Below are 47,652 nucleotides of genomic sequence, written 5' to 3'. Positions count from 1 at the left end.
CAAGCAAGCTTAAGCCGTTAGGTGTAGGCGCAGCGAAAGCGAGTCTGAATAGGGCGAATGAGTTTGTTGCATTAGACCCGAAACCCGGTGATCTAGGCATGACCAGGCTGAAGGTGCGGTAACACGCACTGGAGGGCCGAACCGTTCAATGTTGAAAAATTGTCGGATGAGTTGTGTTTAGGGGTGAAAGGCCAATCAAACCGGGAAATAGCTGGTTCTCCGCGAAATCTATTGAGGTAGAGCGTCAGACGAATACCATGGGGGGTAGAGCACTGGATGGATGCGGGGGTCGCGAGATCTACCAATTCTAACCAAACTCCGAATACCCATGAGTAATATCTGGCAGACAGACGGCGGGTGCTAAGGTCCGTCGTCAAAAGGGAAACAGCCCTGACCTACAGCTAAGGTCCCCAAGTCACGTCTAAGTGGTAAAGCATGTGGGAATCCCAAAACAACCAGGAGGTTGGCTTAGAAGCAGCCATCCTTTAAAGAAAGCGTAACAGCTCACTGGTCTAAATAAGGGTTCCTGCGGCGAAAATGTAACGGGGCTCAAGACGTGCACCGAAGCTTAGGGTGTGTAGTTTACTACACGCGGTAGCGGAGCGTTCCGTAGGCTGATGAAGCGATCTGGTAATGGGTCGTGGAGGTATCGGAAGTGCGAATGCTGACATGAGTAGCGATAAACAGGGTGAGATGCCCTGTCGCCGAAATCCCAAGGGTTCCTGCTTAAAGCTAATCTGAGCAGGGTAAGCCGGCCCCTAAGACGAGCCCGAAGGGGGTAGTCGATGGGAACCACGTTAATATTCGTGGGCCTGGAGGTGTGTGACGGATCTCGTAAATTGTCTGCTCTTATTGGATTGAGCAGGCTTTGAAGAGGTTCCAGGAAATAGCCCCTCCATTATAGACCGTACCCTAAACCGACACAGGTGGGATGGTAGAGTATACCAAGGCGCTTGAGAGAAGTCTCCTGAAGGAACTCGGCAAATTGCCTCCGTACCTTCGGAAGAAGGAGGCCCCACATCTGGGCAACCAGTTGTGGGGGGCACAGGCCAGGGGGTAGCGACTGTTTAGCAAAAACACAGGGCTCTGCTAAGTCGGCTTCAAGACGACGTATAGGGCCTGACGCCTGCCCGGTGCCTGAAGGTTAAGTGGAGTGGTGCAAGCTGCGAAATGAAGCCCAGGTAAACGGCGGCCGTAACTATAACGGTCCTAAGGTAGCGAAATTCCTTGTCGGGTAAGTTCCGACCTGCACGAATGGCGTAACGACTTCCCCACTGTCTCCAGGAGATGCTCAGCGAAATTGAATTCTCCGTGAAGATGCGGAGTACCCGCGGTTAGACGGAAAGACCCCGTGCACCTTTACTGCAGCTTCAGAGTGGCATTAGGAAAGAACTGTGTAGCATAGGTGGGAGGCTTTGAAGCGTCGGCGCCAGCTGACGTGGAGCCATAGGTGAAATACCACCCTGTTGTTTTCTGATGTCTAACCTCGATCCATGAAACTGGATCAGGGACCCTCTGTGGCGGGTAGTTTGACTGGGGCGGTCGCCTCCTAAAGAGTAACGGAGGCGCGCGATGGTAGGCTCAGGACGGTTGGAAACCGTCTGCAAGAGTGCAATGGCATAAGCCTGCCTGACTGCGAGACTGACGAGTCGAGCAGAGACGAAAGTCGGTCATAGTGATCCGGTGGTCCCGAGTGGAAGGGCCATCGCTCAACGGATAAAAGGTACGCCGGGGATAACAGGCTGATGATTCCCAAGAGCTCATATCGACGGAATCGTTTGGCACCTCGATGTCGGCTCATCACATCCTGGGGCTGGAGCAGGTCCCAAGGGTTTGGCTGTTCGCCAATTAAAGTGGTACGTGAGCTGGGTTCAGAACGTCGTGAGACAGTTTGGTCCCTATCTGCCGTGGGCGTCGAAATTTGAGAGGAGTTGACCCTAGTACGAGAGGACCGGGTTGAACATACCTCTGGTGTACCTGTCGTGGCGCCAGCCGCGCAGCAGGGTAGCTATGTATGGACGGGATAACCGCTGAAAGCATCTAAGCGGGAAGCCTCCCTCAAGATAAGATTTCTTAGAGCCGTGGAAGACCACCACGTTGATAGATCGGATGTAGAAGCGCGGTAACGCGTGGAGCTAACCGATACTAATTGCTCTATTCGCACTTAAGAGTCCCGCCATCAACGACAAGCCTGACCGGTTTGTCCGCGATATGTGGATGATTGATCAGACAAATATTGCACGGACATCGATTGAAACCCTTTTTGACCCACGCCGGCTTCATTGCTTGGTGACCATGGCGTCAGTGACCCACCCGATCCCATCTCGAACTCGGCCGTGAAACCTGACAGCGCCGATGGTACTGTGACTTAAGTCCCGGAAGAGTAGGACGTCGCCAGGCATTGTAGTCGGCGTAAGGTCGAAAAGAGGAAAACCCATTCACAAAGTTAGAGGCCGGCAGCGATGCCGGCCTTTTGCTGTTTTGCCGGTCCCTCAGGGACCCGCAAGCTGGTTGACGCGGGATGGAGCAGCCCGGTAGCTCGTCAGGCTCATAACCTGAAGGTCGTAGGTTCAAATCCTACTCCCGCAACCATCAAAAAGCCCGCCTTCCTTCTGGGACGGCGGGTTTTTTGCGTTTTGGCGCGTGCGGGCGCCGGCGAGGCGGACAAGCGGATTCGTCGTTCGACGATCGTGCTTCGGTCGTTCTGCAGTGGACCTCGACGACGGTCCTCGCGGCCAGCAGCGCATCGGGCGCGAGGACCGCCACATTCGCGAGGATGATACCGCTCGCCAGCCCAGGTATAACCACCCGTCTGGGTTCGATCTCCCGATCAGGCAGCCCATTCGGCCGGGTCGGATTCCTCACCGATCAGCGCGAGCCCGTGCGCGATCGAGGTCAACTCGCCGCCGGTGGCGATCCGCTCTTCGCCGAAACGGCGGTCGAACATCGCGCGGATCGCGGGGATCAGCGAGGATCCGCCGGTCAGGAAGACGCGGTCGATTGCGTCGGGCGCGATGCCCGCGCGGGCAAGCGCCTGGTCCATCGCCGCCTCGATACGGCGAAGATCGTCGGCGATCCATTGCTCGAAATCGTCGCGCCGCACGTCGGCGCCGATCTCGATCCCGCCGCCGGCGAAATGAAATTCGGCGTGATCGCTGCCCGACAGCGCGCGTTTGAGCCTGCCCACCGCATCATAGAGCGGAAAGCCCTGCTCATGTTCGATCAGCGCGATCATGCGGCCGATCAAATCGGGGTGCTCGGCATCGCGTTGCAGGCGGCGGATTTCCTCGATCGTGCGGCGGTTGCGCATCATCGCGAGCCGCGACCAGTCGCCGAAATCGGCGAAATAGCCGCCCGGAATCTCGAGCAGCTTGTCGAACGAGCGGTAATTACTGCCTTTGCCAAGCAGGGGCAGCACCAGCCGGTCGACGATGCGGTAATCGAAGCGATCGCCCGCGATGCCGATCCCCGAGGACGCGAGCGGCACGCAGCGGCGCGGGCTTCCGGGTTCGGCGACGCGGACGATCGAAAAGTCGGTCGTCCCGCCGCCGAAGTCGGCGACGAGGATCGTCGCGGGTTCGGTCAGGCGCGAGGCATAGCTGTGCGCGGCGCCGAGCGGCTCGTGGACATAATAGATTTCGGTGCCGAACGCCGCGAGCATCGCGTCATAGCGTTGGCGCGCGAGTTCGGGATCAGGCCTGGCGCCGGCATATTCGACCGGGCGGCCGACGATAATCCGGCGCGGCCGCTCGTCGAGCGCGCCGCCAGCATGGGCAACAAGGCGCTGGAGGAACAGGCGCCCCATATCTTCGAAGCGGAACGGCTTGTTGAAGATCATCGCGCGCTCGAACAGCGGGCTCGCGGCGACACTCTTGAACGACTGGATGAAGCGGCTGTCGAGCGGCGACTGGAGATATTCGTCGATCGCCCACGGACCCGCCTCATGCGCGATGCCGTTCCAGCCGCGTTCCTCTTCCCAGAAGCAGAGCGCCGAGCGGAACACCGCGTCGCCCGCGTCGCCGAACGCGACCAGCTCGGTCCCGCCCCGGCCATCGGCCAGCGCAACGACACTGTTCGTCGTGCCGAAATCGAGGCCGAGCGCGCTCGCGGCCGCCTTGTCCATGACATGCTCCTGTAGCTGGGAATCCCGGTCGGGGGGCGGCGCCTATTGCACAGGAGGGCAGGGGGAGCAAGTTTCCGCGGGGGAGGTTAGTCGTCGGGCCTCCACGCGCGATAGAAAGTGTCGACTGCTGCGTCGACATCGCCCCGAAGGCGATCGAGGTCGCGGCTTTCGGGAAGATTGAGCATCGCGAATTGATAGATGCCCGACTGGCAAAGGCCGGTGAACTGCTGCACCGCGCGCATCGGATCGCCCATCCTCAGTTCGCCGCGCACCATTTTCTCGCCCACCCAGATCGCCGCGCGCGCCTTGCCGCGACGCGGACCGCGCTCGTAAAAGGTTTCGGCAAGGTGCGGGAAACGCTCAGCTTCGCCGACGACGAGACGAAAGAGCGACAGGATCGGCGTCGCGGTCAGCTTGGTCATTAGCAGATTGCCGAAGGTGCGGAGGACATCGGGAACCGGCTCGTCAAGCGGCAGATCGATCGCGAGCGCATCGCCATATTGGGCGACGATGTCGTCGACGACCGCGGCGAACAAATCCTCCTTCGACGGGAAATAGGTCCAGAGCGTCGTTTTCGACCCGCCGACCTTGCTCGCAATCGACGACATTGTCGTGCCGGCATAGCCGTTCGCAAAGAACAGCTCGCGTGCGGCATCGACGAACGCCTTGCGGCGCATTGCCACGGCATCGTCAGGTGCAGCCGTACTATCTGGTATCATTTCGATTGACAACGCTTCCTCCGAAGTTCATTTGCGCATGATACCAGCTAGTATCGTTGGAAGCCATGCCCCGATCATTATTTCTTACAACCGCAGTTTTCGGTCTGTTAGCCGGGTGCGCAAGCGTTCCCGATCTCGGCACCGAGCCCGTTCCGGCGGCGGCCGAGTCGCTAGAATCGAGCGCCACATTCGCCCGTGCCGAAGGCGCATGGCCGGCCGAAGGCTGGTGGCAGGGCTTTGACGACCCGCAACTCGGCACACTGATCGGCGAGGGGCTCAAGGGCTCGCCCGATGTCGCGATCGCCGCCGCGCGTGTTCGCGTCGCCGAGGCGATGGCGCAGCAGGCGGGCGCCGCGCTGCTGCCGCGCGTCGGCGCCGAGGCGAGCGCGGGCGGGGTCCAGCAGAGCAAGAATATGGGCATCCCGCCCGATTTCGTGCCCGACGGCATCCAGGACACCGGCCATATCGCCGCGACCTTCAGTTTCGATCTCGACCTGTGGGGTAGGAACCGCGCGGCGCTTGCCGCGGCGACCTCCGAAGCCGAAGCCGCACGCGTTGACGAGGCGCAGGCGCGGCTGATGCTGACGACCGGGATCGCCGCCGCCTACGCCGATCTGGCCGGCTATTATCACGCAATCGACGTCGCCAATGACGCTGTGCGCGTCCGCACCGCGAGCGCCGACCTGTCGGGCGAGCGCGCGCGTGCGGGCATCGAGAATCAGGCGAGCCAACGGCAAGCCGAAAGCCGCGCCGCCTCGGCACGCGCCGACGTTGTGGCGCTCGAAGAAGCGATCGCGACAACGCGCAACCGGATCGCCGCGCTCGTCGGTGGCGGGCCCGACCGCGGCCTGTCAATCGCGCGGCCGCAGATGGCGCGGCCGGCGCTCGGCCTGCCGGGCAATGCGGGGATCGACCTGATCGGGCGACGTCCCGATATCGTCGCGGCGCGGCTGCGCTCCGAAGCCGCCGCCAAGCGTATCGATGTCGCGCGCGCCGATTTTTATCCCAATATCAGCCTGTCGGCGCTCGTCGGGCTCCAGTCGCTCGGCCTGTCGAACCTGTTCAAATCGGGGTCCGAATATGGCAATGGCGGCGCCGCAATCAGCCTGCCGATCTTCGAAGGCGGGCGCCTTCAGGGACGCTATCGCGGATCGCGCGCTGACTATGACGTGGCGGTCGCGACCTATGATCGCACATTGATCGGCGCGCTGCGCGATGTTGCCGACATCGTTGCCAGCCGCGCCGCGAGCGAACGCCAGCTTGTCGGGCGGCGCGAGGCGCTGGCCGCCGCCGCCGAAGCCTCGAAACTCGCCGGACTTCGTTACCGCGCCGGCCTCTCGAACCAGATCGTCCAGCTCACCGCCGAGGACAGCATGGTGGCATTGAGCCGCGCCGTCGCCGACCTCGAAGCGCGCCAGCTCTCGCTCGACATCGCCCTGATCCGCGCGCTTGGCGGCGGATATCGCGCGCAAAACTCAACAGGAGACGAATGATGGCCGACGAAACGGCTGCAGCCGCAACCCCCACTCCCGAGACTACCCCCGAAGTCAATGGTGCCAAGCGGAAGAAACTCCTGCGCATCCTCGCGATCGTCGTCGTGACGGTCGGGGTCCTGTGGGGCCTCTGGTATTTTCTGACGCAAGCCGGACGCGTCCACACCGACAACGCCTATGTCGGCGCGGACTCGGCGCAGGTGACCGCGCTCGTTTCGGGACCCGTCAAGGAAGTGCGCGTCAGCGGCACACAGGCGGTGAAGAAGGGCGATATTCTCGTCATCCTCGATGACGCCGACCAGCGCATCGCGGTTGCCGACGCCGAAGCGGCGCTGCGCCTCGCGCGCCAGCGTTATGGGCAGGCGAACGCGACCGCCGATGCCGCGCGCGCGCGCGTTTCGGCGCGTGGCGCCGATATCGCGCAGGCCCGCGCGCGGCTGCGCGACGCCAGTGCGACGGTCGAGCGCGCCCGCGCCGAACTGGCAAGGCGCGAGAGCATCGCGGGCACCGGCGCGGTGTCGGGCGAAGAACTGACCGCGGCGCGTGCGGCGCTCGCGTCGGCTTCGGCCGCGCGCGACCTTGCCGCCGCGGGCATCGCGTCGGCCGAGGCGACGCGCGGCTCGGCGAGCGGCGACCTTGGCGCCGCCGAGGCCGTCGTGCGCGGCACGACGATCAACACCGCGCCCGACGTCGCGGCGGCCGAAGCACGGCTCGAAAAGGCGCGGCTCGATCTTGCGCGCACCGTGCTGCGCGCGCCGGTCGACGGCATCGTCACCAACCGGCAGGTGCAGGTCGGCCAGCGGATCGCCGCGGGCGCGCCGATCATGGTGCTTGTCCCCATCGCGACCGCCTATGTCGACGCCAATTTCAAGGAAAGCCAGTTCGAGGATATCCGCATCGGCCAGCCGGTCGAACTGGTGTCGGACTATTATGGCGGTGACGTCGTCTATCGCGGCAAGGTCATCGGCATCGCCGGCGGCACCGGCGCGGCCTTCTCTTTGATCCCGGCGCAGAATGCGACGGGCAATTGGGTGAAGGTGGTGCAGCGCCTGCCGGTGCGCATCGCGCTCGATCCGAAGCAGCTCGAGGAACATCCGCTGCGCGTCGGGCTGTCGATGGAAGCCACGATCGACACGCGCGGTCGATAGGTCATGGCCAGCGCCGCCGCCCCCGCCTTATCCGCCAGCGTCCCGACCGAACCGCAGCCGCTGACCGGCGCGCGGCTGATCGTCGCCGCCTTCGCGCTGGCACTCGCCAATTTCGTCGTGGTGCTCGACACGACGATCGCCAATGTGTCGGTGCCGCATATTGCGGGCGGCCTTGCTGTCTCGCCGACCCAGGGAACATGGGTGATCACCAGCTATGCAGTCGCCGATGCGATCAGCGTGCCGCTCACCGGCTGGCTCGCGATGCGTTTCGGCACCGTCCGCTGGTTCATGATCTCGATCATCGGCTTCGGCATCTTCTCTTTCCTCTGCGGCGTCTCCCGCACGCTCGACGCGCTCGTGCTTTTCCGCGTGCTGCAGGGGCTCGCGGGCGGCCCGCTGATGCCGCTGTCACAAATATTGCTGCTGCGTATCTTTCCAAAGGAAAAGGCCGGAATCGGCCTCGCAATCTGGGCGATGACGACCACCACCGCGCCAATCCTCGGCCCGATCCTCGGTGGGACGATCAGCGACAACTGGACCTGGCCGTGGATATTCTTCATCAACCTGCCGGTCGTCGCGATCTGCGCGTTCGGCGTCTTCACCCTGCTGACGCCATATGAGACGAAGCGCGCCAGGGCGCGGATCGACGTGATCGGCCTGATCCTGCTCGTCGTGTCGGTCGGCGCCTTCCAGATCATGCTCGACACCGGGCGCGAGCATGACTGGTTCGGATCGGTTTGGATCGTCGGGCTCGCGGTTGTTTCCGCGATCAGCTTCGCCGCTTTCGTAATTTGGGAGCTGACCGACGCCAATCCGGTCGTGAACCTGCGCATCTTCCGCTTCCGCGGCTTCACCTTCGCCACGATGGCGATCTCGCTGGGTTTCGGCGCCTTCTTTGCGCAGGTCGTACTCACGCCCCTCTGGCTGCAACAGGTCGCGGGTTATACCGCGACGCAGACGGGCTTTATCGTCGCCTGGCTCGGGGTGTTCGCCGTCCTCCTGTCGCCCGTTGCGGCGGGGCTGATGACCAAGGTCGACGTACGCATCACCATCTCGGGCGGCATTTTGTGGATGGCGCTGATGTCGGTCCTTCGCGCGAGCTGGAACGCCGATGTCGGCTATTGGACGCTCGCGCTGCCGCATATCCTGCAGGGGATCGGCATGCCCTTCTTCTTCGTCGGGCTCACCGCGCTCGCGCTGAGTTCGGTGCCCGCGCAGCATCAGACGTCGGCGGCGGGGTTGATGAGCTTCCTGCGCACGCTCTGCGGGGCAATCGGCACCGCGGTCGCGACGACCGCGTGGGACGATGCCAGCCGGACGTCGCGGTCCGAATTGGTGTCGTCGCTCAACAACACCGAAGCGACGATGACGTCGCTGCAAAGCGCCGGCCTGACGCTCGAACAGGCGCGCGCCGCGATCGAGCGGCTGGTCGAGGTACAGGCCTCGACGCTAGGGGTGCTGCACCTGTTCCTTGCGTCGGGAGTCGTGTTCGTGATCGCCGCGATCTCGGTCTGGTTTGCGCCGCGGCCGAAGCAGATTTCGATGGGCGGCGGGCATTAGCCTTATTTGGCGAACAGCTGATCGAGGTCGGCAAAGGCCTTGAACTCAAGCGCGTTACCCGCCGGGTCGTGAAAGAACATCGTCGACTGCTCGCCCGGCTGCCCGGGGAAGCGCGTGTGCGGTTCGATCACGAATGTCGTGCCCGCGGCCTTCAGCCGCTCGGCGAGCGCCTGCCATTCGGCGGGCGGCAGCACGACGCCGAAATGCGGCACGGGCACGTCATGCCCGTCGACCGGATTATGCGCGGCCGATGCGCGCGGCGTATCGACGCGGTGCGCGACGATCTGATGCCCATAAAGGTTGAAGTCGATCCAGTCGGCACTGCTTCGCCCCTCGAAGCAGCCGAGGACATTGCCATAAAAATGGCGCGCGGCGTCCAGATCGTCGACGGGAAAAGCGATGTGAAAGGGGGCGAGGCCGGTCATGCTCCCCATTTGCCGCACTCGCGCGCAATACGCCAGTCCGGGACTTGGGTTGTGCGCCGCAACATGCTAGGCGCGCGCCCATGCTGACGATCAACGGAATCACTGTACGCCTTGGCGGGCGCGCCATCCTCGAACGTGCCACCGCGAGCCTGCCGGCCAAAAGCCGCGTCGGGCTGATCGGGCGTAACGGCGCGGGCAAATCGACGCTGATGAAGGTGATGATCGGCCAGCTCGAAGCTGACGAGGGCAGCATCGACATGCCGCGCAAGACGCGCGTCGGTTATATCGCGCAGGAAGCGCCGAGCGGAACGGCGACGCCGTTCGACACCGTGCTCGCCGCCGACACCGAGCGCGCCGAACTGCTGACGGCGTCGGAGACCGAGCAGGATCCCGACAAGCTCGGCGATATCCACGAACGGCTGATCGCGATCGACGCCTATACCGCGCCCGCACGCGCCGCGCGCATCCTGATCGGGCTCGGCTTCGACGAGGAGATGCAGGCCCAGCCGCTCGACAGCTTCTCGGGCGGGTGGAAGATGCGCGTCGCGCTCGCGGCCTTGCTATTCTCCGAACCCGATCTGCTGCTGCTCGACGAACCATCGAACCACCTCGACCTCGAAGCGACGCTGTGGCTCGAAAACTTCCTGCGTGCCTATCCGGGGCAGCTCGTCGTGATCAGCCACGAGCGCGACCTGCTCAACAATGTCGTCGACAACATCCTCCATCTCGAAGGCGGCAAGGTCACGCTCTACACCGGCGGCTATGACTCGTTCGAGCGCCAGCGCGCCGAACGCGCGGCACAGCTCGCCGCGGCCAAGGCATCGCAGGACGCCCAGCGCGCCAAGCTCCAGGACTATGTCGCGCGCAACAGCGCGCGCGCCTCGACCGCAAAGCAGGCGCAGTCGCGCGCGAAGATGCTCGCGCGGATGCAGCCGATCGCCGCGCTCGCCGAGGATCAGACGCTGGCGTTCGATTTTCCCAGCCCCGACGAACTCAAGCCGCCGTTGATCACGCTCGACCTCGCGAGCGTCGGTTACGCGGAACGCCCGGTGCTGCAGCGGCTCAATCTGCGCATCGATCCCGACGACCGGATCGCGCTGCTCGGCCGCAACGGCAACGGCAAGACGACGCTCGCACGCCTGCTCGCGGCACAGCTCAGCCCGATGGCGGGCGCTATGGCCGCGTCGGGCAAGATGCGCGTCGGCTATTTCACCCAATATCAGGTCGAGGAACTCGACGGCAGCGACACCCCGCTCGCGCATATGACGCGCGTGATGGAGGGCAAGACGCAGGGCGCGATCCGCGCGCAGCTCGGTCGTTTCGGCTTCTCGGGCAACAAGGCGACCACCCAGGTCGCGAAACTGTCGGGCGGCGAACGCGCGCGGCTCGCGCTCGCGCTGATCACGCGCGATGCGCCGCACCTGCTCATCCTCGACGAACCGACCAACCACCTCGACGTCGATGCGCGCGAGGCGCTGGTGCAGGCGCTGAACGGCTTCGAGGGCGCGGTGGTGCTGGTCAGCCACGATCGCCACATGCTCGAACTCACCGCCGACCGGCTCGTGCTCGTCGATGACGGCACCGCGCGCGAATATGACGGCAGCATGGACGATTATGTCGACATGATCCTGGGCAAGGGCCCGCAAAAGGATCGCGTGTCGAAAGCCGACAAGAAGGAAGACCGCAAGGCCGCCGCGGCGGCGCGCGAGGCGGCGGCGAAGATCAAGAAGGACGTTTCGGACGCCGAGGCCGACCTCGCGAAATATGAGGTCGTGCTGTCCGCAATCGACCGCGCGATGTTCGATCCGCAGGGCGCTGCGAGCGAATATAAGGGCCTGACGATGAGCGAATTGTCGCAGCGGCGCGGCAAGATCGTCGCGGCGCAGGAAGCTGCCGAAGTGCGCTGGGTCGCGGCGAGCGAAGCGCTGGAAGCGTTTGAGAGCGCGGCGGCGTAATCTCCGCCGATCTTGACTCGGACGGCGCGCTCCATCATAATAGTTTCAATTGAAACTAGATGGGAATGCGACATGGCCGACCTTTTCGATAATCCGCTGGGCCTCGACGGCTTCGAGTTCGTCGAATTTTCGGCGCCCGAAAAGGGCATTCTCGAACCCGTGTTCGAAGCGATGGGCTTCACGCAGATCGCGCATCACCGCTCGAAGGACGTCCAGCTGTGGCGCCAGGGCGGGATCAACCTGATCGCCAATTACGAACCCAAATCGCCCGCCGCTTATTTCGCCGCCGAGCACGGCCCGTCGGCGTGCGGCATGGGCTGGCGCGTCCGCGACGCGGCCAAAGCCTATAGCGAAGCCATCGAACGCGGCGCCGAACCGGTCGAGGTCAATCCCGGCCCGATGGAACTGCGCCTCCCTGCGATCCGCGGCATCGGCGGTTCGATCATCTATCTGATCGACCGCTATGGCGACGACCTCAGCATCTACGATATCGACTTCATTTATGAAGAGGGCGTCGATCGCCACCCGGTCGGCGCGGGCATGCAGCTGATCGATCACCTGACGCACAATGTCTACGGCGGCCGCATGGCGCATTGGGCGGCCTTCTACGAGCGCATCGCGGGCTTCCGCGAAATCCGCTATTTCGACATCAAGGGCGAATATACCGGGCTGACCTCGAAAGCGATGACCGCCCCCGACGGCAAGATCCGCATCCCGCTCAACGAAGAGGGCGCGGGTGGCAAGGGGCAGATCGAGGAATATCTGCGCGCCTATAATGGCGAGGGTATCCAGCATATCGCGTTCAGCTGCGACGATCTCTACGCCGCGTGGGACAAGCTCAAGGCGCTCGGCAACCCGTTCGCGCCCGCACCGCCGGCGACCTATTATGAAATGCTCGAAGAACGGCTTCCGGGCCATGGCGAATCGGTCGAGGGCCTCCAGTCGCGCGGCATATTGCTCGACGGCTCGACCACCGAAGGCGACCCGCGCCTGCTGCTCCAGATTTTCGGCCAGACCGTAATCGGCCCGGTCTTCTTCGAATTCATCCAGCGCAAGAAGGACGAAGGGTTCGGCGAGGGCAATTTTACGGCGCTGTTCAAATCGATGGAAATGGACCAGATTCGCCGCGGAGCCCTGACTGTCGAGGAACCCGCCGAATGACGAGCCCGATCAAATTGGGCGGCGTGCATCACGCCGCTTATCGCTGCAAGGATGCGAAAGAGACGGTCGAGTGGTACGAGCGGATGCTCGGCATGACCTACACGACCGCCTTTGCCGAGGATCATGTGCCGTCGACTGGCGAGTACGACCCCTATATGCACGTCTTCCTCGAGGCGGGGAACGGCAACATCCTCGCTTTCTTTGAGCTGCCCAACCAGCCGGTCATGGGCCGCGACGAGAATACACCGGCGTGGGTGCAGCATCTGGCGTTCAAGGTCGGCAGCTATGACGAGCTGGTCGCGGCGAAGGCGCATCTGGAAAGCGAAGGCGTCGACGTGCTCGGCCCGACGCATCATGGCATTTTCAAGTCGATCTATTTTTTCGACCCCAACGGCCACCGCGTCGAACTCGCGTGCGACATCGGCACCGCGGAGCAATATGCCGAACTGAAGCGCGTCGCGCCGCTGATGCTCGAAGAGTGGAGCCAGACCAAGAAGGCCCCGCGCCACGCCGACTGGCTGCATACGGCGGCGAACGAGTAGGCATCGCGCCGAAAAGCGGAGGACTCTTTTATCGTCATCCCGGACTGGTCCGGGGTGACGATAAATTGAGGGGTGTTGTCCGCCCCTTCGTTGAACTATTTCCGGTCCAGCCCGATGCTCTGCAGCGTCGCACCGCTGCACTTGTCGGCTTCCTTGCTCTCGCCGTCGCCCGACAGCGCGCCGATCGCGAGGAAACCCGCGACCACGGCGACGAGGAACGCGCCGGTGACCCAGATCAGATATTTGTCGATGAACGCCTTGATCGGCGCCCCGAACAGCCGGAACAATATGCCGACGAGCATGAAGGAAAAGGCCCGGCTGGCGAGGCTCGCCCACAGGAAGGTCCAGAAACTCATGTGGATGAAGCCGGCGGTGATCGTCAGCAGCTTGAACGGGATCGGCGTCGCACCCTTGATCAGGATGATCTCGGCGCCGAATTCGCGCAGGTAACAGGCGGCCGGCGGGAAGGCGTCGGTTAGCCCCAGCGCGCCGAGCAGAGCGAGCCCGACGCTTTCATAAAGGAAGAAGCCGATCAAATAGCCGAGCATGCCGCCCGCGACCGACGCGAGCGTGCAGATGATCGCGTAGCGCACAGCCTTTTTGGGGTTCGCAAGGCACATCAGCCCCAGCATCGGATGCGGCGGGATCGGGAAGAAGCTCGCCTCGACGAAAGAAACCAGCGCCAGCCAATATTCGGCGTGCGGGTGCGCGGATTTCTCCATGGTCCAGTTATAAAGCCTCTGGATCATGGACTTGTTACGCGGAGTGGCGGTCATGCTGGTCCTTGCGATGGCGACGTCGGCCCCCCTATGCCGCCCGTGCCGCGCGAAGTCGAGCCGAAGCCTGTCATGTCGCGACCGAAAAACGCCGGAACCGTCGGGAACGGTTCCGGCGTTGCTCCCACCAGAGACGGGAGCAAGGGACATCGTTGCGTCCGCGCTATCGGCATTGACCGGGAGGCGTTACCGCCGCGAGATCACGATCGCGCTGGCCAGCGTCATCGGCGTACCGGCCTGCCGCGCGGCAATGATCTCGCGGCCGGCATCGCGGCCCCTCGAAAGCGCGCTGCGGAAGCAACGGCTGGTGGCCATTTCGCGCACGGTGTTTTCGAATTCGGGGCGGACGTCGCACACCGAGCGCGCGGCGGCGCGCAGGCGGCTGTCGAGCCGTGCCAGGCCGATATCGCTGTCGAGATTGAGGTCGGCATAGCTGACTTTGACGACCTCTATTTCACCTGCCGGTGCGGTCGCGACGATCGTCTGGGAAAATGCGGGTGCTGCGCCGAGCAGCAACAGGGGCAGAGCCATGAAGATACGCATCGAATCACTCCCTTTCATCATGTCCCAGCCGAACGGCAGGCTGCGGATGGCAACGGGAGTAGCGGGGACGCATGTCGGCCGCCGTGAGAGGATCGTCAATCTGGTATTAAAAATACGTCAAAATCCAGAATGTTGAAATTTAGCGTTCGTTTGTCCGTCAAAAAAATGGTATTCGGTCCCCGGGAAAAACATACGGCCGCTATCCCTCGACTCAGGAGGTCGCGCCGTGAACTCTGCATTCGCCAAAAACGAGCGGTGTCTCGTCGCCGCGACACCGATATTGCGGCTCCTTGGCGATTTCGCGGTTGAGCCGGCTCACTTGTCCCCAACCGGCCGCAAGGCGCGCGCACTTCTCGCCCGGCTCGTGCTTGCGGACGCGCCGCTCGCTCGTGACCGGCTGAGCGCGCTGCTCTGGAGCCGCCGCCCAGACGCGCAGGCGCATGCCAGCCTGCGACAATGTCTCGTCGAACTGAAGCCCTGGACGCGCGCAACCCCCCCGTTGCTGCACGCCGATCGTGAAACCGTCGCCATAGACCGCACGCAAGTCGTTGACGATATTTCGCTGATTCACGCCGCGTGCGCGGTGGACGATGTCGCGGTGGTCCTGAACCGGCTGCCCGCGCAGGACATTGGATTGCTGGCCGATCTCGATGGCATCGACGAAGCATGGGACGACTGGCTTGCGGTCGAGCGCACGCGTCAGGGCGAAGCGATCGTTCGCGAGGTGCTCGCGATGGCCGACCGACGGTTGCAGGCGGGCGATGTAGAGCGGGCGCTCGCGGTGGCGGACAGGGTCACGCGGTTCGACCCGTACAGCGAACATGCCGCGCGGCTGGTGATGAGCGCGCGATGGGAGGCGGGCGATAGCGATGGTCTGCGCCACGCCTGGCAGCGGATCGAAGATGCGCTCGCGCGCGGAATCGACGGCAAGCCCTCGGTCGAAACCGCCGAACTATACCGGCGCCTGTCCGCTCGGTCGCGCCCGCTCGGCGCGCACGCAGTTGCCGCGCCTTCCATGTCGGCCAATCCAAGGGCCAGCCTGTCGCCGCTGCGCGCGCTGTTCCTTGGCGCGGCCGGGCTGGCTCTCGCGCTGACGGGCGCCGATGCGCCGCGGTCGCGTTCCGCGGTCACGGCATTCGCTGCACCCGTGGTCCGTGTCGAACCGATCGAGGCGCGCGGGAATGATCCGGTCGAAGGTCGTTTCGCCGATGCGCTGGCGGGCGATTTCGTCCGCTTTGCCAAGGCGTCGGGGGGCGCTGTCCGTGTCCTCGACGGAAAGGTGGCGGGACGCGCGGGCGATTTTGTCGTCCGCGTCGCGATCGAACGCGACGGCAACCAGTTTGTCAGCGAGTCGCGGATCGTCGATAGTTTGAACGGTTCGATCCTGTGGTCCAGCCGGTTTGCGGCGCCCGTCAACGATCTCAGCCGGCTGCGCGAACGGACCGCGCTCGCGGTTGCCGGGCTGGTCAATTGCGCGTTGACGCTGAACGGCCGGAACGATCTGTTGGCGCCCGATGCGGATCGACGATCGCTGATCTTTGCGGTCTGCGACGCGGACACGGTTTTTGACGGACCCCGCGCCATCCGGTTGATGGAGGAGCTGGTTCAGCGCTGGCCGGGGGATGCCGAAACGCTGGGACTGCTGGCGCAGGTCCGCGTCAAGCATCTCTCGCACGAGATGGATCCCGCCAAATGGCGCGGGGAGCGCGCAAGGGTGATCGATACGGCGCGCCGGGCGCTTGCCATCGACCCCGACAACGCCCCCGCGCTGACGGCGTTGTCGCAGACGGGCGGCGGCGAGTTGTTCATGATCGAAGGGCTGCCGCTGCTCGATCGCGCGCTTGCGATCGATCCCGAATATCCGGCCGCGTTGATGACGAACGCGGTGGGTCTGTTCCAGGCCGGCTATGTCCAATCCGGCGTCGATCCGGCGAAGCGCGCCGCGCGCGCCGACCCGACCTCGATCTATAAGGCGCTGGGACTGGTCCGGCGTTATGCCGCCGCCGGGAAGATGCAGGATGCGGTGGATCAGTTCGCCGAAGTGGAGGCGATCTGGCCGGGGCACCCCGATCTCGCCGAACATCGCCGCCGCCTCGCGGTCGAACTCGGCCGGGCCGAGGCCGCCGAAGTCTATCGCACCGCAATGGCCGGGGAGCGGCGCGAATTCGATATGCTGCTCCTCCATCAATTCGCCGACCCTTCGATCGGATCGCGCGAGGTCGACGCCGCCGCCGAAGCCGAGGTCTCACAATATCCGCCGACCGCTTATGCGCTGGCGGCGCATTACACGCGGCTCGGCGACTTGCCGAAGGCGCTCTCGTGGCTGGCGCGCGCGCCGATACGCAAAACCGACGGCCAATGGTCGCTTCTCTATTGGCCGTCGGTCGCTCCGCTCCGACGCGATCCGCAGTTCTTCGCAAAGCTGGCGCGAATCGGGCTGGTCGATTTCTGGCGGCGGCAGGATCGCTGGCCGGACTTCTGCAACGAGTCCGGATTGCGTTACGACTGCAAAAACGAAACCGAACGGTTGGTGCGCCTCGGGCGCGCGGTCAATGGCGGAAGTGCCGCATCCCGGTAAAGACCATCGCGAGGCCGGCTTCGTTCGCCGCGGCGATCACTTCGTCGTCGCGGATCGAACCGCCCGGCTGGATCACGCAGGTCGCGCCCGCCTCGACCGCCGCCAGCAATCCGTCGGCGAAGGGGAAGAAGGCGTCGCTCGCGACCGCGCTGCCGACGGTGCGGGCTTCGGCCCAACCATGGCTTTCAGCCGCTTCACTTGCCTTCACGGCGGCGATACGCGCGCTGTCGCGGCGGTTCATCTGCCCCGCGCCGATACCGGCGGTCGAGCCGCCCTTGGCATAAACGATCGCATTCGACTTCACATGCTTGGCGATTGTCCACGCGAATAGCGCGTCGGCGAGTTCTTCCTCGGTCGGCGCGCGGTCGGTGACGACCTTCAGCTCGGCGCGCGTGATGCGCCCATTGTCGCGGCTCTGCGCCAGCCACCCGCCCGCGATCGTCTTCATCATCAGCCCGCCGCGCGCCGGGTCGGGCAGCTCGCCGGTCAGCAGCAGGCGGAGGTTCTTCTTTTTCGCGAACACGGCGCGTGCGTCGGCGTCGGCGTCGGGGGCGCAGACGACCTCGGTGAAAATCCCGCTGATCGCTTCGGCGGTCGGTCCGTCGAGCGGCCGGTTGACCGCGATGATCCCGCCGAACGCCGAGACATCGTCGCATTTCAGCGCGGCGTCATAGGCCTCGGCGATCGTCGCGGCGGTCGCGACACCGCACGGGTTGGCGTGCTTGACGATGACGCAGGTCGGATCGGCCTCGCGGAATTCGGCGACGAGTTCGAGCGCGGCGTCGGCGTCGTTGATATTATTGTAGCTGAGCTCCTTGCCCTGCACCTGTTCTGCGCCGGCGATGCCGCGCGGGCCGGGCACGGCGGGGATATAGAGCGCCGCCCTTTGATGCGGGTTTTCGCCGTAGCGCAGTTCGCTCGCCAGCTTGGCGGTGAGCGGCAGCGTGTCGGGGAAGGTCTTGCCCTGATCGGCGATCGCGAACCAGCGTGCGATCGTGCCGTCATAACTCGCGGTGTGGGCAAAGGCGGTCGCCGCAAGGCGCTTGCGCAGCGCCAGCGTAGTGGCGCCTTGGTTGGCGTCCATCTCGGCGATCACCGCGGCATAATCCTCGGGCTCGGTGACGATGCCGACGAAGGCATGGTTCTTCGCCGACGAGCGCACCATTGCGGGGCCGCCGATGTCGATATTCTCGATGATCGTGTCGCGGTCGGCGCCGCTCGTCACGGTCTGGAGGAAGGGGTAGAGGTTGACGACGACGAGGTCGATCGCGCCGATGCCATGTTCCTCCATCGACGCGACATGCGCCGCGTCGTCGCGCACCGCGAGGATGCCGCCGTGGACCGTCGGATGCAGCGTCTTGACGCGGCCGTCCATCATCTCGGGAAAGCCGGTGAGGTCGGAGACGTCGAGGACATTGTGCCCGGCTTCGCGCAGCGCCTTCGCGGTGCCGCCGGTCGACACGAGTTCGACGCCGTGGCGGACAAGCGCGGCGGCAAGCTCGGCGAGCCCCGCCTTGTCGCTGACGGACAGGAGGGCGCGGCGGACGGGAATCAGGTCGGTCATGGGGGAGGGCCTCGGCTGGCGATGGGATGACGCGGCCCCCCTAGGCGCGCGCCGTCCGTATCGCAACCCTTCGCCCCCTTTTTAGAGCCCCAGCGCGGTCGCGATCTGGTCCCAGCGCACCAGTTTGAAATTCTGCGCCTTGGGGGCGTTGTCACCGTCCTGTGCGAGGAAGATGCCGTCGGGCCAGGCGGGGCCGAAATTTCCCGCGACCGCCTCGATCCCGTCGGTCTCGCTCGTCGCGCCGAACGCGCCGGCGGCGACGGCAAAGCGACCGACATATTCGACCGAAGGCAGGCGGAAGACCGCATAGGCATTGTCGCCCTGGCTCGACACGAGCAGGTAGCGCTGGCCCTTGTGATCGATCGTTGCGAGGCCCTCGACATCGGCGACGAGGCGCTGGTTGTCGACCGGGGCGACGATGCGCGCGGTGGCTGTCTTCCCGTTCGGCTTCAGCTCCCAGACCCCGGCGTCTTCCTCGCCGACGTAGAGTGTATCGCCGTCGAAGACGCAGCCTTCGGACTGGGTCGGGATCTTATATTCCCATTCGGTGGTGAAGCCAGGCGTGCCGTCGACGGTCAGCGTGCCGACGCGCACCGTGCCGTCCTTGACGATCAGCGCCGCGGTGAGCGGCGCGCCCGGCGCGGTCTTCTTGAGACAGAGACCATAGGCTTCGCCGGTTCCAGCCGCCGCGCGGCCGAGCGATACGATCGCGGGCTTGTCGGCGTCGAGGCGGAACACCGCGAGATGCGCGTTCACCCCGTCGTTGCGATCGCTCGCGACGATGATGTCGCCCGCGACGTCGACATTGTTGACGAGGCCGGCTTGGGTGAAGGCGATGTCCTTGCCGGTCAGGTCATAGACATGAAGCCCGGCCTTCTTGTCGGTCGCGACGACCAGTGCGCGGTTCGGATTGGCCGGATCGACCCAGATCGCCGGATCGTCGGCGGCGTCGGCCTTGCCCGTGCCGACGGGCGCGGTTTCGCCGCTCGCGGTCACCTGTACCGGGGGCAGGCCGGTGATGACGGGCGCGCTCGCGGCGCAGCCGCCGAGCGCCGATGCAAAAACCAGCGATGTCAGCAGCTTCCATTTGCCGATGGCGGCCATGATGATTCCCCCGTTCCCGATTGCGCAAAAGTGCGGCTCTCGCGCGCCCCGTCCCAGCAAAGTGGAACGGCGTCAATACGACAATATTTCCGTCACTTAACTGTCATCGATGCGTCACATGGCTCGCCGCAAACTGTCACATGCTCCGCCTAGAGGCCCGGCAACCACAAAGGGGGGTCTGTTACCATGATTCGAACTTTCAGCCTGCATTCCGCCGCCGCGCTCGCGCTTGCCACGGCTCTCCTCTCCGCCCCGGCGACGGCGCAGGATGCTCCGATCCCCGCCGAAGACCGCGGCGATGGCGCGATCACCACGTCGCAGGACATCGTCGTCCTCGGCAGCGTCGGCTATCGTAATCGCAGCGACGAGGCCGAACCCGTGCTGTCCTATGACAGCGAATTCTTCCAGCGCTTCGAACCGCTGACCGCGGGCGACGCGCTGAAGCGCGTGCCGTCGGTGACCTTCCTGTCCGACGTCATCGAAAGCGACGGCGCGCGCCTCCGCGGCCTGCCGCCCGGTTACACCCAGATCCTGATCAACGGCGAGCGCGTCCCGGGCAACGGCGACGATCGCAGCTTCTTCCTCGACCGCATCCCCGCCGAACTGATCGACCGGGTTGAGATCGTCCGCTCGTCGTCGGCGCGTCGCACCGGCGACGCGGTCGCCGGAACGATCAACATCGAACTGCGCAACGGCTACGAGCTCGACGGTGGCTACCTCCGCGCGGGCGGCCTCTATTATGACGACAAGGAGCTCGAGCCGAGCCTTGGCGCGGTCTATGGCGGCGCGGTGGGGCCGGGCCGCCTGCTCGTCGGCCTCAACTTCCAGGGGCGCCACAACCCCAAGAAGAAATATTCGCTCCGTTACGGCGATTCGCCCGAAAACAACCCCGACTATGCGGTCGACGATTTCGACAATCGCGAAGACCAGCGCGACACGCGCGACGGCAAGGATTATTCGGCGAACGCCACCTACGAGATCGACGGCGAGACGACCGATTTCCGCGTGAGCGGCTTCTATGTGCGCACCGACCGCACCGAAACCGAGCGCAGCCTGGAATTCAACGATCCCACCGCGACCACCGGCCCGGTGCCCGGCGGCGCGCTGGTCAGCGACAACAGCAACATCAACAATATCGACCAGGAAAATTACAGCTTCGACGCGCGCCTTTCGCACCGCTGGTCGCTTGGCAAGACGACGGTGAAGGTCGGCTATGCGCGCTTCGACGACAAGCAGCGCGAGAGCGAGAACGAGATCGGCTTCGACGTCGATTATGACGATGGCGAAGTGCCCGAGTTCGAACAGGCCTTCACCACGACGGACCTGACCGACAAGGAATTCACCGCGAAACTCGACCATGAGTTCGAATTCGGCAACGATATCCAGCTGGTCGTTGGTGGCTATTATCAGAACAAGAAGCGCAAGCATTCGACCCTCGCTTTCGAAGGCGAGGACGAGTTTCCGGGGCTTCAGACCAGCTACGACCCGTCGAGCGGCAATCCCGACGATTTTGCGTTGCCCTTTGACGATCTCGACGCCGAAGATCCCGTCCGCATCCGGATCAAGGAGCGCCGCCTCGACGGCTTTGCGCTCGTGCAGGGCAAGTCGGGCGGCCTGACGTGGGAAGCGGGCGTGCGTTATGAAACGACCAAGCTCGATGTCGCCGACTATAGCGATGCCAGCGATGTCCTTGCGCAGGATAACGATTATGAAAAATTCCTGCCGTCGGCGTCGATCAAGTTCGACCTGACGCCGCGCGACCGCATCACCGCATCGGTCGCGCGCACCAACCGTCGCCCCGAGTTCAACTATGTCACCCCGGCGACGCTGATCGAGGAAATAGGCGACAACGACCTGCGCGGCAATCCGCAACTGCGCCCCGAAACCGCATGGGGCGCCGATCTCGGCTATGAACGCCGCATCGGCCGCAGCGGGGTCGTCGGCATCAATGCCTTTTATCGCGATGTGACCGACCTCATCGAGCTGACCAACACCGGCGATGTCGGCGATGGCGGCGCCGGCACCATCGTCTATCAGCCGATGAATATCGGCGACGGCAAGGTGTGGGGGGTCGAATTCGACCTGTCGACCGACCTCGGTTTCCTGGGGCTCCCCAACACCGGTATCTTCGGCAATGTGTCGTGGCTCGACAGCGAGATCACCGATCCCCTCGGCAAGCGTCGCTTCAACGGCCAGTCGGATTATGTCTATAACATCGGCTTCATCCAGGATCTGCCGAAATGGGGCGTGGCCTTCGGTGCAACGCACCGCAAGCAGGGTGCGGCGTTCGACCGTGTGATCGGCGAGGAAATCCGCACCACCTATGGCGGCGACCTCGAAATCTTCGTCGAAAAGCGCTTCGGCAAAAGCTTCACGATCCGCGCGGTGGGCTCGAACCTGCTGAACGGTGCGAAGCGCGAAGCGTTCAACAAGTTCGACGATGCGGCCGACCAGTTGGCGCGCGATTTCGACGAATATGAACTCGAAAGCGAAAAGGCCGGGCCGGTCTTCCAGCTGATGGCGCGTTACGCCTTCTAAAGCGCTGGGTTGCGGCGGTGGGCAGTCCCTTGCCCGCCGCCGTCAACCGATATGCTTGAAGATCCAGCCGATGCTGGCGCCGCCCGCGGGCGCGGTGCCGGTGACGACGAGCTGTTCGGTCGGGTGCGGGCGGCCTTCGCCGTCGACCCACAGGCTTTGTTCGATGTCGAGACCGCCTTCGGACGTGCGGAACTGCCAGAGCGGGCCGCCGTTGATGCGCAGCAGCGCGCCCAATTTGTCGGCGGTCAGGCTCGCCGAAATATGCGCGCCGAGATGGAAACGTAGCGCAAAACCCTTGTCGCCCTTGCGCCGCGAGCGCGGCGCGGGGAGCAGCAAATCCTCGCCGCGCAGCTCGCGGCCGTTCGGCGACAGGATCAGCAAGCGGCGGTGGATCAGCCCGTGGCGCCGCGCATAGCCGTCGTGGCTCATCTCGAGCCGGCTGCCCTGCGGCGTCTCGCGCCGGTCGAGCTCGACCTCGGTCACGCCTTTGCCGAGTGATCCGTTCGACAGGATCGCGGTCGAATTGGTGTCGGCGAGGATCAGCGTCGAATGCGCTGCGGTGGTCCGCAGCCCGCGCGCGAGGTCGGCGGGGATCGTCGCCCCGGTCAGCGCCGCGCCGCCGCAATTGACGACGATGCGCTCGGCGCCGTCGCTGAGTTCGAAGGCGAGGGTCGAGGCGCAGCCCGCTTCGGTCACGCGGGCAATAGGCGGAGGCGCGGCGTCGGCAAGCAGCACGACCTTGTTCGCGACCAGCCGCTGATAGCCCCAGTCGCGCGCCTGCTTCAGCGGCCGCGTGCGCACGCCGCTGGCGTCGACGATCGCCTGGATGGTGGCGGCCGACGTAGCGCCGCTGCCCTGCCAGCTGCCCATGCCGCCGTCGCTGTGGACCAGGCCGAGGAGCGCCGGGACCGCGCGTGCGAGCACTTCCTGGATGAAGGGCGGCACCTCCATGCGGCGCATGTCATAGATTTTGACGAGCATCGACAGCGCCATGACCGCGTCGAGCTGTGCTTGCGGCGAGCGCGAGATATTGCCGCCGTCGGCGTAGAAGCTCGTCTCGAGCACCTTGCGGAGGCCAGCCTCGCCGAATATCTGCCGCGGCTCGCCGCCGGGCATCAGCAGCGAGGCGGCGACGATGCCGACCCACGCGACCATCTGGCCGGTGCCGGGCCGCGTCTTGTCGGCGACGCGGTCGAGGTGGCGCGCCGCGCGCGCGAGGTGGTTGAGCACCGCCGATCGGTAGACAAGGTCGCTCGACGACAGGATCAGCGGGGCGTGCGCCGCCCAGAAGAGGATGCGCCAAGCGCTGTTATCGGCCTTCCACGCGGGTTCGCTCACCGTCTCGCCATGCGTGCCGAGCCAGTGGCGGACGACCGCCTCGGCGATCGGCGCGCCGTCGGCACGCGAGCCGGTCGCGGAGAGGTCGCGGAGCCAGGCGAAGCTGTGGAGATAGTCGGCAAAGGTCGGCGCGACGTTCAGCGCGGCGAAATCCAGCTCGCCGAGTGGCAGTTTGAGCCCGCGATGCAGGAAATGGCCGGCGCGGATCGCGGTGCCGGCGCGTGTATCGCCGGGCACCGGGTCGACCGGCACGCCGAGCAGCTTGAGCGGGAAGCGCCCTTTCAGGCGGAGCGCGTGGAGCGGTGTGCGCCAGGTCAGGCGCGTGATCGCATTGGCGACGCGGTCGCCGAGCGAAAGGCCTTTGTCGGCGGGCAGGCGGATCAGCCGCTTGCCGGGCTCGATCGTGTCGTCGATGGCGTCGGCGGCGGCGCCCTCCGGTTCATCTTCTGGAGCGGTCACCGGTCTTGCCATGTTCAGGCGCCGCCGCGCAGCCGCCGGATATTGTCGGCATAAGCGTCGGGGCCGCCCTTGAAGGTCGCGGTGCCCGCAACGAGCACGTCGGCGCCCGCGGCGATCGCCAGCGGAGCGGTGCCCGCATCGATGCCGCCATCGACCTCCAGCCGGATGTCGCGGCCCGATTTGTCGATCATCTTCCGGACCGCCTCGATCTTCCTGAGCTGGCTCGAAATGAAGCTTTGCCCGCCAAAGCCAGGATTGACGCTCATGATCAGCACCAGGTCGATGTCGTCGATGAGATAATCGAGCATCTTTGCGGGGGTCGCGGGATTGAGCGACACGCCCGCCTGCTTGCCGAGCGACTTGATGTGCTGGACGGTGCGGTGGATGTGCGGCCCCGCTTCGGGATGGACGGTGATGATGTCGGCGCCCGCCGCGGCGAACGCGTCGAGGAAATGGTCGACGGGGCTGATCATCAGATGGACGTCGAAGGGCAAAGTCGAGTGCGGGCGCAAGGCTTTCACCACCGCCGGGCCGATCGTCAGGTTCGGCACATAATGGCCGTCCATCACGTCGATATGGACCCAGTCCGCGCCCGCGGTCTCGATCGCGCGCACTTCCTCGCCCAGCCGCGCGAAATCGGCGCTGAGGATCGACGGGGCAATACGGACGGGCGTGGTGGCGGCGGTCATGGAGACCGGCCTTAACCATCTAGCGAGTCGGGGGCAAGCGGGGCGGGGGCGCTATCGGCGCGATATCGACAAAATCGTCGCGGCTTTTCCCTCCATTGTCCGTTCGCCGTCGATACCGGTTGTTCAGGCGCGCGGGTCGGTCGGCGGGACGGGATTCGGGGACCCGACGCTGGGCAGCGCTTTGTCGGGCGAAAGCGGGCCTTCGGGCGCCCTTTCAGGGAAGGCTTCGGGCGGTGCCGGCGGGCGGGGCGGAGCGCCCCGCGGGCCATATCTGGTCCCCGGCCGTTTCTGGGCAGTGATAAATTCGGTGCAGTCGCGCAGGGCCCGGGCGGCCGCCTGGTTCCCGTCGAGTGAGATGGCATAGATCTGCCTTCCCTTGACGCGCGCGATCAGAACCACTTTGTCCGGCAAGGTCGCCAGTATGTCGGTCGTCGTACGGCTGTCACTGGGATCGGCGATCAGTCCACCGGACAGGCCAAGGGCGGAGCCCGTTACCTCGAACCGGAGATCGCCCGCGATCAACTCGGCCGGAAACTCGCCATATTTGCCGCCTTTGGGCAGAGCATAATCGCCGGTCTCGGCGCCGATATGCAATATGCCCCCCGATGGCGGCGCGCCGGGCGTGACGTAATAGGGCCCCATGAAGGTCAGCAGGGTCCGGTCGCCGTTGGCGAAATCGGCGTCGCAGCGATCGTCGCCATCATCCGTGACCGTCCAGCCGCCCGCTTGCCAGTCCGGAAAGCGCAGATAAGCGGCAGTATCGGCTGCAACGGCCGGACTGGCGAGCAGGAGAGAAATGCCGATGGAAAGGGTGGTGGTTCGATGCATGGCGGAAAGCATAGGATGACCTTGCGGCGCCGCAAAATGCTATTTCGGTCGCCCGATCTTTGCCGTTTGGCAGGGGGGAGCAGGCGCGCCCAAGGCAGCCCGGCTGCCGCCGCTCGCTATCGCCAGCGCCAGCCGCCCTCGGTCCTGGCGCGGTAGATCGGCATCGGGGCAAGGCCGGCGAGGACGACGAGGATGGTCATCAGAACGGGCCGGTCCCGGAAGAGCCAGGCGAGGCCGGCGATCATCGCGACATGCAGCGCGAGGAAGAACCAGCCTTCCCACACGAACGGCAGGCCGGTGCCATAGCCGTGGCGTTTGGCGCGAAACCAGGGGCTCTTGCGCATGAACAGGTGGAGCATGATCAGCTTTCCTCTTTCGACGGCCGCCCGCGCCTGGCGGGAACCGGCGGTTTGACCGTCATGCCGCGCCGCGCCAGCGCTTCGCGCAGTAACACCTCGATTTCGGCGTTGGCGCTGCGCAATTCGGCGGCCGCCATCCGCTCGATCGCCGCATAGAGCGCGGGATCGAGGCGGAGGGCAAAGGCTTTCTTGGCGGCCGCTGTCATCGCTTCAACTCAGTAGAGCGAACCGGCGTTCACGACCGGCTGCGTGTCGCGTTCGCCGCACAGCACGACCATCAGGTTCGACACCATTACCGCCTTGCGTTCGTCGTCGAGGTCGACGACGCCCTTTTCGGACAATTGAGTCAGCGCCATCTCGACCATCGTCACCGCGCCCTCGACCAGCTTCTTGCGCGCCGCGATCACCGCTTCGGCTTGCTGGCGGCGGAGCATCGCGCCGGCGATCTCCTGCGCATAGGCGAGGTGGGTGAGGCCGCATTCGTCGACGGTGATCCCCGCGACGCTCAGCCGTTCGATCAGCGCCTTGCGCAGTTCGACCCCGACCTCGTCATGGTTGCCGCGCAGCGTGACTTCCTGATGCTCGATGTCGTCATAGGGATAGCGCGAGCCGATCGAGCGCACCGCGGCCTCGATCTGCGCCATCACGAATTCCTTGTAGTCGTCGACGTCGAACAAAGCCTGCGCGGTGTCGGTGACGCGCCACACGACCTGCGCCGCCATCTCGATCGGGTTGCCGCGCAGGTCATTGACCTTGATCTTGTCCGAAATCACGTTGTTCGCGCGCACCGCGATTTTCTTGCGCGTCAGCCAGGGGAGCACCCAGCGCAGCCCTTCCTCACGGTCGGTGCCCTTGTACGCGCCGAACAGCTGGATCGCCGCGGCCTCGTTCGGGTTGATGAGATAGAAGCCGCACAGGATCAGCAGGCCCACGACCGCCGAGGCGACAACGACGATCCATTTCCACGCGACCATATATTCAGCATTGGCGTTGGTGATCCCCGCCCAGGCGGCGACGCCGAGGAGCAGCAACCAGATGAACAGCATCAGATAGCCGCTCTGCGTATTGGCGCGCGTCTCGCGACTGCGGTTCAGCGCCGGTGCCCCTGTTTCGACCATGTTTCCCTCCGAATCATCCGATATAATGATGATATCATATTTATATCGAATCCGGCGGAGGTCAATCGGGATTAGAGCGAACAGACGCTCACGCCGGTTTTCGCTGCGACAAGCTCGCACAACGGCCGGAGTCGGGTTCGATCGTGTTCAGACCGGGATGTGTGGCGAGCGGTGTGGTTGCCCATAGCGGCCGGCTGCGGCAGCATCGAGGCATACTCAAGTTCGGACTTCCACAACTGACGCGCTCGAGCGCGAAGGAGGACAGATGCTCCAGGGCAAAAAACTGGTTCAATCCATGTTCGCGCGCAGCGGCTACAGGATTGTAAGATCAGAATCCGGCATGCGGTATCGGCCGACCGCAGCCGACGCGCGCCACTCTGCCAGCTTGCTCCATGAGATAATTCCCGTGGTGCAGCACAACGCGCTGACCGGAGAATGGCCGACACCGGAATTTCTGGAGGACTATTTCGATGCAAGCCGCCTTGCGATGGCTCGCCTCCTGCTCGATCAATGCGATGCCGAAGAGGTGGAAATCGCGGGCAAGCGGGTTCTGGACATCGGGTGCCACGCAGGGAGCCTGCTGCGCCTCATGCGCGCAAGATATCCGGAAGCCTCGCTCTTCGGATGCGACATCAGCGATGTGAAGCTCGCGATGGCCAAACGCGCCTGTCCGGACGCCGAACTGTTCTTCAGCGCGCTCTCGGATCTTCCTCGGTCATCGCGCTATGACGTGGTGTTCCTGATGGAAGTGCTTGAGCACACGGTCGATCCCGAAGCCGTCGTCCGGCGTCTGCTCGATATTGTGTCCGCCACCGGCACGCTCATATTGACGGTTCCCGATGGGCGGAAAGATCAATTCCCCGCCAACGAGTATCATGCGGAGTTCGACTCCTACGCGGGCCACATCAACTTCTGGAGTCCGGAGAGCTGGAACTATTTCCTCGCGCGGATCGCTCCCGAGTGGGAACTCCGTACGGGAACGTTGTCGACTGGACACTTGTTCGCAGCCCTGAGCATGAAGAACAAGGCGAATTAGGATAAACAAAGGGGGCGAAATCGCCCCCTTTGCTTTCCCGGTATCGTTCACCTACTCGGTCGGAAAGCCGCGCTTTTTCAGCAGCGCTTTCACGTCGGGATCGCGGCCGCGGAAAGCGCGATACGCCTCGGCGCGGTCGGTCTCGTTGCCCGTCATCAGCAGGATGGTGCGGAACTTGTCGGCGACGCTGCGGTCCCACGGGCCGCCTGCCTCGGTGAACGCCGCCCAGGTGTCGGCGTCCATCGTTTCCGACCAGAGGTAGCTGTAATAGCCCGCCGAATAGGCGTCCGAGCTGAACAGGTGGCCAAATTGCGGCAGGCGGTGCCGCATCACCAGCTCTTTCGGCATGCCGATTTCGGCGAGCGTTTCGCGCTCGAACTTGTCGGCGTCGGCCGGCGGCGTCTTGCGATCGTGCAGTTTCATGTCGACGATCGCGCTCGCCAGATACTCGACCGTCGAAAAGCCCTGGTTGAACTTGTCCGAGGCGAGGATCTTGTCGACCAGCGCCTGCGGCATCGGCGCGCCCGTCTTGTAGTGCGTCGCATATTTCGACAGCACTTCGGGCGTCATCAGCCAATTCTCGTTCACCTGGCTCGGATATTCGACGAAGTCGCGCGGCACCCCCGCGAGCGCGGGGTAATAGATGTGCTGCAGCAGATAATGGATGCCGTGGCCGAATTCGTGGAACAGGGTCGTCGCATCGTCGAGGCTGATCAGCGTCGGCTCGCCCTTCGCAGCCTCGGTGAAATTATTATTGTTCGAGGCGAGGACGTTGCGCTCGCCGCCGAGCGTCTGCTGGCTGCGATAGGTCGTCATCCACGCGCCCGAGCGCTTCCCGTCGCGCGCGAAATTGTCGAGGTAGAAGACCCCGACATTCTCGTTCGTCTTGAGATTATAGACCTCGAAGGTGCGAACCTTGGGATCGAAGACGGGGATCGTGCCCGTATTTTCGCGGAAACCGAGGTCATAAAGCTGGCCGGCCGACCAGAACATCGCATCGCGCAGCTTGTCGAGCTGGAGATACGGCTTCACTTCGCTTTCATCGAGGTCGTATTTCGCCTTGCGGACCTTCTCCGAATAGAAACGATAGTCCCACGGTTCGATGGTGATCTTGGGCCCCTTGCCGGCCTTGGCTTCGGCGTCGGCGATCGCCTGCATGTCGGCGACCTCCTCCTTCACGCGCGCGACTGCGGCGGGCCAGACCTTCATCATCAGGCCCATCGCGGCTTCGGGGGTCTTCGCCATCGTATCGGCCATGCGGTAATGCGCGTGTGTCGGGAAGCCGAGCAGTTCGGCGCGCTGCTGGCGCAGCTTCAATATCTCGACGATCGTCGCATTGGTGTCGTTCGTGTCGCCATTGTCGCCGCGGCTGATAAATGCCTTGTAGACGCGCTCGCGAAGCGCGCGGTTGGTCGCGCCCTGCATCACCGGCTGCGCCGACGAGCGGGTGTTCTTGATCGCCCACTGGCCGGGCTTGCCGTTCGCTTCGGCGGCCGCGGCGAGCGAGGCGACGAAGCCGGGTTCGAGACCCGCGAGTTCGGCCTTGTCGGTGACGAAGGTGTAGAGTTTCTCGTCGCCGAGCAGTTTCGACGAGAAGGCCGAGAACAGACCTTCGAGCTTCGAGTTCATCTCGACCAGCTTCGTCTTGTTCGCGGGCGACAGGTTCGCGCCGTCGCGGACCATCTCGTCATAGCTGCGCTCGACGATGCGGATCTGCTGCGCGTTGAGGCCGCTGTTGTTCCGCTTGTCGTACACCGCCTTGTAGCGCGCGAAGAGCTTGGGATCGAGGAACAGCTCGGTGTAGAAGGTCGTGAGCTTGGGGCTCCACTCGGCGTCGATATCCTCGACGCGGTCGTTCGACTTGTTCGACGTCTGCACGCCCCAGAGCGCGAAGAGGCGGTCCATCGTGTCGCCCGCGAGCATCATCGGGACATGCGTGTTCTCGAACGTCGGGACCTGCGGATTATCGATTACCGCCTGCACCTCCGCCTTGGTCTCGGCCATGCCCTTCACGAAGGCATCGGGGAACAACTCGGGGTCCATCTTGTCCCATGGCGGCACCCCTTCGTAGGGGCCGGTCCACGGCGCGAGCATCGGGTTTTTGTCGGCCAGCGCGGTGGCGGGAGGCGGGACGATCGGCTGGGCGGTTGCGGTGGTCATCTGGCTATAACCCACCATCATCGCGGTGGATGCAATCATGATCGACAAATGACGGGCAAAAGGCTGCGCGGTGCGCGACATCGATAAATCTCCCCGGAGGATAAGGTTTCGGACGAAACCATGTCGGGGGCCGTCTTAACCTTATGTGACAGCGGGGTGCAAGCCGCCTAGGCGCCAAATAACTGCTGGATCAGGCCGGGAACGTCGACGCGGAAGCTGAACACGCCGCCCGCATGCGGCTGCGCCTTGCGTTCCTCGTCGGTCAGATTCTTGCCCGCACTGGTGACGAACGCGGTCTTGAGATCGGGTCCGCCAAAGGCGATCATCGTCGGGCGCTGGACCGGCAGCTCGACCGTTTGGATGAGTTCGCCTGCGGGCGAGAAGCGCACGATGCGCCAGCCGTCCCACAGCGCCGACCAGTAACAGCCCTCGGCATCGACGGCGGCGCCATCGGGGCGGCCGTTGCCGAATTCGAACTGGTGGAAGATGCGGCCGTTGCCCAGCGTGCCCGCGGCCGGGTCGACGTCATAGGCGCGGATCGCGTGGGTCGGGGTGTCGGCGTGGTAAAAGATGCGGCCGTCGGGGCTGAACGCAGCCCCGTTGCTCGTCGTCAGCCGTCCGAAAATTTCGGTCAGCGATCCGTCGGGATCGAGCCGATACAGCGTCGCGGCGGGGTTCGTCTTGTCGCTCGTCAGGCTGCCGACCCACAGCCGGCCGGCGGCGTCGACGCGGCCGTCGTTGAAACGCTGTTCGGGCTTGTCGGCGAGCACCGCCGGGCCAAAGGGACGCGGCGCGGCGCCCCATGCGTCGATCAGTGCGCAGCTATTTTCGAGCGCCGCGACGAGGCGGCCGCCCGCCCGCGGCGCGATGCAGCCGACCTGCTCCGTTAGTTCCATGGCCTCGTCGGCGCCGCTCAAAGGATCGGTGCGATGGATTTTGCGGCCATCGATGTCGACCCAATAAAGGCGGGCTTCGGCGGCGTGCCAGAAGGGCGATTCGCCGAGCAGGGCGCCGGCATCGAGAAGCAGTTGGACCATGGAACCGGTCTTAGCGCGCGCCGCCGATGCTGCCCAGCGGCTGCAAACCTATTCGCTATGCGGCATACAAGGGAACGCTCATCCCGCCTTTCGTCACCCCGGACTTGATCCGGGGTCCATGGAGTCCACGGAGACCGTGCTCCTCAGTTCACGCTATGCAGCGATGGACCCCGGATTAAGTCCGGGATGGCGACGAAAGACAGGACGACGAAAGAGTCTCTTGCCGTAACGTCTTTCTACTTGACGTGGACGTAAACGTAAGGTCTTTTGACCGGGAAAGATGCGGCCGACTCCCCGCTTGCGTTCGGCCGCTCCAAGGGAAAGGAACACTATGTCGCTCGATAACCTCTCGCGCTCCGCCTACACCGAGGATCATGAGGCGTTCCGTTCGACCGTGCGCCAGTTCCTCGAAAAGGAAATCGCCCCGAACGCCGCCAAATGGGCCGAGGACGGCATCGTGCCCAAGGATATCTGGCCGAAGGCGGGCGAGCTCGGCATGCTGTGCCCGACGGTGCCGGAGGAATATGGCGGGCTCGGGCTCGACTTCGGCTATAATGCGGTCGTCGATGAAGAAAGCGCCTATTATGGCCGCGCCACGACGGGCTTCTCGCTTCAGTCGGACATCGTCACCAGCTATATCGTCAAATATGGCAGCGAGGAGCAGAAGAAGCACTGGTTACCCAAGATGGTGTCGGGCGAGGTGATCACCGCGATCGCGATGACCGAACCGGGCACCGGCAGCGACCTTCAGGGGATGCGCACGACCGCGAAGAAGGATGGCAATCATTATGTCATCAACGGGTCGAAAACCTATATCACCAACGGCCAGAACGCCGACCTGATCCTCGTCTGCGTCAAGACCGACACCGAGGTCCAGCCGGCGTGGAAGGGCGTGTCGATCGTGCTCGTCGAGGCCGACCGCGAAGGCTATGAGCGCGGGCGCAACCTCGACAAGATCGGGCAGGACGAGGCCGATACGTCGGAAATGTTCTTCAACGATGTCCGCGTCCCGATCACCAATTGCCTCGGCGAAGAGGGCAAGGGCTTCATCTATCTGATGAGCGAGCTGCCGCAGGAACGCCTGTCGATCGCGGTGTCGGCGCAGGCGTCGGCGCAGCGCGCGTTCGACGACACGGTCGAGTTCACCCGCGATCGCAAGGCGTTCGGCAAGCCGATCCTCGATTTCCAGAATACGCGCTTCGTGCTCGCCGATCTCAAGACCAAGCTGCAGGTCGGCTGGGCGCATCTCGACTGGGCGCTGGCACGGCATTTGAAGAAAGAACTCACCCCTGAGGAAGGCGCCGGAGCGAAGCTGTGGCACACAGAGCTTCAGTGGGAAGTCATGGACAAATGCCTCCAGCTTCACGGCGGCGCGGGCTATATGAACGAATATCCGATCGCCCGCGCCTGGCGCGCCGCGCGCGTCACCCGCATCTTTGGCGGCACGAACGAAATCATGAAGGAACTGATCGGGCGGAAACTCTGATCGTTTGAAATCGCAGGAAAGGAATTCTCCCATGGCTACTGCTTATATCGTCGACGCTGTCCGCACCGCGGGCGGCAAGCGCGGCGGCCGCCTCGCGGGCGTCCATCCCGTCGACCTCGGCGCCGCGGTGTTCGACGCGATCGCCGACCGCAATGATTTCGACACCAAGGCGATCGACGACGTCATCACGGGCTGCGTGTCGCAGGGCGGGCAGCAGACGATGGATCTCGGCCGCAACGCGGTGCTCGCCTCGAAGCTCCCCGACTCGATCCCCGCGGTCACCATCGACCGTCAGTGCGGCTCGTCGCAGCAGGCGATCCAGTTCGCGGCGCAGGCGGTGATGTCGGGAACGCAGGACATCGTGCTCGCGAGCGGCATCGAAAGCATGACGCGGGTGCCGATGGGCACCGTCGCGACCCTGTTTATCAAGGAAGGGCTCGGCCATTATAAGTCCGAGCGGCTCGAGGAAAAATATCCCGGCATCATGTTCAGCCAGTTCATGGGCGCCGAGATGATCGTCAAGAAGCATGGCTTCACCAAGGACGACCTCGACGCCTATGCGCTCGAAAGCCATCGCCGCGGCGCCGCCGCGACCGAGGCAGGGCATTTCAAGCGCGAGATCGTTGGCGTCGAGATCGACACGCCCGAGGGCCGTCAGCTCCATCTGGTCGATGAAGGCATCCGTTTCGATGCGACGCTCGAGGGCATTGCCGGCGTCAAGCTGCTTCAGGAAGGCGGTGCGATCACTGCAGCGTCGGCGAGCCAGATCTGCGATGGCGCCTCGGCGGCACTTGTTGTGTCGGAACAGGCGCTCAAGGACCATGGTCTGACCCCGCGCGCGCGCATCCACCATATTTCGGTGACCGCGGGCGATCCGGTGATCATGCTCGAAGAGCCGCTGTTCGCGACCGAACGCGCGCTCAAGAAGGCGGGCATGACGATCGGCGACATCGACGCCTATGAGGTCAACGAGGCGTTCGCGCCGGTGCCGCTCGCCTGGCTCAAATATCTCGGCGCCGATCCCGCGCGGATCAACCAGCATGGCGGCGCGATCGCGCTCGGCCACCCGCTCGGCGCTTCGGGCACCAAGCTAATGGCGACGCTGCTCGGCGTGCTCGACGCGACCGGCGGCAAATATGGCCTGCAGACGATGTGCGAAGGCGGCGGTCAGGCCAACGTCACGATCATCGAGCGGCTTTAAAACTTCTCCCCTCCCGCTTGCGGGAGGGGTCGGCGGAGGGCCTGTTCGTTGGCAGTCCCCGACATCCCCACCCAAACCCTCCCCTGAAGGGGAGGGCTTTTTTCAGGAGAAACCCATGAAACTCGATTCCACCGTCTCCGCCGTCGTCACTGGCGGTGCTTCGGGCCTCGGTGCGGCCACCGCGCGCGCGCTCGCCGCGAAGGGCGTCAAGGTCGCGATCTTCGACCTGCAGGAAGAAAAGGGCCTCGCGATCGCGGCCGAACTCGGCGGCATTTTCTGCGAGTGCAACGTCACCGACGACGCGTCGGTCGACGCCGCCTTCGCCAAGGCGCGCGAAGCGCACGGCCAGGAACGCATCCTCGTCAACTGCGCGGGCACCGGCAACGCGATCAAGACCGCGAGCCGCAGCAAGGAAGACGGCAGCATCAAGCATTTCCCGCTCGATGCGTTCAACTGGATCATCCAGATCAACCTCGTCGGCACCTTCCGCTGCATCGCCAAGTCGGCGGCGGGCATGCTGACGCTCGATCCGATGGAAGACGGCGAGCGCGGCGCGATCGTCAACACCGCTAGCGTAGCGGCCGAGGACGGCCAGATCGGTCAGGCCGCTTATTCGGCATCGAAGGGCGGCGTCGTCGGTATGACGCTCCCCATCGCGCGCGATCTTGGCAACGAGAATATCCGCGTCAACACGATCCTGCCCGGCATCTTCGACACCCCGCTGCTCGCGGGCGCGCCGCAGCCGGTGCGCGATGCGCTCGGCGCCTCGGTGCTCAACCCGAAGCGTCTCGGTGTCCCCGCGGAATATGCCAATCTCGCGATGTGCATGATCGAGAATGGCTATTTCAACGGCGAGGACGTCCGCCTCGACGGCGGCATCCGCATGGCGCCGCGCTGACATGCCGAAACCGGAAAGCTGGCGGCTCGATGCCGCCAGCTACCCCGTCTGCATCGATTTGCAGACGCGTTTCCAGGACATGGACATCAACGGCCACCTCAACAATGTGGCCTTTGCCGTTCTGTTCGAGAGCGGCCGTGTGTTGCTCAACCGGCAAATTCGCCCATGGGACGAGCGTCCCGCGAACGAGCGCACGATGGTCGCGGCGGTCGAGATCAACTATCTTGCCGAGGGCAATTTCCCCGACCCGGTGCAGATCGCGACGGGCATCGGCCGGCTCGGCACCTCGAGCTGGACGATCGTGCAGGCGATGTTCCAGAATGGCCGGCCGATAGCGACGTGCGACACCGTCGTCGTGTGCCGCACCGATGGACAGGCGAAACCGCTCCGCGCCGAGATGGTCGCGGAACTCAACGCCAATCTGGTGAAGCCAGTCTAGAGATTCTTGTCGGCGTCGGGGACCGAACGGATCAGATCGCGCGCGAAACCGATCAGGCCGATCTGGCGGCGACGCTTCAATCGCTCGGCGCGCAGGATCGCGCGGACCTCATCGAAACAGCCTTCGACATGGTCGTTGATCAGCACATAGTCATAACCGTCCCAGTGGCTGATCTCGTTCGCGGCGCGTTCCATGCGCGCGGCGATCACCTCGTCGCTGTCGGTGTTGCGCGAGCGCAGGCGCCTTTCGAGCTCCTCCATCGTCGGCGGCAGGACGAAGACGCGCACGACATCGGGACCGGCCTCCTGATACAGCTGCTGCGCGCCCTGCCAGTCGATGTCGAACAGCACGTCCTTGCCCGCATCGAGCAGTTCGTCGACCCGCGCGCGGGGCGTGCCGTAACGATGGCCAAAGACATGGGCCCATTCGAGGAATTCGCCGTCGGCGGCCATCTTCTTGAAGGTTTCGGTGTCGACGAAATGATAATGGACGCCGTCGATTTCGCCCGGACGCGGCGGGCGGGTCGTCGCGGAGATCGAGAGCGCGATATCCTTGTCGGCTTCGAGCATCATGCGCGAGATGGTGGTCTTGCCCGCGCCCGAGGGCGACGAGAGGACGAATAACACGCCGCGGCGGTTCAGGTGGACGCTTTCAGCCATGGGCGCTATTCGCCAAAGCAGCCGCGCGGGTCAAGCGTCGTATGCGGGTTCCACGTCCGTGGAACAGGGGGGAGCCGGGCATGGCAGAAATTTCACGAACCGGATGGCTGGTGGCCGCCGCGCTGGTCGCGCTGCTCGCGGCGATATTGCTCGGCATGGGCCGCCCGCCGATCTGTCCGTGCGGTACGATCAGCCTGTGGCACGGCAGCGTCCAGTCGAACCAGAACAGTCAGCAGATTTCGGACTGGTACAGCTTCAGCCATGTGATCCACGGCTTCATCTTCTATGGCGTGCTGCGCTGGATTCTGCCGCACCGGCCGCTCTGGGTGCCGCTCGCCATCGCGATCGGCGTCGAGGGCGCGTGGGAAATCCTCGAAAATTCGCCGATTATCATCGATCGCTATCGCGAAGTGACGATGGCGTTCGGCTATTCGGGCGATTCGGTGCTCAATTCGGTGAGCGACACGCTGTTCATGGTGTTGGGCTTCGTCGCCGCCAGCAAGATGCGCTGGTGGGTGACGGTGGCGTTAGCCATCGTCTTCGAGCTTTTCACGCTCTGGACGATCCGCGACAATCTGACGCTCAACGTGCTGATGCTGGTCTCGCCGGTCGAGGCGATCAAGGAATGGCAGGCCGGCGCTTAGTGTAGCGAGCTGCTGCGCGCATGCCCTTCGACCGGGATCGCGGGCGGCAGGGCATCGCCCATCATCTGCCCGTCGGTCGGCACTTTCGCAGTCCCGGCATAGGTGTCGACCACGCCCGCATTTGCGAGTTCGGAGTCGAGCGCATGCGCCTCGGCCGCCGCCTTGCGGGCCTCGGCCCGCTCGGCCCATTTCTTGGTGAGATAACCCGCCGCGACCGTCGCCGCGAGGACCGCGTAACGCTGCGGGAACAGGCGCCGCGCCGCGAACAGCGTGCCTGCACCGATGACTGCACCGGCCATGGGATGATTGCCCTTCTGGCGTCCGATAGCGCTTCCAAGAACGCCGCCTACGATACGACCGATCATCTTCATCTCTCCTTCCCCTAATCAATCCCCGGAAGGCCCCGCGGGTTCCCGCTCAGCCTTCGGGGCCCAGCATCGTGCGCGGATCGACGACGCGGTCGAAGGTTTCGCCGTCGACATAGCCGAGATCGAGCGCGGCTTCTTTCAGCGTGCTGCCGGTTTCATGCGCGTGCTTCGCGATCTTCGCGGCCTTGTCATAGCCGATCTCGGGCGCGAGCGCGGTGACGAGCATCAGCGAACGGTTCATCAGCTCGTCGATGCGGGCGCGATTGGGTTCGATGCCGACGACGCAATGTTCGGTGAAGCCCGCCATGCCGATCGCCAGCAGTTCGATCGAGCGCAGCACGTTCGATCCGATCAGCGGCTTGAACACGTTTAGCTCGAGATGGCCCTGGAGCCCGCCGACGGTCACCGCCTGATGGTTGCCGATGACCTGCGCGGCGACCATCGTCAGCATCTCGCACTGCGTCGGATTGACCTTGCCCGGCATGATCGAGCTGCCGGGCTCGTTCGCGGGCAGGTCGAGTTCGCCCAGCCCCGCGCGCGGGCCCGAGCCGAGCAGACGAATATCGTTCGCGATCTTGGTGAGTGCGACGGCGAGCGTGTTGAGCGCGCCCGAGAAAAAAACGAGCCCGTCGTTCGATGCCAACGCCTCGAACTTGTTGGATGCGGGTTCGAACGCAATTCCGGTGCTTTTCGACAGCTCGGCGGCGATCGCGACGTCGAATCCTGCGGGCGCGTTTAGCCCGGTGCCGACCGCGGTGCCGCCCTGCGCGAGCTTGCAGATATCGTGGGCGAGCGCGCCCTCGATCCGCGCACGGCACGCGACCAGCTGCTGGGCATAGCCCGAAAACTCCTGGCCCAGCGTCAGCGGCGTCGCGTCCTGCAAATGGGTGCGCCCGATCTTGACGATATCGCTCCATGCGTCCGCCCTGGCGGCGAGCGCGTCGGTCAGCTCGATCAGCGACGGCAGGAGCCGCGCGGTCGTCTCGACCGCGACCGCGACATGCAGCGCGGTCGGGAAGCTGTCGTTCGACGACTGGCCCATGTTGACATGATCGTTGGGATGGACGGGCGATTTGCCGCCGCGCGTCCCGGCGAGCGCCTCGTTGGCGATGCCCGCGATCACTTCATTGGCATTCATGTTCGACTGGGTGCCGCTGCCCGTCTGCCAGATCGCGAGCGGGAACTGGTCGTCATGGCGGCCGGCGACAACGGCCTCAGCCGCGGCGTCGATCGCGTCGGCGAGGCTGCCGTCGAGCCCATGGCTGCGATTGACCCGCGCCGCCGCACCCTTGATCCGCGCGAGCGCGTGGACGATCGGCATCGGCATGCGCTCGTGCGCGGGGAATGCGAAATTGTGGCGGCTGCGTTCGGTCTGCGCGCCCCAATAGACGTCGGCGGAAACTTCGATCTCGCCGATACTGTCGCTTTCGATTCGCGTGCTCATGCCACCAGCATCCTTGTCACCAGAACCGACCCCGCCCAGATCATCGCGACCAACCCCAGCATCTGCCAATATCCACCCTCGCCGACGCGGCGGCGCAGCCATGCGGCGGCAAGCCATGCGAGCACGAGCGCGGGGGTCAGGATCAATACGCTAAAGCGCAGCAGGCCATCGGCAATCTGTCCACGCGGAGCATCGCCCTGCGCCAGCGCATAGCCCTCGACACCCCACCAGAAGGCAGCCGTGAGCACGACCATGCCCGCGAGGGCCCAATATTGCCAGAAACGGCTGGGAGGCCATGCGGGGCCGCCCATTGCGTCAGCGCTTCTTGCCGAAGTCCACCGTCACGACGTTCGATCCATCCTCGGTGGTAACTTCGGGGCGGTCGTTGTCGGCTTCGTCATGCGGTTCGGGCTGCGTCTCGTCGTCGTCGCTGACCTGGAACTGCAGCCCGAAATCGACCGACGGATCGACGAACGCAGTGATCGAAGCATAGGGGATGACGAGAATCGACGGCGTCTGGTTGAACGACAGGCCGACGCTGAAATGATCGTCCTCGACCTTCAGATCCCAGAAGCGGTTTTGCAGCACGATCGTCATTTCGTCGGGGAATTTTGCGATCAGATGCGCGGGAATATCGACGCCGACGGCCTGCGTCTTGAAGGTGATATAGAAATGATGTTCGCCGGGCAGGCTGTCATAACCGACGATCTGGCTGAGCACGCGGCCGACCACGGCGCGCAGCGCGTCCTGCACGATTTCGTCATAGGGAATCAGGCTGTCGCGTACATCGTCACTCATGGGGCGAGGGGATGAACGCGCGCCGCGCGCCGGTCAAGGGGGGAGAATCGCCTTGCAACGCGAAATACAGGCTCTAAGGCGTGCGCCATGCGTACCGCCACCGTCCAGCGCACGACCAAGGAAACGGATATCGCGATCGCCGTCAATCTTGACGGAACTGGCGAATATTCGGTGTCCACCGGCATCGGTTTCCTCGACCATATGGTCGAGCAATTGTCGCGCCATTCGCTGATCGACATCTCGATGCAGGTGAAGGGCGACCTTCATATCGACCAGCACCATACCGTCGAAGATTCGGCGCTCGCGCTCGGCGAAGCGGTGGCGAAGGCGCTCGGCGACAAGCGCGGCATCGCCCGCTACGGCGAGGCGCACGCGCCGATGGACGAGACGCTGACGCGCTGCGTGCTCGACATTTCGGGGCGCCCGCACTGCGTTTACAAATCGACTTTCTCGCAGCCGCGCCTCGGCGAGATGGACACCGAGATGTTCCCGCACTGGTTCCACAGCTTCGCGCAGACCGCGGGGATCACGCTGCACATCGAAATGCTGTACGGCGAGAACAACCATCACATCGCCGAAAGCATGTACAAGGCGCTCGCGCGCGCGCTGCGCCAGGCAGTCGAGATCGACCCGCGCAAGGGCGACGCCATCCCCTCGACCAAGGGGGTCCTCTGAGGACCGGCCAATGAGCTTCATTGCCCTGATCGACTATGGCGCGGGCAATCTTCGCTCGGTGCATAATGCGCTCGTCGCGGCGGGCGCGGACAATGTTGCCGTCACCGCCGATCCCGATGTCGTCGGACAAGCCGACCGCATCGTGCTGCCCGGCGTCGGCGCGTTCGCGGCGTGCATGAACGGCTTGTCGGCGATTCCCGGGTTGGTCGATGCCATGGACCGGCGGGTGCGCGGCGAGGGCGCTCCCTTCCTCGGCATCTGCGTCGGGATGCAATTGCTCGCCGACGCGGGCGAGGAACATGGGCGGCACGCCGGGCTTGGCTGGATCGGCGGCACGGTGCGGGCATTCGAGCCGGCGCCGGGGCTGCGTATCCCGCACATGGGCTGGAACGACGTGATCCCCTCGTTCGCGCATCCGGTAATCGCGGCGGGCGAAGCCTATTATCTCCACGGCTATCATTTCGCCGACGCGGTCGATGTCGCCGCCACCAGCAGCCATGGCGCGACCTTCGTTGCCGCGGTGGCAAAGGACAATATCGTCGGCGTCCAGTATCATCCCGAAAAAAGCCAGGCTTATGGCCTCGCCACGCTCGAAAGGTTCCTCAATTGGCGGCCCTGACCATCTTCCCCGCGATCGACCTCAAGCGCGGGCAGGTGGTGCGGCTTGCCGAGGGCGATATGTCGCGCGCGACCGTCTATGGCGACGATCCGGCGGCGCAGGCGCGGCTGTTCGCGGACGCGGGCGCATCGCACCTGCATGTTGTCGATCTCGACGGCGCCTTTGCGGGGGAAAGCGTCAACGGCGCGGCGGTCGAGAGCATCATCGCGGCCTTTCCGGGCAAGGTGCAGGTTGGCGGCGGGATCCGTGACCGCGCCGGTGTCGACCGCTGGCTCGCGCTCGGCGTCGAGCGGGTGATCATCGGCACCGCGGCATTGAAGGATCCCGAATTCGTCAAATCGGCGGCGCGCGATCTGCCCGGCCGGATCGTCGTCGGCGTCGATGCGCGCGATGGCATGGTCGCGACCGAAGGCTGGGCCGATGTCTCCGATGTGCGCGTCGAGGATCTCGCGCGGCGGTTCGAGGATGCGGGCGTCGCGGCGTTACTCTTCACCGACGTCGGCCGCGACGGGCTGCTCAGGGGCTGCAATGTCGAGGCGACGGTTGCGCTCGCACAGACGGTCGCCATTCCGGTGGTCGCGTCGGGCGGCGTTGCCGACATCGGCGACATCCATGCACTGCGCCCGCATGTCGCAAATGGCGTCGAAGGCGTCATCACCGGCCGCGCGCTCTACGACGGCCGGCTCGATCTCGCCGAGGCGATTGCGGCGGGGGCGGTGTGACCGTCCGCGTCCGCGTCATTCCCTGCCTCGACGTCGCCGACGGCCGCGTCGTGAAGGGGGTCAATTTCGTCGACCTGCGCGATGCGGGCGATCCGGTCGAGGCTGCGCGCGCCTATGACGCCGCGGGCGCCGACGAACTCTGTTTCCTTGATATCAGCGCCAGCCATCAGGGCCGCGGCACCTTGCTCGACATGGTCAGCCGCACCGCCGAAGTCTGCTTCATGCCGCTCACCGTCGGCGGCGGCGTACGCAGCGCCGAGGATGCCCGCGCGCTGCTGCTCGCGGGCGCCGACAAGGTCGCGGTCAACAGCGCCGCGGTTGCGCGCCCCGAGCTCGTCGCCGACATCGCCGACCGTTTCGGCAGCCAATGCGCGGTCGGCAGCATCGATGCGCGGCGCGTCGAAGAGGGCCGCTGGGAAATCTTCACCCACGGCGGCCGCAAGCCCACGGGGATCGACGCGCTGGAACATGCCGTGCGCCTCGCCACCCTCGGCGCGGGCGAATTGCTCGTCACCAGCATGGACCGCGACGGTACGAAGGATGGTTACGACCTGACGCTCACGCGCGTGATCGCTGATGCGGTGAGCGTGCCGGTGATCGCTTCGGGTGGCGTCGGCAATCTCGACCATCTCGTCGCGGGCGTGATCGAAGGCGGCGCCAGCGCGGTACTCGCCGCGAGCATCTTCCATTTCGGCGAAGCGACGGTCGCCGAAGCGCATGCGCGGCTTGCCGCCGCCGGATTGCCCGTCCGCTCGCATTAAATCCCGCGTCGGGGTGGTCATGCGGGGAGGGGGCTGCAATAGAAGCCCCATGACTTCCAAACTCCGCCTCGCCGATCGTACCAACGATATCTTCCCGATCCTCGGCTTTGTTGCCGCGATGGCGAGTTTCGCCATGCCGCTCAATTCCTGGCTAGTCGCCTTCATCCTGATGGGTGCGGTCATCGCGGCGGTTCACCATGCCGAGGTCATCGCGCACCGCGTCGGCGAGCCGTTCGGCACATTGATCCTCGCGCTCGCGGTGACGGTGATCGAGGTCGGGCTGATCCTGACGCTGATGCAGGCCGAACCCGAAAAGGCGCAGACGCTGGCGCGCGATACGGTGTTCGCGGCGGTGATGGTGATCCTCAACCTGTTGATGGGCCTCTGCCTGCTCAGCGGCGCGATCCGCCATCACGAGCAGCGTTTCCAGCGTACCGGCATCGGTGCCGCGCTCGCGACGCTCACCGTGCTGACGGTTGTGACGCTCGTCCTCCCCAATTTCACGTCGAGCGTACCGGGGCCCTTTTATTCGGCGACGCAGCTTGGTTTCGTCGCAGCCGTTTCGCTGATCCTCTATGGCACCTTTGCGCTGGTGCAGACGGTTCGCCACCGCGACTATTTCCTTCCCGACGGCGATGCCGATGGCGACGGCGAGCCCGACGCGCACGCCGCACCGCCGAGCGTCCAGCGCACCGCGATTTCGGGCGCACTGCTGCTCGCCAGCCTGTTCGCGGTCGTTCTGCTCGCGAAGAATCTGTCGCCGATCATGGGCGCGCTGCTCGCCGACTGGGGAGCGCCCCCCGCGGTGCTCGGTGTGCTGATCGCGGCGCTGATCCTCGCGCCGGAAGGTTTGGCAGCCGTGCGCGCAGCGAAGGCCGACCGCCTGCAGACGAGCCTCAACCTCGCACTCGGATCGGCGCTGGCGACGATCGGCCTTACCATTCCGGCGGTCGCGATCCTGTCGATCATGACCGACCTGCCGATCAGCCTCGGGCTCGATGCCAAGTCGACCGTGCTCTTGTTCCTGTCGCTGATCGTGTCGGTGCAGACGCTCGCGAACGGCCGCACGACCGTGCTGCAGGGGGTGATTCACCTGATGTTGTTCGCGATCTACTTGTTCACGACCTTCGTACCGTAAGGCCTCACGTCTTGCGGACGAACACTGTTCCCGCCGAATAACCCGCGCCGAACGAGCAAATCAGTCCGGTATCGCCTGCGACCATATCCTCATGGTGCAGGTGGAAAGCGATAATCGACCCGGCGCTCGACGTATTGCCATAGGTGTCGAGCACCGTCGGGCTCTCGTCGTCGCTCGCCTCATGCCCCAGCACGCGCTGCGCGATCAGCCGGTTCATATTGGTGTTCGCCTGGTGCAGCCACAGACGGCGCATGTCGCTGCCTTCGAGGTTCAGCACCTCCATCTGCTCGACGATCAGATTGGCAACCCACGGCACGACTTCCTTGAACACCTTGCGGCCTTCCTGGACGAACAGCTTGTCGCTGTGCGGTCCCGACTGGTCGATCCCGCCATGGCCACGGTTGAGGAAACCGAAATTGTTGCGGATGTTGTTCGAGAATTGCGTCTTGAGCTTGGTCCCGAGGATGTCCCAATGGCCTGCGGGCGCGATAGTCTTGTCCTCGACGAGGATCGCGGTCGCGACGTCGCCGAAGATGAAATGGCTGTCGCGGTCGCGCCAGTTGAGGTGGCCCGAGCAGATTTCGGGGTTCACGACGAGCACGCTCTTCGCATGGCCGGCACGGATATAGTCGGCGGCGGTCTGGATACCGAAAGTTGCCGACGAGCAGGCGACATTCATGTCGAAGCCGAAGCCGTCGATCCCGAGCGCGTCCTGAATTTCGACCGCCATCGCGGGATAGGGGCGCTGCATGTTCGACGCCGCGCAGAGGACCGCGTCGACTTGCGAAGCATCGCGCCCCGCGCGTGCGAGTGCGTCCTTCGCCGCGAGGACGCCGATTTCGGCGAGGACCGACAATTCGTCATTGCTTCGCTCGGCGATCCGGGGTGCCATATGTTCAGGATCGAGAATGCCCGCCTTGTCGACGACGAAGCGCGACCCGATGCCACTCGCCTTCTCGATAAATTCGACGCTCGATTCAGCCAGTTCGTCGATCTCGCCGGCCGCGATGGCGGCTGCATTTTTCCTATTGTGCAGCGCAACATACTTGTTAAAACTTGCGACAAGTTCTTCGTTGGAGATGCGTTCGGCGGGGGTGAAAAGGCCGGTCGAGGAAATGACCGGCTGCGGTGTGTGCGACATGATGGACCTATTGTGCCTTGGAATTTGAGGCCCGCTAATTAGGCCCGGTCGCATCGCGGCGCAACGCCTCGCGATTGTCTGAACGATCGCCGACATCATGGTTAACCCGCCACTAACCATTTTGGTGGCAGACTGTTTGATGCAGGCCTCCGGGGGGATGGCTCCCCGGGCGCCGTGCGGGAGCATGACCATGGCGACGCGTTCGGGACCGGCAGCAGGCGACCTGTCGATATCGGAAATCAAGGAATTTGCGGGTTTTCCAGCGGCGACGCAGCGCTACATTCGCCGTTCGCTCGATATCGGGCTCGAACGCGACGATGCGATTTCGCGCTGGTCGCGCGACATGGTCGAGGAAACCGCGATCCGCGTCCAGGCACGCGTCTATCAGCGACTGCACGAAATCCGCGGGCATATTCCCGACGATAGCGGGCTCGACGCGCTCGAACATTTCATGGCGCCGCTGATCGCGGTGTCGGCCTTCGACCTTGGGCAGGACCGGCTGCACGCCTTTGCGCCCTATCGCTTCCTCTATGAACGGCTGCTCGGCGCGCATGCGCGGCCGTGGCTGCCCGGTGCCTTTTGCGCCGCGGCATCGCTGCCGCACCTCCACCCCGACAAGCGCAAGCTGCTTCTCCAGTCGATCAGCGAAGCCGCGGCGACTGCGCCGGGCTGGTCGGCGCGCGAGCCGAGCTTCTATCCCGAATGGGTCGACAAGATCGACGAGACCAAACCCGCGAATTGACAGGGCAGGGCGGCGCCCGTCGGGATGCCGCCCGGATAATCCGCCTCAGAGCAGGGCGCGATAGAGGCCGAAGGCGCTGGTCGCGATCAGCACGATTCCGACCATCACCAGCATCACCTTGGGCGAGAAGCGCTTGGCCATCATCGCGCCGAGCGGAGCGGCCGCCACGCCGCCGATGATCAGGCCGAGCGTCGGGCCCAGTATCTCTTCGAAACCGAGATTCCAGATGAAGGCGATCGACACCGACACGGCGAGGAAGAATTCGACACTGTTGACCGTGCCGACGACCTTGCGCGGTTCGCCGCCCTGGACGAGCAGGTTCGAGGTCACGACCGGCCCCCAGCCGCCGCCGCCCGCTGCATCGAGAAAGCCGCCGATGACTGCCAAGGGCGCGACGACCTTGGGCTTCGCGATCTTGGGCGGATAGAGCAGGCCGCGGACGAGCAGCCACACGCCGATCAGCACCAGATAGCCGAGCACGAAGGGCTTCACGACGTCGGCGTGGAGCGAGGTGAGCACGTAAGCACCAAGCACGCCCCCAATGACGCCCGGGATCAGCAGCCGGAAGAACAGCGGCCAATCGATGTTTCGATGGAATAAATGGCTCAGCCCCGACGCGCCTGTCGTGAAGATTTCGACGACATGGATGCGCGCCGACGCCGTTGCGGGCGGGACGCCCAGTACGGCGACGAGTAATGTGTTGCAGATGACGCCGAACGCCATGCCGAGCGCGCCGTCGACGAGCTGCGCCGCGAAACCGATGAGGATGAACGGCAGGAGCGCGGTAAAGTCGATGGCCGCAAGTTCAGTCATGTTTCATCCCAACCCTTTTAATTGAGAACCTGCTGCCGGGATTCGCCGCGGCGCGCCAGCCCAATTTTTCTGCGCGCGGCAAAGGGATTTGTTTCCGCGCCCGATCGAAACGCTTCAAACCGAGGTCAGCCGGTCAGGTCGTCGGGCAGGTTGTCGCGCACATAGTCGATAAAGGCGCGCAGCTTGGGCATCACTTGCTTGCGGCCGGGATAATAGAGGAAGAGGCCCGATGTCGATGCGGCGTGGTCGGTGAGCACCAGTTCGAGTGCGCCCGATTCGACCATCGCCGTGGCCATCGGTTCGGCCATCATGCCCATCGCCACCCCGGCGCGCATCGCGACCAATGCGGCGATCCAGTCGTTGACGATAATCGGGCCGGTGACCGCGACGTCGAAATCGCGGTTGCCGCGTTCGAAGGTCCACGGCATCAGCCCGCCGCTCGCAAGGCGGAAGCGAACGCAGCGGTGGTCGCGCAAATCCTCTGGCGTCCGCGGGCGGCCATGTTTGTCGAGATAGGCGGGCGCCGCAGCGACGACGAAGCGAAAGGAGCCGGTCAGACGGACCGCGATCATGTCGGCGTCGAGCGCTTCGCCCATCCGCACCCCGGCGTCGAAGCCGCCGGCGCTGAGGTCGGCCAGCGCGTCGTCGGCGTAGATTTCGAGCTCGATCTCGGGATAGGTTTCGCAAAAGCCCGCGATGATCGGCTCGAACAGCGGCTGGACCGCGCCGCGCATCAAATTGATCCGAAGGCGCCCCGCGGGCCGGTTGCCGAGGTTGCGCGCCGCCTCATAGGCATCGGCGAGCCCGGTATAGGCCGGCGCCGCGCGTTCGAGGAACATTTCGCCCGCCTGCGTCAGGCCGACGCTGCGCGTGGTGCGCATGAACAAAGGTGCGCCGACGCGCGCTTCGAGAGCCTTCACGGTCTGGCTGATCGCCGAGGGCGAGACGCCGAGGTCGGCGGCCGCCGCCGAAAAGCTGCGCCTTTCCGCAACACGCAGGAAGGCTTCGATCCCGTCGAGCGCCCCTTGGGGGATTGTTAAATCCTGCTTCAAAGCACTTGCAGATTATAGAGGATTATCTATCTGCGCAACCGCGACTAAAAAGGTTGCACAAAGAAACGAAAGGAACCTCTCCCATGGCCTATCAGCTCTCCTCTTATCGCCGCTTTCCCGCCGCTTTTGCAATCGTCGCCGCTTCGGCGCTGGCCTTCACCGGCTTGATGGCGACCGCAACCCCCGCTTACGCCCAGTCGGCTAGCGATTATCGCTGCGCCGGTCTCGCCGAACAGGCCCATGTTGCCGCCGGCGGCGTCGAAGGCGCCAAGCAGTCGAGCGCCAAGCGCTTTGTTTCGACCGGCAAGAAGCTGTGCGAAGCGGGCAACGAACGCGCGGCCGCCAAGCAGTTCCGCGCCGCGTTGAAGATCGCCGGCGTCGCCGAAGTCGAAACCGACAGCCAGATGGCTGCCCGCTAAGACAGACTGACACCAATCTCCGGACCGTCCTCTCCCTCTCCCCGACGGATCCACATAACTGGGGCGGCACTCGACACGAGGCCGCCCCATTTGTTTGTGCGCAGGGCATGGTTTAGGGTGAAGCCCGTCATGCCCGGCAAGAAACCCCACCGCGACAAGCCTGCCGACCGTTCGGCCCCAAAGCAGGCGGTGCCGCTTTGCCGGTACGAAGAACTGGCGATGCGCGAAAACCGCCTGCGACAAGCGGCCGCGAAACGCGAGCCGGGCGATTAGATCCGCCGGTAGCGGAAGTACCAGACCTCGTGCCCGTGCGCGCGCGCTTTGGCTTCGTAGCGCGTTTCGGGCCAGCCGCCGGGGCGGACCTGGAAATCCCGCGAATC

Annotated in this window: 46 protein-coding genes, 1 tRNA gene and 2 rRNA genes (2 of these 49 cut by a window edge); 25 read left to right on the top strand and 24 right to left on the bottom strand. The window is 64.6% G+C overall.

Going from position 1 to position 47,652, the window contains the following annotated elements:
- The 3 genes from ASD73_RS12040 to ASD73_RS12030 form a co-directional block, all read left to right on the top strand.
- Positions 1–2,168, top strand: a 23S ribosomal RNA gene (locus ASD73_RS12040); it begins 625 nt to the left of the window's first position.
- Positions 2,169–2,285: 117 nt separating this feature from the next.
- Positions 2,286–2,400, top strand: a 5S ribosomal RNA gene (rrf, locus tag ASD73_RS12035).
- Positions 2,401–2,515: 115 nt separating this feature from the next.
- Positions 2,516–2,592 (top strand) — tRNA-Met (locus tag ASD73_RS12030).
- Positions 2,593–2,830: 238 nt separating this feature from the next.
- Here ASD73_RS12030 and ASD73_RS12025 read toward each other — a convergent pair.
- Positions 2,831–4,123, bottom strand: a complete 1,293-nt coding sequence (locus ASD73_RS12025) for an Hsp70 family protein (protein WP_056372619.1) — start codon at positions 4,121–4,123, stop codon at positions 2,831–2,833.
- Between the two features lie 86 nt (positions 4,124–4,209).
- Positions 4,210–4,800 (bottom strand): TetR/AcrR family transcriptional regulator, encoded by a 591-nt coding sequence (locus tag ASD73_RS12020; RefSeq protein WP_235534470.1) that lies wholly within the window; start codon positions 4,798–4,800, stop codon positions 4,210–4,212.
- A 107-nt stretch (positions 4,801–4,907) separates the two neighbouring features.
- Between ASD73_RS12020 and ASD73_RS12015 the strand changes: the two genes are divergently transcribed.
- The 3 genes from ASD73_RS12015 to ASD73_RS12005 are packed head-to-tail and all read left to right on the top strand — an operon-like array spanning position 4,908 to position 9,043.
- The gene (locus ASD73_RS12015) at positions 4,908–6,335 is read left to right on the top strand and encodes an efflux transporter outer membrane subunit (RefSeq protein WP_056372615.1); all 1,428 of its coding nucleotides are present in this window, start codon (positions 4,908–4,910) and stop codon (positions 6,333–6,335) included.
- The gene (locus tag ASD73_RS12010; protein ID WP_056372613.1) at positions 6,332–7,483 is read left to right on the top strand and encodes an HlyD family secretion protein; all 1,152 of its coding nucleotides are present in this window, start codon (positions 6,332–6,334) and stop codon (positions 7,481–7,483) included. The genes ASD73_RS12015 and ASD73_RS12010 overlap by 4 nt, the downstream gene beginning before the upstream one ends.
- Positions 7,484–7,486: 3 nt before the next feature.
- Positions 7,487–9,043, top strand: coding sequence for a DHA2 family efflux MFS transporter permease subunit (locus ASD73_RS12005; protein ID WP_056372611.1), 1,557 nt, complete (start codon positions 7,487–7,489; stop codon positions 9,041–9,043).
- Positions 9,044–9,045: 2 nt separating this feature from the next.
- Here ASD73_RS12005 and ASD73_RS12000 read toward each other — a convergent pair whose 3' ends face one another.
- Positions 9,046–9,468, bottom strand: a complete 423-nt coding sequence (locus tag ASD73_RS12000; protein WP_056373564.1) for a VOC family protein — start codon at positions 9,466–9,468, stop codon at positions 9,046–9,048.
- Positions 9,469–9,548: 80 nt separating this feature from the next.
- On the opposite strand from ASD73_RS12000, the gene ASD73_RS11995 reads away from it, so the two are divergent.
- The 3 genes from ASD73_RS11995 (at position 9,549) to ASD73_RS11985 (ending at position 13,126) form a co-directional block, all read left to right on the top strand.
- Complete coding sequence (locus ASD73_RS11995) at positions 9,549–11,423, top strand: ABC-F family ATP-binding cassette domain-containing protein (protein ID WP_056372609.1); 1,875 nt, start codon at positions 9,549–9,551, stop codon at positions 11,421–11,423.
- Between the two features lie 72 nt (positions 11,424–11,495).
- Entirely contained in the window at positions 11,496–12,584 is a 1,089-nt protein-coding gene (gene hppD, locus ASD73_RS11990; RefSeq protein ID WP_056372607.1) for a 4-hydroxyphenylpyruvate dioxygenase, read from the top strand.
- On the top strand, positions 12,581–13,126 hold the full coding sequence (locus ASD73_RS11985; RefSeq protein WP_056372605.1) for a VOC family protein: 546 nt from the start codon (positions 12,581–12,583) through the stop codon (positions 13,124–13,126). The genes hppD and ASD73_RS11985 overlap by 4 nt, the downstream gene beginning before the upstream one ends.
- A gap of 95 nt (positions 13,127–13,221) precedes the next feature.
- Here ASD73_RS11985 and ASD73_RS11980 read toward each other — a convergent pair whose 3' ends face one another.
- Both ASD73_RS11980 and ASD73_RS11975 read right to left on the bottom strand, forming a co-directional pair.
- Positions 13,222–13,875 carry a YqaA family protein gene (locus ASD73_RS11980; RefSeq protein WP_056372602.1) on the bottom strand — a complete coding sequence of 218 codons (654 nt, stop codon included), beginning with the start codon at positions 13,873–13,875 and terminating at the stop codon, positions 13,222–13,224.
- Positions 13,876–14,088: 213 nt separating this feature from the next.
- Positions 14,089–14,445: a UrcA family protein gene (locus tag ASD73_RS11975; RefSeq protein WP_056376056.1), complete on the bottom strand. Its 357-nt coding sequence runs from the start codon at positions 14,443–14,445 to the stop codon at positions 14,089–14,091.
- A gap of 226 nt (positions 14,446–14,671) precedes the next feature.
- Between ASD73_RS11975 and ASD73_RS11970 the strand changes: the two genes are divergently transcribed.
- The gene (locus tag ASD73_RS11970; protein ID WP_056376054.1) at positions 14,672–17,023 is read left to right on the top strand and encodes a BTAD domain-containing putative transcriptional regulator; all 2,352 of its coding nucleotides are present in this window, start codon (positions 14,672–14,674) and stop codon (positions 17,021–17,023) included.
- Here ASD73_RS11970 and purH read toward each other — a convergent pair.
- Positions 16,995–18,587, bottom strand: a complete 1,593-nt coding sequence (purH, locus tag ASD73_RS11965) for a bifunctional phosphoribosylaminoimidazolecarboxamide formyltransferase/IMP cyclohydrolase (RefSeq protein ID WP_056372595.1) — start codon at positions 18,585–18,587, stop codon at positions 16,995–16,997. The genes ASD73_RS11970 and purH overlap by 29 nt on opposite strands.
- Before the next feature lie 81 nt (positions 18,588–18,668).
- Positions 18,669–19,691, bottom strand: a complete 1,023-nt coding sequence (locus tag ASD73_RS11960; RefSeq protein WP_056372593.1) for a phytase — start codon at positions 19,689–19,691, stop codon at positions 18,669–18,671.
- 186 nt (positions 19,692–19,877) lie between these two features.
- On the opposite strand from ASD73_RS11960, the gene ASD73_RS11955 reads away from it, so the two are divergent.
- Positions 19,878–22,229 carry a TonB-dependent receptor plug domain-containing protein gene (locus ASD73_RS11955; protein ID WP_082521502.1) on the top strand — a complete coding sequence of 784 codons (2,352 nt, stop codon included), beginning with the start codon at positions 19,878–19,880 and terminating at the stop codon, positions 22,227–22,229.
- Positions 22,230–22,271: 42 nt separating this feature from the next.
- Here the strand turns inward: ASD73_RS11955 and ASD73_RS11950 are convergent, their stop codons facing one another.
- From ASD73_RS11950 to ASD73_RS11925, 6 genes are all read right to left on the bottom strand, one after another.
- Positions 22,272–24,038, bottom strand: a complete 1,767-nt coding sequence (locus tag ASD73_RS11950) for a heparinase II/III family protein (protein ID WP_056376052.1) — start codon at positions 24,036–24,038, stop codon at positions 22,272–22,274.
- 2 nt (positions 24,039–24,040) lie between these two features.
- A complete protein-coding gene (rpe, locus tag ASD73_RS11945; RefSeq protein ID WP_037516851.1) occupies positions 24,041–24,715 on the bottom strand; it encodes a ribulose-phosphate 3-epimerase in 675 nt (224 codons plus the stop codon).
- Positions 24,716–24,838: 123 nt separating this feature from the next.
- A complete protein-coding gene (locus tag ASD73_RS11940) occupies positions 24,839–25,543 on the bottom strand; it encodes a hypothetical protein (RefSeq protein ID WP_056372591.1) in 705 nt (234 codons plus the stop codon).
- Between the two features lie 116 nt (positions 25,544–25,659).
- Positions 25,660–25,902, bottom strand: coding sequence for a hypothetical protein (locus ASD73_RS11935; protein WP_056372588.1), 243 nt, complete (start codon positions 25,900–25,902; stop codon positions 25,660–25,662).
- 2 nt (positions 25,903–25,904) lie between these two features.
- Positions 25,905–26,108, bottom strand: coding sequence for a hypothetical protein (locus tag ASD73_RS11930; RefSeq protein ID WP_056372586.1), 204 nt, complete (start codon positions 26,106–26,108; stop codon positions 25,905–25,907).
- Between the two features lie 9 nt (positions 26,109–26,117).
- The gene (locus tag ASD73_RS11925; RefSeq protein WP_056372585.1) at positions 26,118–27,020 is read right to left on the bottom strand and encodes an SPFH domain-containing protein; all 903 of its coding nucleotides are present in this window, start codon (positions 27,018–27,020) and stop codon (positions 26,118–26,120) included.
- A 265-nt stretch (positions 27,021–27,285) separates the two neighbouring features.
- Here ASD73_RS11925 and ASD73_RS11920 point away from each other — a divergent pair, with 265 nt between their 5' ends.
- On the top strand, positions 27,286–28,056 hold the full coding sequence (locus tag ASD73_RS11920; RefSeq protein WP_082521501.1) for a class I SAM-dependent methyltransferase: 771 nt from the start codon (positions 27,286–27,288) through the stop codon (positions 28,054–28,056).
- Between the two features lie 51 nt (positions 28,057–28,107).
- On the opposite strand, the gene ASD73_RS11915 is transcribed toward ASD73_RS11920, so the two are convergent.
- Entirely contained in the window at positions 28,108–30,255 is a 2,148-nt protein-coding gene (locus ASD73_RS11915; RefSeq protein WP_235534350.1) for a M3 family metallopeptidase, read from the bottom strand.
- Between the two features lie 128 nt (positions 30,256–30,383).
- Positions 30,384–31,253 (bottom strand): SMP-30/gluconolactonase/LRE family protein, encoded by an 870-nt coding sequence (locus ASD73_RS11910; RefSeq protein ID WP_056372579.1) that lies wholly within the window; start codon positions 31,251–31,253, stop codon positions 30,384–30,386.
- 331 nt (positions 31,254–31,584) lie between these two features.
- Here ASD73_RS11910 and ASD73_RS11905 point away from each other — a divergent pair, with 331 nt between their 5' ends.
- The 4 genes from ASD73_RS11905 to ASD73_RS11890 all read left to right on the top strand — a co-directional run bounded on the left by ASD73_RS11905 (position 31,585) and on the right by ASD73_RS11890 (position 35,277).
- A complete protein-coding gene (locus tag ASD73_RS11905; protein ID WP_056372577.1) occupies positions 31,585–32,739 on the top strand; it encodes an acyl-CoA dehydrogenase family protein in 1,155 nt (384 codons plus the stop codon).
- A gap of 31 nt (positions 32,740–32,770) precedes the next feature.
- Positions 32,771–33,940: an acetyl-CoA C-acetyltransferase gene (locus ASD73_RS11900; RefSeq protein WP_056372575.1), complete on the top strand. Its 1,170-nt coding sequence runs from the start codon at positions 32,771–32,773 to the stop codon at positions 33,938–33,940.
- A gap of 115 nt (positions 33,941–34,055) precedes the next feature.
- Positions 34,056–34,838: an SDR family NAD(P)-dependent oxidoreductase gene (locus ASD73_RS11895; protein WP_037516562.1), complete on the top strand. Its 783-nt coding sequence runs from the start codon at positions 34,056–34,058 to the stop codon at positions 34,836–34,838.
- 1 nt (position 34,839) lies between these two features.
- On the top strand, positions 34,840–35,277 hold the full coding sequence (locus tag ASD73_RS11890) for an acyl-CoA thioesterase (protein ID WP_056372572.1): 438 nt from the start codon (positions 34,840–34,842) through the stop codon (positions 35,275–35,277).
- Here ASD73_RS11890 and gmk read toward each other — a convergent pair.
- Entirely contained in the window at positions 35,274–35,936 is a 663-nt protein-coding gene (gmk, locus tag ASD73_RS11885) for a guanylate kinase (RefSeq protein ID WP_056372570.1), read from the bottom strand. The two genes, ASD73_RS11890 and gmk, sit on opposite strands and share 4 nt — an antisense overlap.
- Before the next feature lie 80 nt (positions 35,937–36,016).
- On the opposite strand from gmk, the gene ASD73_RS11880 reads away from it, so the two are divergent.
- Entirely contained in the window at positions 36,017–36,580 is a 564-nt protein-coding gene (locus tag ASD73_RS11880; RefSeq protein ID WP_056372568.1) for a DUF2585 domain-containing protein, read from the top strand.
- Here the strand turns inward: ASD73_RS11880 and ASD73_RS11875 are convergent.
- From ASD73_RS11875 to ASD73_RS11860, 4 genes are read right to left on the bottom strand one after another with little or no spacing between them, the layout of a single operon-like run.
- Positions 36,577–36,945, bottom strand: coding sequence for a hypothetical protein (locus ASD73_RS11875; RefSeq protein WP_235534349.1), 369 nt, complete (start codon positions 36,943–36,945; stop codon positions 36,577–36,579). The genes ASD73_RS11880 and ASD73_RS11875 overlap by 4 nt on opposite strands.
- Positions 36,946–36,997: 52 nt before the next feature.
- Complete coding sequence (fumC, locus tag ASD73_RS11870) at positions 36,998–38,392, bottom strand: class II fumarate hydratase (protein WP_056372565.1); 1,395 nt, start codon at positions 38,390–38,392, stop codon at positions 36,998–37,000.
- The gene (locus ASD73_RS11865) at positions 38,389–38,703 is read right to left on the bottom strand and encodes a hypothetical protein (RefSeq protein WP_056372563.1); all 315 of its coding nucleotides are present in this window, start codon (positions 38,701–38,703) and stop codon (positions 38,389–38,391) included. The genes fumC and ASD73_RS11865 overlap by 4 nt, the downstream gene beginning before the upstream one ends.
- 4 nt (positions 38,704–38,707) lie before the next feature.
- Positions 38,708–39,190, bottom strand: coding sequence for an SspB family protein (locus tag ASD73_RS11860; protein ID WP_056372561.1), 483 nt, complete (start codon positions 39,188–39,190; stop codon positions 38,708–38,710).
- An 87-nt stretch (positions 39,191–39,277) separates the two neighbouring features.
- On the opposite strand from ASD73_RS11860, the gene hisB reads away from it, so the two are divergent.
- From hisB to ASD73_RS11835, 5 genes are read left to right on the top strand one after another with little or no spacing between them, the layout of a single operon-like run.
- Positions 39,278–39,865 (top strand): imidazoleglycerol-phosphate dehydratase HisB, encoded by a 588-nt coding sequence (gene hisB, locus ASD73_RS11855; protein ID WP_056372559.1) that lies wholly within the window; start codon positions 39,278–39,280, stop codon positions 39,863–39,865.
- A gap of 10 nt (positions 39,866–39,875) precedes the next feature.
- Positions 39,876–40,484, top strand: a complete 609-nt coding sequence (hisH, locus tag ASD73_RS11850; RefSeq protein WP_056372557.1) for an imidazole glycerol phosphate synthase subunit HisH — start codon at positions 39,876–39,878, stop codon at positions 40,482–40,484.
- Positions 40,472–41,206, top strand: a complete 735-nt coding sequence (hisA, locus tag ASD73_RS11845; protein WP_056372555.1) for a 1-(5-phosphoribosyl)-5-[(5-phosphoribosylamino)methylideneamino]imidazole-4-carboxamide isomerase — start codon at positions 40,472–40,474, stop codon at positions 41,204–41,206. The genes hisH and hisA overlap by 13 nt, the downstream gene beginning before the upstream one ends.
- A complete protein-coding gene (gene hisF, locus ASD73_RS11840) occupies positions 41,203–41,967 on the top strand; it encodes an imidazole glycerol phosphate synthase subunit HisF (protein WP_056372553.1) in 765 nt (254 codons plus the stop codon). Before hisA ends, hisF begins: the two co-directional genes overlap by 4 nt.
- A gap of 49 nt (positions 41,968–42,016) precedes the next feature.
- Complete coding sequence (locus ASD73_RS11835; protein ID WP_056372552.1) at positions 42,017–43,105, top strand: calcium:proton antiporter; 1,089 nt, start codon at positions 42,017–42,019, stop codon at positions 43,103–43,105.
- A gap of 4 nt (positions 43,106–43,109) precedes the next feature.
- Here ASD73_RS11835 and ASD73_RS11830 read toward each other — a convergent pair whose 3' ends face one another.
- A complete protein-coding gene (locus tag ASD73_RS11830; protein ID WP_056372550.1) occupies positions 43,110–44,246 on the bottom strand; it encodes a beta-ketoacyl-ACP synthase III in 1,137 nt (378 codons plus the stop codon).
- A gap of 190 nt (positions 44,247–44,436) precedes the next feature.
- Between ASD73_RS11830 and ASD73_RS11825 the strand changes: the two genes are divergently transcribed.
- Positions 44,437–44,988 carry a hypothetical protein gene (locus ASD73_RS11825; RefSeq protein ID WP_056372548.1) on the top strand — a complete coding sequence of 184 codons (552 nt, stop codon included), beginning with the start codon at positions 44,437–44,439 and terminating at the stop codon, positions 44,986–44,988.
- A gap of 45 nt (positions 44,989–45,033) precedes the next feature.
- On the opposite strand, the gene ASD73_RS11820 is transcribed toward ASD73_RS11825, so the two are convergent.
- Both ASD73_RS11820 and ASD73_RS11815 read right to left on the bottom strand, forming a co-directional pair.
- A complete protein-coding gene (locus tag ASD73_RS11820; protein WP_056372546.1) occupies positions 45,034–45,801 on the bottom strand; it encodes a sulfite exporter TauE/SafE family protein in 768 nt (255 codons plus the stop codon).
- A gap of 125 nt (positions 45,802–45,926) precedes the next feature.
- Positions 45,927–46,853 (bottom strand): LysR family transcriptional regulator, encoded by a 927-nt coding sequence (locus ASD73_RS11815; protein WP_056372544.1) that lies wholly within the window; start codon positions 46,851–46,853, stop codon positions 45,927–45,929.
- Positions 46,854–46,936: 83 nt separating this feature from the next.
- Here ASD73_RS11815 and ASD73_RS11810 point away from each other — a divergent pair, with 83 nt between their 5' ends.
- A complete protein-coding gene (locus ASD73_RS11810; protein ID WP_056372542.1) occupies positions 46,937–47,272 on the top strand; it encodes a hypothetical protein in 336 nt (111 codons plus the stop codon).
- A gap of 129 nt (positions 47,273–47,401) precedes the next feature.
- Positions 47,402–47,545, top strand: a complete 144-nt coding sequence (locus ASD73_RS22790) for a hypothetical protein (protein ID WP_156377366.1) — start codon at positions 47,402–47,404, stop codon at positions 47,543–47,545.
- Here ASD73_RS22790 and trmB read toward each other — a convergent pair.
- Positions 47,542–47,652 carry the 3' portion of a tRNA (guanine(46)-N(7))-methyltransferase TrmB gene (gene trmB / locus ASD73_RS11805; RefSeq protein ID WP_056372540.1) on the bottom strand. Its footprint extends 603 nt past the window's final position, so the window shows 111 of its 714 coding nt (coding positions 604–714); its start codon lies off the right edge, out of view; it ends in the stop codon at positions 47,542–47,544. The genes ASD73_RS22790 and trmB overlap by 4 nt on opposite strands.

The sequence above is a fragment of the Sphingopyxis sp. Root154 genome (assembly GCF_001427105.1).
In the GTDB taxonomy this organism is placed as follows: Bacteria; Pseudomonadota; Alphaproteobacteria; order Sphingomonadales; family Sphingomonadaceae; genus Sphingopyxis.
This window is presented reverse-complemented; position numbering and strand designations above follow the sequence as displayed.

What these genes read in the sequence shown, in the direction of transcription:
- ASD73_RS11820 (WP_056372546.1), bottom strand. Translation starts at nt 45,801, where the DNA reads ATGACTGAACTTGCGGCCATCGACTTTACCGCGCTCCTGCCGTTCATC.
- gmk (WP_056372570.1), bottom strand. Translation starts at nt 35,936, where the DNA reads ATGGCTGAAAGCGTCCACCTGAACCGCCGCGGCGTGTTATTCGTCCTC.
- hppD (WP_056372607.1), top strand. Translation starts at nt 11,496, where the DNA reads ATGGCCGACCTTTTCGATAATCCGCTGGGCCTCGACGGCTTCGAGTTC.
- ASD73_RS11900 (WP_056372575.1), top strand. Translation starts at nt 32,771, where the DNA reads ATGGCTACTGCTTATATCGTCGACGCTGTCCGCACCGCGGGCGGCAAG.
- ASD73_RS11880 (WP_056372568.1), top strand. Translation starts at nt 36,017, where the DNA reads ATGGCAGAAATTTCACGAACCGGATGGCTGGTGGCCGCCGCGCTGGTC.
- ASD73_RS11955 (WP_082521502.1), top strand. Translation starts at nt 19,878, where the DNA reads ATGATTCGAACTTTCAGCCTGCATTCCGCCGCCGCGCTCGCGCTTGCC.
- ASD73_RS11830 (WP_056372550.1), bottom strand. Translation starts at nt 44,246, where the DNA reads ATGTCGCACACACCGCAGCCGGTCATTTCCTCGACCGGCCTTTTCACC.
- ASD73_RS12015 (WP_056372615.1), top strand. Translation starts at nt 4,908, where the DNA reads ATGCCCCGATCATTATTTCTTACAACCGCAGTTTTCGGTCTGTTAGCC.
- ASD73_RS11835 (WP_056372552.1), top strand. Translation starts at nt 42,017, where the DNA reads ATGACTTCCAAACTCCGCCTCGCCGATCGTACCAACGATATCTTCCCG.
- ASD73_RS22790 (WP_156377366.1), top strand. Translation starts at nt 47,402, where the DNA reads ATGCCCGGCAAGAAACCCCACCGCGACAAGCCTGCCGACCGTTCGGCC.
- ASD73_RS12000 (WP_056373564.1), bottom strand. Translation starts at nt 9,468, where the DNA reads ATGACCGGCCTCGCCCCCTTTCACATCGCTTTTCCCGTCGACGATCTG.
- ASD73_RS11860 (WP_056372561.1), bottom strand. Translation starts at nt 39,190, where the DNA reads ATGAGTGACGATGTACGCGACAGCCTGATTCCCTATGACGAAATCGTG.
- ASD73_RS11950 (WP_056376052.1), bottom strand. Translation starts at nt 24,038, where the DNA reads ATGGCAAGACCGGTGACCGCTCCAGAAGATGAACCGGAGGGCGCCGCC.
- ASD73_RS11865 (WP_056372563.1), bottom strand. Translation starts at nt 38,703, where the DNA reads ATGGGCGGCCCCGCATGGCCTCCCAGCCGTTTCTGGCAATATTGGGCC.
- ASD73_RS11875 (WP_235534349.1), bottom strand. Translation starts at nt 36,945, where the DNA reads ATGATCGGTCGTATCGTAGGCGGCGTTCTTGGAAGCGCTATCGGACGC.
- purH (WP_056372595.1), bottom strand. Translation starts at nt 18,587, where the DNA reads ATGACCGACCTGATTCCCGTCCGCCGCGCCCTCCTGTCCGTCAGCGAC.
- ASD73_RS11935 (WP_056372588.1), bottom strand. Translation starts at nt 25,902, where the DNA reads ATGCTCCACCTGTTCATGCGCAAGAGCCCCTGGTTTCGCGCCAAACGC.
- ASD73_RS11930 (WP_056372586.1), bottom strand. Translation starts at nt 26,108, where the DNA reads ATGACAGCGGCCGCCAAGAAAGCCTTTGCCCTCCGCCTCGATCCCGCG.
- ASD73_RS12005 (WP_056372611.1), top strand. Translation starts at nt 7,487, where the DNA reads ATGGCCAGCGCCGCCGCCCCCGCCTTATCCGCCAGCGTCCCGACCGAA.
- ASD73_RS11925 (WP_056372585.1), bottom strand. Translation starts at nt 27,020, where the DNA reads ATGGTCGAAACAGGGGCACCGGCGCTGAACCGCAGTCGCGAGACGCGC.
- ASD73_RS12020 (WP_235534470.1), bottom strand. Translation starts at nt 4,800, where the DNA reads ATGCGCCGCAAGGCGTTCGTCGATGCCGCACGCGAGCTGTTCTTTGCG.
- ASD73_RS11920 (WP_082521501.1), top strand. Translation starts at nt 27,286, where the DNA reads ATGCTCCAGGGCAAAAAACTGGTTCAATCCATGTTCGCGCGCAGCGGC.
- ASD73_RS11905 (WP_056372577.1), top strand. Translation starts at nt 31,585, where the DNA reads ATGTCGCTCGATAACCTCTCGCGCTCCGCCTACACCGAGGATCATGAG.
- fumC (WP_056372565.1), bottom strand. Translation starts at nt 38,392, where the DNA reads ATGAGCACGCGAATCGAAAGCGACAGTATCGGCGAGATCGAAGTTTCC.
- ASD73_RS11910 (WP_056372579.1), bottom strand. Translation starts at nt 31,253, where the DNA reads ATGGTCCAACTGCTTCTCGATGCCGGCGCCCTGCTCGGCGAATCGCCC.
- ASD73_RS11915 (WP_235534350.1), bottom strand. Translation starts at nt 30,255, where the DNA reads ATGATTGCATCCACCGCGATGATGGTGGGTTATAGCCAGATGACCACC.
- ASD73_RS11890 (WP_056372572.1), top strand. Translation starts at nt 34,840, where the DNA reads ATGCCGAAACCGGAAAGCTGGCGGCTCGATGCCGCCAGCTACCCCGTC.
- ASD73_RS11825 (WP_056372548.1), top strand. Translation starts at nt 44,437, where the DNA reads ATGGCGACGCGTTCGGGACCGGCAGCAGGCGACCTGTCGATATCGGAA.
- ASD73_RS11895 (WP_037516562.1), top strand. Translation starts at nt 34,056, where the DNA reads ATGAAACTCGATTCCACCGTCTCCGCCGTCGTCACTGGCGGTGCTTCG.
- ASD73_RS11980 (WP_056372602.1), bottom strand. Translation starts at nt 13,875, where the DNA reads ATGATCCAGAGGCTTTATAACTGGACCATGGAGAAATCCGCGCACCCG.
- ASD73_RS11940 (WP_056372591.1), bottom strand. Translation starts at nt 25,543, where the DNA reads ATGCATCGAACCACCACCCTTTCCATCGGCATTTCTCTCCTGCTCGCC.
- ASD73_RS11960 (WP_056372593.1), bottom strand. Translation starts at nt 19,691, where the DNA reads ATGGCCGCCATCGGCAAATGGAAGCTGCTGACATCGCTGGTTTTTGCA.
- ASD73_RS11975 (WP_056376056.1), bottom strand. Translation starts at nt 14,445, where the DNA reads ATGCGTATCTTCATGGCTCTGCCCCTGTTGCTGCTCGGCGCAGCACCC.
- hisH (WP_056372557.1), top strand. Translation starts at nt 39,876, where the DNA reads ATGAGCTTCATTGCCCTGATCGACTATGGCGCGGGCAATCTTCGCTCG.
- ASD73_RS12025 (WP_056372619.1), bottom strand. Translation starts at nt 4,123, where the DNA reads ATGGACAAGGCGGCCGCGAGCGCGCTCGGCCTCGATTTCGGCACGACG.
- ASD73_RS11985 (WP_056372605.1), top strand. Translation starts at nt 12,581, where the DNA reads ATGACGAGCCCGATCAAATTGGGCGGCGTGCATCACGCCGCTTATCGC.
- hisB (WP_056372559.1), top strand. Translation starts at nt 39,278, where the DNA reads ATGCGTACCGCCACCGTCCAGCGCACGACCAAGGAAACGGATATCGCG.
- rpe (WP_037516851.1), bottom strand. Translation starts at nt 24,715, where the DNA reads ATGACCGCCGCCACCACGCCCGTCCGTATTGCCCCGTCGATCCTCAGC.
- ASD73_RS11810 (WP_056372542.1), top strand. Translation starts at nt 46,937, where the DNA reads ATGGCCTATCAGCTCTCCTCTTATCGCCGCTTTCCCGCCGCTTTTGCA.
- ASD73_RS12010 (WP_056372613.1), top strand. Translation starts at nt 6,332, where the DNA reads ATGATGGCCGACGAAACGGCTGCAGCCGCAACCCCCACTCCCGAGACT.
- ASD73_RS11995 (WP_056372609.1), top strand. Translation starts at nt 9,549, where the DNA reads ATGCTGACGATCAACGGAATCACTGTACGCCTTGGCGGGCGCGCCATC.